44 protein-coding genes and 1 tRNA gene are annotated in these 43,825 nt (G+C 45.8%); 18 read left to right on the top strand and 27 right to left on the bottom strand.

The genetic code is table 11. The annotated features are described in order from the left end of the window. Window positions 1-690: 690 nt before the first annotated feature. Window positions 691-1,383, top strand: coding sequence for a hypothetical protein (locus QUB20_RS16825; RefSeq protein ID WP_333291502.1), 693 nt, complete (start codon window positions 691-693; stop codon window positions 1,381-1,383). A 308-nt stretch (window positions 1,384-1,691) separates the two neighbouring features. Here QUB20_RS16825 and QUB20_RS16820 read toward each other — a convergent pair whose 3' ends face one another. The 10 genes from QUB20_RS16820 to QUB20_RS16775 form a co-directional block, all read right to left on the bottom strand. After that, the gene (locus QUB20_RS16820) at window positions 1,692-2,453 is read right to left on the bottom strand and encodes a nucleotidyltransferase domain-containing protein (RefSeq protein ID WP_333247586.1); all 762 of its coding nucleotides are present in this window, start codon (window positions 2,451-2,453) and stop codon (window positions 1,692-1,694) included. A gap of 119 nt (window positions 2,454-2,572) precedes the next feature. Then, window positions 2,573-3,514 carry a DNA polymerase beta superfamily protein gene (locus tag QUB20_RS16815; RefSeq protein WP_333247583.1) on the bottom strand — a complete coding sequence of 314 codons (942 nt, stop codon included), beginning with the start codon at window positions 3,512-3,514 and terminating at the stop codon, window positions 2,573-2,575. Window positions 3,515-3,664: 150 nt separating this feature from the next. Next, the gene (locus QUB20_RS16810; RefSeq protein WP_333247581.1) at window positions 3,665-4,069 is read right to left on the bottom strand and encodes a putative toxin-antitoxin system toxin component, PIN family; all 405 of its coding nucleotides are present in this window, start codon (window positions 4,067-4,069) and stop codon (window positions 3,665-3,667) included. Next, complete coding sequence (locus QUB20_RS16805; RefSeq protein WP_333238569.1) at window positions 4,066-4,431, bottom strand: hypothetical protein; 366 nt, start codon at window positions 4,429-4,431, stop codon at window positions 4,066-4,068. The genes QUB20_RS16810 and QUB20_RS16805 overlap by 4 nt, the downstream gene beginning before the upstream one ends. Before the next feature lie 190 nt (window positions 4,432-4,621). Next, window positions 4,622-4,693, bottom strand: a tRNA-Val gene (locus QUB20_RS16800). A gap of 125 nt (window positions 4,694-4,818) precedes the next feature. Further along, window positions 4,819-5,031: a DUF2839 domain-containing protein gene (locus QUB20_RS16795; RefSeq protein ID WP_333247579.1), complete on the bottom strand. Its 213-nt coding sequence runs from the start codon at window positions 5,029-5,031 to the stop codon at window positions 4,819-4,821. Between the two features lie 65 nt (window positions 5,032-5,096). After that, entirely contained in the window at window positions 5,097-6,605 is a 1,509-nt protein-coding gene (locus tag QUB20_RS16790) for a helicase C-terminal domain-containing protein (protein ID WP_333247577.1), read from the bottom strand. 22 nt (window positions 6,606-6,627) lie between these two features. Continuing rightward, the gene (locus QUB20_RS16785) at window positions 6,628-8,157 is read right to left on the bottom strand and encodes a pentapeptide repeat-containing protein (RefSeq protein WP_333247575.1); all 1,530 of its coding nucleotides are present in this window, start codon (window positions 8,155-8,157) and stop codon (window positions 6,628-6,630) included. 80 nt (window positions 8,158-8,237) lie between these two features. After that, on the bottom strand, window positions 8,238-9,800 hold the full coding sequence (locus QUB20_RS16780) for a pentapeptide repeat-containing protein (protein ID WP_333055792.1): 1,563 nt from the start codon (window positions 9,798-9,800) through the stop codon (window positions 8,238-8,240). A 96-nt stretch (window positions 9,801-9,896) separates the two neighbouring features. After that, on the bottom strand, window positions 9,897-11,459 hold the full coding sequence (locus tag QUB20_RS16775; protein ID WP_333055793.1) for a pentapeptide repeat-containing protein: 1,563 nt from the start codon (window positions 11,457-11,459) through the stop codon (window positions 9,897-9,899). Window positions 11,460-11,497: 38 nt separating this feature from the next. Here QUB20_RS16775 and QUB20_RS16770 point away from each other — a divergent pair, with 38 nt between their 5' ends. The 3 genes from QUB20_RS16770 (at window position 11,498) to ccmS (ending at window position 14,942) form a co-directional block, all read left to right on the top strand. Further along, window positions 11,498-12,337 (top strand): prephenate/arogenate dehydrogenase, encoded by an 840-nt coding sequence (locus QUB20_RS16770; protein ID WP_333247573.1) that lies wholly within the window; start codon window positions 11,498-11,500, stop codon window positions 12,335-12,337. A gap of 207 nt (window positions 12,338-12,544) precedes the next feature. After that, window positions 12,545-14,341, top strand: coding sequence for an ABC transporter ATP-binding protein (locus QUB20_RS16765; protein ID WP_333247571.1), 1,797 nt, complete (start codon window positions 12,545-12,547; stop codon window positions 14,339-14,341). Window positions 14,342-14,510: 169 nt separating this feature from the next. Next, window positions 14,511-14,942 (top strand): beta-carboxysome assembly chaperone CcmS, encoded by a 432-nt coding sequence (gene ccmS, locus QUB20_RS16760; protein WP_333055796.1) that lies wholly within the window; start codon window positions 14,511-14,513, stop codon window positions 14,940-14,942. A gap of 306 nt (window positions 14,943-15,248) precedes the next feature. On the opposite strand, the gene QUB20_RS16755 is transcribed toward ccmS, so the two are convergent. From QUB20_RS16755 to QUB20_RS16745, 3 genes are all read right to left on the bottom strand, one after another. Beyond that, window positions 15,249-16,184, bottom strand: coding sequence for a fused MFS/spermidine synthase (locus QUB20_RS16755; RefSeq protein WP_333291500.1), 936 nt, complete (start codon window positions 16,182-16,184; stop codon window positions 15,249-15,251). Between the two features lie 419 nt (window positions 16,185-16,603). After that, window positions 16,604-17,206, bottom strand: a complete 603-nt coding sequence (locus tag QUB20_RS16750; protein WP_333247567.1) for an adenylate/guanylate cyclase domain-containing protein — start codon at window positions 17,204-17,206, stop codon at window positions 16,604-16,606. Window positions 17,207-17,212: 6 nt separating this feature from the next. Next, complete coding sequence (locus QUB20_RS16745; RefSeq protein ID WP_333247565.1) at window positions 17,213-17,944, bottom strand: response regulator; 732 nt, start codon at window positions 17,942-17,944, stop codon at window positions 17,213-17,215. 325 nt (window positions 17,945-18,269) lie between these two features. Here QUB20_RS16745 and QUB20_RS16740 point away from each other — a divergent pair, with 325 nt between their 5' ends. Continuing rightward, window positions 18,270-18,635, top strand: coding sequence for a hypothetical protein (locus QUB20_RS16740; protein ID WP_333238592.1), 366 nt, complete (start codon window positions 18,270-18,272; stop codon window positions 18,633-18,635). Here the strand turns inward: QUB20_RS16740 and QUB20_RS16735 are convergent. Beyond that, window positions 18,624-19,289 (bottom strand): iron ABC transporter permease, encoded by a 666-nt coding sequence (locus QUB20_RS16735; protein WP_333247562.1) that lies wholly within the window; start codon window positions 19,287-19,289, stop codon window positions 18,624-18,626. The genes QUB20_RS16740 and QUB20_RS16735 overlap by 12 nt on opposite strands. Before the next feature lie 485 nt (window positions 19,290-19,774). Between QUB20_RS16735 and QUB20_RS16730 the strand changes: the two genes are divergently transcribed. From QUB20_RS16730 to QUB20_RS16715, 4 genes are all read left to right on the top strand, one after another. Next, window positions 19,775-20,803 carry a GTP-binding protein gene (locus QUB20_RS16730; RefSeq protein WP_333238596.1) on the top strand — a complete coding sequence of 343 codons (1,029 nt, stop codon included), beginning with the start codon at window positions 19,775-19,777 and terminating at the stop codon, window positions 20,801-20,803. A gap of 155 nt (window positions 20,804-20,958) precedes the next feature. Further along, window positions 20,959-21,405, top strand: coding sequence for a SufE family protein (locus tag QUB20_RS16725; RefSeq protein ID WP_172189131.1), 447 nt, complete (start codon window positions 20,959-20,961; stop codon window positions 21,403-21,405). 14 nt (window positions 21,406-21,419) lie between these two features. After that, window positions 21,420-22,325 (top strand): alpha/beta hydrolase, encoded by a 906-nt coding sequence (locus QUB20_RS16720; RefSeq protein WP_333247560.1) that lies wholly within the window; start codon window positions 21,420-21,422, stop codon window positions 22,323-22,325. Between the two features lie 53 nt (window positions 22,326-22,378). Continuing rightward, window positions 22,379-23,335: a DUF6282 family protein gene (locus QUB20_RS16715; RefSeq protein ID WP_333247557.1), complete on the top strand. Its 957-nt coding sequence runs from the start codon at window positions 22,379-22,381 to the stop codon at window positions 23,333-23,335. Between the two features lie 54 nt (window positions 23,336-23,389). Here QUB20_RS16715 and QUB20_RS16710 read toward each other — a convergent pair whose 3' ends face one another. From QUB20_RS16710 to QUB20_RS16695, 4 genes are all read right to left on the bottom strand, one after another. Continuing rightward, on the bottom strand, window positions 23,390-24,328 hold the full coding sequence (locus QUB20_RS16710; RefSeq protein ID WP_333247555.1) for a hypothetical protein: 939 nt from the start codon (window positions 24,326-24,328) through the stop codon (window positions 23,390-23,392). Between the two features lie 186 nt (window positions 24,329-24,514). Continuing rightward, the gene (locus QUB20_RS16705) at window positions 24,515-25,690 is read right to left on the bottom strand and encodes an ATP-grasp domain-containing protein (RefSeq protein ID WP_333247553.1); all 1,176 of its coding nucleotides are present in this window, start codon (window positions 25,688-25,690) and stop codon (window positions 24,515-24,517) included. A gap of 22 nt (window positions 25,691-25,712) precedes the next feature. Next, the gene (locus tag QUB20_RS16700) at window positions 25,713-26,774 is read right to left on the bottom strand and encodes a DMT family transporter (RefSeq protein ID WP_333247551.1); all 1,062 of its coding nucleotides are present in this window, start codon (window positions 26,772-26,774) and stop codon (window positions 25,713-25,715) included. Window positions 26,775-26,916: 142 nt separating this feature from the next. Beyond that, complete coding sequence (locus tag QUB20_RS16695) at window positions 26,917-27,417, bottom strand: thioesterase family protein (RefSeq protein WP_333247549.1); 501 nt, start codon at window positions 27,415-27,417, stop codon at window positions 26,917-26,919. A 144-nt stretch (window positions 27,418-27,561) separates the two neighbouring features. On the opposite strand from QUB20_RS16695, the gene QUB20_RS16690 reads away from it, so the two are divergent. Beyond that, the gene (locus QUB20_RS16690) at window positions 27,562-28,413 is read left to right on the top strand and encodes a universal stress protein (RefSeq protein ID WP_333238609.1); all 852 of its coding nucleotides are present in this window, start codon (window positions 27,562-27,564) and stop codon (window positions 28,411-28,413) included. A 260-nt stretch (window positions 28,414-28,673) separates the two neighbouring features. Here QUB20_RS16690 and psbM read toward each other — a convergent pair whose 3' ends face one another. The 7 genes from psbM to QUB20_RS16655 form a co-directional block, all read right to left on the bottom strand. After that, on the bottom strand, window positions 28,674-28,787 hold the full coding sequence (gene psbM / locus QUB20_RS16685; protein WP_015177760.1) for a photosystem II reaction center protein PsbM: 114 nt from the start codon (window positions 28,785-28,787) through the stop codon (window positions 28,674-28,676). Between the two features lie 281 nt (window positions 28,788-29,068). Then, entirely contained in the window at window positions 29,069-29,365 is a 297-nt protein-coding gene (locus tag QUB20_RS16680) for a 2Fe-2S iron-sulfur cluster-binding protein (protein ID WP_333055813.1), read from the bottom strand. 119 nt (window positions 29,366-29,484) lie between these two features. Next, entirely contained in the window at window positions 29,485-31,329 is a 1,845-nt protein-coding gene (locus QUB20_RS16675) for a TolC family protein (RefSeq protein WP_333247546.1), read from the bottom strand. Window positions 31,330-31,470: 141 nt separating this feature from the next. After that, window positions 31,471-32,856: a TIGR03279 family radical SAM protein gene (locus QUB20_RS16670; protein ID WP_333247544.1), complete on the bottom strand. Its 1,386-nt coding sequence runs from the start codon at window positions 32,854-32,856 to the stop codon at window positions 31,471-31,473. 158 nt (window positions 32,857-33,014) lie between these two features. Further along, window positions 33,015-33,347 (bottom strand): hypothetical protein, encoded by a 333-nt coding sequence (locus tag QUB20_RS16665; RefSeq protein WP_333247542.1) that lies wholly within the window; start codon window positions 33,345-33,347, stop codon window positions 33,015-33,017. Window positions 33,348-33,576: 229 nt separating this feature from the next. Then, the gene (locus QUB20_RS16660; RefSeq protein WP_333247540.1) at window positions 33,577-33,726 is read right to left on the bottom strand and encodes a hypothetical protein; all 150 of its coding nucleotides are present in this window, start codon (window positions 33,724-33,726) and stop codon (window positions 33,577-33,579) included. A 185-nt stretch (window positions 33,727-33,911) separates the two neighbouring features. Next, a complete protein-coding gene (locus QUB20_RS16655) occupies window positions 33,912-34,814 on the bottom strand; it encodes an undecaprenyl-diphosphate phosphatase (protein WP_333247539.1) in 903 nt (300 codons plus the stop codon). A 322-nt stretch (window positions 34,815-35,136) separates the two neighbouring features. Between QUB20_RS16655 and QUB20_RS16650 the strand changes: the two genes are divergently transcribed. Both QUB20_RS16650 and QUB20_RS16645 read left to right on the top strand, forming a co-directional pair. Further along, on the top strand, window positions 35,137-35,748 hold the full coding sequence (locus QUB20_RS16650) for a thylakoid membrane photosystem I accumulation factor (protein WP_333247538.1): 612 nt from the start codon (window positions 35,137-35,139) through the stop codon (window positions 35,746-35,748). Window positions 35,749-36,280: 532 nt separating this feature from the next. Continuing rightward, window positions 36,281-37,342, top strand: coding sequence for a mannose-1-phosphate guanylyltransferase (locus QUB20_RS16645; RefSeq protein ID WP_333247535.1), 1,062 nt, complete (start codon window positions 36,281-36,283; stop codon window positions 37,340-37,342). A 114-nt stretch (window positions 37,343-37,456) separates the two neighbouring features. Here QUB20_RS16645 and QUB20_RS16640 read toward each other — a convergent pair whose 3' ends face one another. After that, entirely contained in the window at window positions 37,457-38,041 is a 585-nt protein-coding gene (locus QUB20_RS16640) for a Uma2 family endonuclease (RefSeq protein ID WP_333247533.1), read from the bottom strand. A gap of 297 nt (window positions 38,042-38,338) precedes the next feature. On the opposite strand from QUB20_RS16640, the gene QUB20_RS16635 reads away from it, so the two are divergent. The 6 genes from QUB20_RS16635 to QUB20_RS16610 all read left to right on the top strand — a co-directional run bounded on the left by QUB20_RS16635 (window position 38,339) and on the right by QUB20_RS16610 (window position 43,473). After that, complete coding sequence (locus QUB20_RS16635) at window positions 38,339-39,991, top strand: AarF/ABC1/UbiB kinase family protein (protein ID WP_333247590.1); 1,653 nt, start codon at window positions 38,339-38,341, stop codon at window positions 39,989-39,991. Window positions 39,992-40,287: 296 nt separating this feature from the next. Beyond that, entirely contained in the window at window positions 40,288-40,494 is a 207-nt protein-coding gene (locus QUB20_RS16630) for a hypothetical protein (protein WP_242717741.1), read from the top strand. 233 nt (window positions 40,495-40,727) lie between these two features. Beyond that, window positions 40,728-41,672, top strand: coding sequence for a UV DNA damage repair endonuclease UvsE (gene uvsE / locus QUB20_RS16625; protein ID WP_333247530.1), 945 nt, complete (start codon window positions 40,728-40,730; stop codon window positions 41,670-41,672). An 86-nt stretch (window positions 41,673-41,758) separates the two neighbouring features. Further along, window positions 41,759-42,091: a hypothetical protein gene (locus tag QUB20_RS16620; protein WP_333291498.1), complete on the top strand. Its 333-nt coding sequence runs from the start codon at window positions 41,759-41,761 to the stop codon at window positions 42,089-42,091. A 173-nt stretch (window positions 42,092-42,264) separates the two neighbouring features. Then, the gene (locus QUB20_RS16615) at window positions 42,265-42,936 is read left to right on the top strand and encodes an SOS response-associated peptidase (protein ID WP_333251046.1); all 672 of its coding nucleotides are present in this window, start codon (window positions 42,265-42,267) and stop codon (window positions 42,934-42,936) included. A gap of 150 nt (window positions 42,937-43,086) precedes the next feature. Next, the gene (locus QUB20_RS16610) at window positions 43,087-43,473 is read left to right on the top strand and encodes a VOC family protein (protein WP_333055830.1); all 387 of its coding nucleotides are present in this window, start codon (window positions 43,087-43,089) and stop codon (window positions 43,471-43,473) included. A gap of 21 nt (window positions 43,474-43,494) precedes the next feature. On the opposite strand, the gene QUB20_RS16605 is transcribed toward QUB20_RS16610, so the two are convergent. Continuing rightward, window positions 43,495-43,825 (bottom strand): RNA-guided endonuclease TnpB family protein (locus QUB20_RS16605; protein ID WP_333291496.1); only part of this gene is annotated, 331 nt, incomplete at its 5' end.

The following is a 43,825-nucleotide window of genomic DNA, read 5'->3' as shown; positions in this document are numbered from 1 at the left end:
GCCCGTCCTTTTTGGACGGGCGGGACGCCCATCCCACTTTCAAGAGTGGAAGTTATTTAATTCTCATTCCTAAGTAAAGCAGCGAAAACTTCGGAAATCAGCAATTGACTCAAAGCTAATGGACTTTGACAAGGAGATATTTTGATCTCGCTGGGGGAGTCTAGGTTAACAAATGGCGGCGAATCACTCGATCGCGATCGACCTCTTATTTCATCTCATAGTTGTCACTCTCGATTGAGATGCGGTCGCCTTTGATTACAGAAATCCTCGGTACTGAGGGATCTCGGCTTCCTGAAGCCGAGTTTTTTTGGCAGATATAGATCGAATTTAGATATCGACTCAACCGTAGTAAGGATTTCAGCTTCATTTTGGGTTATCTCTAATTTAAATCTCAGGAAACAAAAAGGTTTTTATATAGCCACAAGAAAATTAAGGGCGATCGAGGTCTGCTAAATTTCTTAATCTTAAGATAATTTTACGGTTACAAAAAAAGACCCTTCACGACTAGGAGTCTTCTCTGTCTTTGGGTAGACCGAATTTTTTTTTTCGTTTGATAAGATTCCCTTAAACAAAGCTTAAGAGAACGGTTAAGAAAACATGAAATTCCAAATTCCTCTAACTCCAGGATCTGTAACCCAGTTGCTGCTTCGAGTGGTCGCCTGTCTAGTTGTACTATCTTTCTTAAGTCAGATGACTATGTACTTCTTGCCGGATTACCCGTCTAGAGACTTCTTAGCAAATGGATTCAACGTTGATTACGAGGGGAACATTCCAACCTTCTACTCATTTTTGACATTGCTGTTTAGTTCTCTCTTGCTGGGTTCGATCGCCTATGCGAAAAATTTGGATAGCGATCGCTATAAGAATCACTGGAAAATTTTATCCTTCATATTTCTATTTTTATCTTTAGACGAAATTGGTCAATTGCACGAAAAGCTGGTTTACCCGATGCGAAACCTGCTAAATGCCACAGGATTTCTTTACTTTACTTGGATTGTGCCGATCGGTTTTCTAGTAGCGATATTTCTTTTTTCCTACAGTAAGTTCGTGTTGCACCTTCCTGTTTCAATGAGAAAATTGTTTGTTGCAGCAGCCGCTATTTATATTGGAGGAGCCATCGGAGTGGAAATGCTAGCGGGATACATAGTTTATACAGCGGGACCGGGGGATATATCCTACGTGATAGCAACGACGATTGAAGAGTCATTAGAAATGGTAGCAATCGTTATATTTATCCACGCCTTGATTTCATATATCAAGACATATGTAGGCGGCGTAAGTTGGAATTTTTACATACCAGGAAAAAACTCACCAGTTACCGACCCTCAAAATACCGACATACCTGCCCTTAACGCAACAGCCAACACAAATCTATTAAGGTGAATCACTTAAAACCGGGTTTAATGGACACGAAAATACTGCATTATGGCCTTTGATATCATTTCCGGTAACATTCATACATGATGTTGACTGTTGACTGTTGACGCCGTGAACAATGAACAGTTAACGCCGTGAACAGTGAACTCGAATGTACTATTCCGATGCTAACGGATTTGATATGAGCAGGATGAAAAACCCGGTTTCTTTGGTACTGATGTGTACTGGACTGGAGGTTCTGTGCTCTTCGGCGCACAAAACGACTAATATATAGGGTGCTTGCTACACTAAAGACTAATTAAACGTGGAACAGCTTAGTTCACAGATGACATCCTCACCTTTACCAAAAAATCGTTAAGAGCAACCTTTGCATTAGGATTTGACGGCAAATGACTTGTAAAACTTGCATCTTCTAATATATTAATTAGCCGATCGCGCTCTTGCTGATAAAATTCTATATCTGTATCTTCCAGCACAGATTTTTCCTCCCCAGCCAGCTTGCGTTCAATCAAATCAGGAATATACGATAACTGGAAGTTCTCGTTAAGTTTCACCAAATTCGCCTCAACTTCCCCCGTTTGCATCAAGTGAATCCCCGCCAGCAACACCCGGTAAACGTACAGCAGCGGCTTAACCCGACGCGGGCGTTCTTTTTCAAACAATTTCCATTGAGTTTTAGCAAAACCGAGATAGTGGTGGCTGTGGTGCTTGGTAATGCAGCCAGAGGCGAGATCCTTTAATTCCTCATGTTCCTTTGTAGTGTAAACTATGAGCGGCGAATACAGTTGTTCTAGCACGTAGCCGTTGCGCTTCAACAGCAACTCAAAAAATTTCTTGATGTCGTGAGTTACTAAATCGAGTTGCATTCCCTCCCGAACTTCAGAAACTTCGATTGTTTCTTGTCCAGAAATCAGTCCAATTACTTTCGGTAGCGGCAAAATGTGTACTCCCCGCAAATCAAAGTCAGAATCTGCGGAAGGAAAGCCGTATAAGTGCGAACCGCTGACAGTCGCAAACAGCAGCGGGTAAGGTTGAACGGAGATAATTGAGGCGAGATTAGAGATGTATTCTGTCATTTTTTCAACATTTTATCAATGCTAATTTCAATTCCGGTTAAACAATCGCAAATACCTCTAGGGGCGGGTTTTACCAACCATATATGTCTCAAATTAACGATCTCGTAAACCCGCCCCTTTTAGCCGATCGCACCTCTACGAGATTTAATCAAAAACAGGTTCGCTTTCTCGTAATTAGGACGTTCCGGTAAGGAAGTTGCAGCAAAAGCGCGATCGAACTCACCGTGCAAGCTCAACCGCCAGCGATTCACCTCATCCCAGGATACTTCTTGGTTGCGGATAGATAAAAGTTGCGATCGATAATCCTGCACGCGAACGGGTACAAACCCCTCCTTGAGCACCGTAATTCCTGACAGCAACAAGCGAATTAAGTGCATCGCGTGCTTCCAACGAATTTCCCCGGTATTGCGGAGGTCTTGCTCCATTTTTTTAAATTGAGACAAAACGTAGCTATTGTAAGTTTGATAAACCAATTGAGAAAGAAAGATTTCCCTAATTTCCAGCAATTCTTGTGCTACAGGAGAAACAGTTTCTACTAAAGGCGTGTACAAACATTCTAGCACATTTGGATTAGCTTTGAGTGCCAAAACTAGAAACTTTTGCAGTTCCCAATAGCATTCCTGATTTTCCTTGTTTTCCAATTGTTCTGGGATGCCGTAAAGCGACCAATGAAGTATTGCCGGCGGCAGGTAAATCCCGCGTCTGTCTGTATCGGATTGCTCGTTATCAAGACCGTAAGCTCTCGAACCAACAATGCAGCGGTAAATTACAGAATCATAGAGGTTGTATTCTGCAAGAAAATCTCCTCCTGACTGCAATCCTTCGCTCTGAAACTGCTTGCGGATACTGAGTTCGTGCCGCCGCAGACTAACTTCTGTTCCGTCTGGGAGTTTGACTAAATATGCGTGGGAATTGTCCGTAGGCGATTGAACGATGACACCTACTAATCCCGGTTTCCAAGATTGGTTGCTGGCGGGGTTTTTGACCTCTATTTTGGTGACAATTTGGGTTCCTGCGGGTAGGATTAAGTTGAAATTTTGAGGAAGATTGGCATTTGCCATGAGGAAACCTCCTGCGGGGCACGAGCTACAATGTTAGTGTAGCATATGTGTAGTATAGAAGGGTAGTTTTGGGCGATTCCCTACCCTTCGGGAACGCTTCGCGAACGGGATAGCTTCGCTTAACGGGGATTTGGTCTTCTTGAACACAGCCTAATTCACGATCGATTCTGCAAAAAGAGAAACAGAAATAATTAACGTATTCTCTAAACTCTGAACTTCAGTAAAATCGCGATCGCCTGTAATTAAAAAATCAGCATTAGCAGAGAGTGCACAAGCAATAAACTTAGCATCTTTTTGATCTCTAGGGAAATCAATTTCTATAGATACATCAATGATTTTGGTTGAGGATTGAATCAAATTCAACCATCTTTGTTTCTGAACATCTGTTAATTTTAGTTTTCGTCTGCTTAATACCTCCTGATACTCTGCTAAAATTTCTTCTGAAACTACCCATTCATAATCAGGTTGATTGATAACCCAGCTAATAACAGAAGCTGGTTTTCTTCCAGCGATCGCCGCAGATACTAAAATATTAGTATCTATAACAACTCTCATTCTCCACTCCGATAAGCTGCAATTTCTTCGGCAATTTCTTCATCAGTTAAAGGACGATCGGCGTGTAAAGCCTGGGTTTCTTCACATAAGTTGTTAAAATCTTCAGCTAAAGCTTGTCTGTACGGATCGGGCTGATAACTCTTCTTAAGTTCCCGGCTCATTTTAATTTTTTCTGCGAGTAACTCTTGTGCAGGTTTTCCTGAAAGAATCGTTACTACTTGCCGAGGTAGATTAAGATGCTGTTTTTCTGACAAAGCTTTTAAAGCATCAGTAATTACCTGATCGGGGGTTGTATATTTCCCTGTCTCTAACTGTTGTTGCAGTAACTTTTCTTGTTCTGAGTTCAGAATTATTTGGATCATAAAGTTACCTCTCTAAATAATCTCCAGCCGTTTGATATCTGTAGGGCTCAAGCATTTGGGCGACAATTTATGTTGAAAACCTGTAATTTTATCCCCAAATGCTTCACCCTCCAACCTTGATTGCGCGATCGCACTCCGACAGGATATTTTATTTTTTGGAGATTTCTAATGAGTCCCCATCAATTTTGAATGGGCAATACTGGATTTGAACCAGTGACCCCTTCCGTGTGAAGGAAGTGCGCTACCACTGTGCTAATTGCCCGCAGATAATTACCATACCATACCAAGTCCAAATTCGCAACTAAATTTTTCCTAAAAAATCAGCCGCTGGTTTCCGAGTTAAACTCGACACAATGCCAAGAATACAGGCATTTGTCGAGTCTGGCATCAGTCAACCTGCCACCAACCCGCCGACGGGCCGACAAACCGCACTACAATCCACCAAACAACCAAAAGACTAATCCCCATCCAGCTTCCGCGACTTGTCCACTTCACAAAATCTTCGCTTTGGGTTTTCGTGATTGGCAGCCAGGGAAGGATGCGCTCTTCTTTACCGTATTCGTCGCCGATCGACTCTTTGCGACGCTTAGCTTCACCCATAATCTTTGTCTACTAAATTAGATTTCAACTGGATACCTAACCAAATTATACGCCAACAGGTCATCTCAAGCCTGCGTCAGCCAAGTCGTATCCAAATAATCAATCCTCGCAAAAGGACTCAAAGCCGCTAAAACCTGCTTTCCGTAACTGCGGTGAATTACCCTGCTGTCGAAAATCGCCACCACCCCTTGACGTTCTCGCACCGGCGCGATCGCCCGCTGCAACTCATTCAGCGCCGCCGGCAGCAAATACAACCTAAACCAATCCCTCCGCTGCTCCTTATAATAAGCCACACGCGCCGTCACCAAAGGATTTTCCAAAGAAGGTAGCGGCAAAGTTGCCATCGCCAGCAAGTGAGGCGCCCTAAATTCCCCCTGATGTTCCCGCCAAAACTCCCACCCCGTCACCAAAATCGCATTCTCCCCCACATCAGTCTTTTCTACCTGCACCCGAGAACCGAACTCAGAAGCCAAAATCGCCGCCAGCCTCGCCTTCAGCGGTACATCACCCACAATCAACACAGTTAAACCCGCCACCGACGCGCTCATCAACAGCAAAGTCCGAATTTCTTCAATTAAAACACCCTGAAATTCCGGCGTATTTGGCAGTGGCAGCCAGTTGGGAATGTACAGTTGAATTAATTCGCTTTGTCGATCGGGCGAAAACTTAACGCTCGTCAATTCTGGCAGTCCCAGCATTTGCCGGAAGATCGGAGCCTTCGGTTCTACATCCACCGCCCCCCCAATCAACACCACAGGCTGACAATCCCAAATTTTGCTCAAAACCTCAGCCACCTGAACCGGCGCGCAGAACAGAGAAAATGACCCAGCCTCCCGATTAATTTCCGCCCACCGCAGTGTTCCGTTTGTTTCCCACCGCTGCCAAAAATTGCTCCAAGCAGCCGGAATCAGCGAATTCGGCTCGATTTTTTCAAACAGCCCCTGCAAAATATTTTGCTCTGCGGTTTCCAGCAAATAGCATTCCTCTGGTTTCGCCGGATGCTGAAAGAAAGCCCGCGTTAGCAGTACCCGCCCTTGGAGGATTGCATCGGCTTCCAAAGGCAGAGATTGCATTAAATCATTCCAGTCAGCAGGTTGCAAACACGCCGTCAATTGCTGGCGCGTCCAAACTTCCAAGTCATCCACACCGTCGATAATTGTCGGAATATTGTTGTGAAGTGGCGAATTCGCCGCCAAGCGAGCCGCCAGCCAAGACTGCGGATCTGCTAGCATCAATCCTTGTCCAGTGGCATTATCGGAATAAGTGTCGATCGGCCCCTCTGTTTGCAGCCACTCTTGCAAACGTGGAATTTCCACTGCTCTCAAATGCTCGATCACCCGTGTAGGCGCGACTAATATCACAGGCTCTGGCCACATCAAAATCGGCATCAAATAACTGACTCGATACCGCTGTCGGTAAGCTCCAGCGGGAAGCCCTGTTTGGATCAGAGCGCTGCGCCCCAAGCGCAAAGCCCGCGCCACGAGCCGCGCCATCGTTAAATGGTGGGGCCAGTGTGGCTCGGAGTTCGATCGCAGGAAGCGGAGTAGCGAATTGTGGACTTCTACCTCAATCAATCGATTGTACTGTTAACATTCCTCACTCAACATAATCAAAACTGGCCAGAAAATCAACTACTTTTTGACCGAGAGGCAAACAGAATTTACTCTCCTGATGAGTTGCACCTCCCTTCCCAAAATTCCCGTGAGAATTCACCATCAAACTCTCCTGTCCCGAACTAATTAAAATAGTTTGGGTAGGTGACTCAAAAAACTTTGTTGGCTGACTCACCTGTGATATATTAGAGACCAAATTCATCAACTCATTTAATTTATTTGTAGCTGTACTCAATGCTTTACGCAACTGCAATATTCGTTTTTCATCCAAATTTTGAATTTCGATATTTTTGCCGATAACCATAATATTTTTCTGAGTTTGTAGAGCATCCTTAAAAGGAAGAATCGCTAAAAAAGCTGCTGGCAATAAATGCTCATCGCTCTCAAATCTAAAAGTTAGAGTTGTGCGACGGTAGCCGACTTCAATATTAGGAGGAAAATTCATGGCCCGGTAATGCCTAGCTATTTCGCTGTAAGCTGTTGCTAAAGTGCTGTTTGCGGAGTAGTCTAAAAGTGCGTCAACCACAATTTGCACTAACCCAGGTGTGTGATTTAAAAATTTTATCGATTCTGACGGCGAATTAAATTGTTGAATCTGAGTGCGATCGCCCGCAGGGCTGAGGTCAACCCACTTGCAAGTAATATCATCTGCGATGATGCCAAACCGGGGAACCAAATACAGTTTTGCTCCTGTTAAAGTTGCTCCCCTCAAATCAGCGCCTACCCAATCTGCCTTAATCAAATTTGTTTCTGTCAAATCAGCGTGAACGAAACTAGCACTTGCTAAATTAGTATTTCTTAAATCTGCTCCGTTAAGGTTAGCTCCGCTTAATTTAGCAAAGCTCAGATCGGCGCCGTTGAGGTTTGCTCCCGCCAAATCAGCCCATTTGAGGTTAGCTCCGCTCAAATTGGCACTGCTGAGATTCACCTGTTGCAAAGAAGCTTGTCTCATATCAGCATTGATCAAATTGACGCCGCTAAGTTCTGCTTTCGTCAAATCTGCGCCGTGTAAGTTAGCTTCTTGAAAGTTAGCTGAAGCAGCCGAAGCACCTGTGAGATTTGCACCGGAAAGATTAGCACCGCACAGGTTAGCTTCCGTCAGTTTTACCTCTCTTAAATCTGCTTCAGTCAGGTTTGCACCGCTGAAGTTAGTTTTGCTGAGTTCGCAGCGGACTAATTCGCTTCTAATCAGGGATGCTCGGATTAATTGAGCTGCACTTAAATCGGCTCTGACTAAGTTTGCTACGTTGAGAGTCGCCCCGTTTAAGATTGCCCGCGACAGGTTGGTACTGCTGAGTCTAGCCACATTCAGGTTAGCTTCGCTCAAGTTAGCGTCGCTCAAATTAGCGCCGCTGAGGTTGGTGACAAATAAGCTAGCCCGCCTTAAAATTGATTGGCTGAGGTTGATGCGGCTGAGATTAGCTTCATTCAGGTTGATTCCTGTGAAATCTCTGTCACCTTCTGTGTATCTCTTGACGATTGCAAATCGTTTGAGCAGTTCTTCAGCTTCCATTTTGTTTACCTGAATGAAATGGCAATAGGCTAACTTTTTTATGGCATAAATAGAAATAATATCAAATTCATTTATAGTATTTACTCACCGAGCTGATAAAAGCTTTTGACAAACTCAATGACCGTATTTAGCGGCGGGGTGGTAAATCTTTGGGCTTTAATTGCAGGACTGATAGAGGTTTTGTTGACTCCAGGCAAATTGGTCAAGTTTCTGCCAAAATCTGGGTGATAGTGAATCATCAAACTTTCGGCGCTGGAGTTAGCCAGTACAGTTTGAGTAGGCGATTGGAAAAAACTTGACATCGGTTCGCGATCGAGGCGAATCGGCTGAATTTTCATTTCCCCTATTTTTCTCATTGTTTGGGTCAGGGCAACGTTTAATTGCACTACCATATTTGAGACTCTGACACCCAAGTTATTACCACTTTGGGGTTGAATCATCTTGATCAGAGTCATCAAATTTTTCTGAGTAAATGCTGCATCACTAAAGGGAGTAATCGCCACGAAAGCTGTGGGAAATAGTTGCTCGTCCTGTTCTATTCTAAATGATATGATTGTGCGTCGAGAATTAACTTCGATACTGGGAGGATGGTTCAAAGCAGGGTATTGACGGGCAATTTGGCGGTAGGTAGCTGCAAGGACAAAGTTAGCATCCGGGTCGAGGGGTCGATCGACAATAATTTGAACTGTCGGCGGTGTAGCATTGAAAAACCTTTGAGATTCTTCTGGGGTAAAGCGCTGAATGTGGCTGCGATCGCCGTTAGGACTGAGGTCAACCCAATCGCAGGTAATGTCATCTGCTTTCACATCAAACCTCGACACCGCGTAAATTTTTGCCCCCGTCAGGGCCGCCCCCGTCAAATCAGCGCCTACCCAATCAGCGTGAATCAAATTCGCTTGAGTCAAATCCGCGTGTACCAGAGTAGCGTTCAAGAGATTGACATTGCTCAAATTTGCCCCGTACAAGTTGGCCCCGCTCAATCTCGCTTCATCGAGGTCAGCGCCGGTCAGGTTCGCCCCGCTGAGGTCAGCCCACCGGAGATTAGCGCCTCGCAAGTCAGCGCCGCTGAGGTTGGCCTGAGAAAGATTAGCTTGTCTGAGTTCGGCATTGCAGAGGTTGACTCCTCGCAAGTCGGCCCTGCTGAGGTCGGCTCTGTGCAAGTTGGCCCGTTCCAAGTTTGCCGCTGTTAGGGAAGCGCCTCTAAGGTGAGCCCCGCTGAGGTCGGCTTGCTCTAGATTGGCTTCTCTGAGGGTTGCTTCTCTCAAATCTGCTTCGCTGAGATTTGCACCGGTCAAGTTGGCACTACTGAGGTTTGCTCGAATCAGTTCGGATCTGATCAGTGTAGCTTCGACGAGTTGGGCTTCGCTGAGGTCGGCTCTAATCAAGTTAGCTACGTTGAGGATAGCACCGCTGAGGTTGGCTTTGTGCAGATTGGCACCGCTGAGTCTGGCAACATTGAGTTTGGCTTTTCTCATGTTGGCGTTTGACAAATTGGTGCCACTCATGTTGGTGAGGCTTAAGATTGCCTCACTGAAATTAGCCCCGCTGAGATCGATCCTGCTGAGATTTGCCTCGCAAAGGAGGATGGCAGTAAAGTCTCTTTCTCCTGCTGCATATTTTGTGATGAGTTCTTCGGCATCCATGCTTTTGAATTTCCCTGATGTGTTAGCTAGAACAAAGCTTTGTTGTGCCAACCTTTAAACTAGAATAAGCATTTTCTGTAACTTGATGCAATATGCTTAAACATCTATATTGTGGAAGCCTTTTATAAAATCCAAAATGCTACTGATATTAGTTTGAGCCAATTTTGCGATCTCGGCTAACTTGCCAGAGGTTGAGTTACTTGGGTCGTATTTTTTAATCAGGCGCTTGCCGAAGGCTGGGTGGTGATATACGCTGAGTCTTTGGTCGCGGGAATTAATTAAGATCATTTGTGTGGGAATTTGAAAGAAATTGATGCTTTCGCCGATTTTTGGAAAAGAACTGGAAATTTTGATTTGGTCTACTTTGCTGATAGCTTGGTTGAGAGCTTTGCTACATAACTGAACGTGTTTAGATTCTTTGACGTTAAGTTTGCCTGCATCGTGGGATTGAATCATTTTCATCAAAGCTATTAGGTTTTTTTGAGTTATGGCAGCGTCGTTAAAAGGAATGATGGCAACGTAAGCGGTGGCAAATAATTTATCGTCGCTGTCCATTTTAAAGGCGAGTACGGTGCGTCTGGAGCTGACTTCGATCGTGGGAGGCTGACTTAAACTCGGGTATTGTTGGGCAATTTGGTAATAAGTTGCAGCTAGTGCAAAATGAGCGCCTTGGTCTAAGGGCGAGTCAATTACAATCCGAACTGTGGGCAAGGTTTCGTGAAAAAATTCGTGGGTTCCTCCTGAGTTCAACCAGTAAATTTGGCTGTGGTCGCCGTTGGGGCTCAGATCGACCCACTTGCAGGTCATGCCTTCGGTTTTGATGCCCAGTCGCGAAACTGCGTGGAGTTTGGCTCCGGTTAAGGTGGCTCCGGTTAAGTCGGCTCCAATCCAGTCGGCGCGGATCAGATAGGCATTTGTCAGGTCGGCGTGAACTAAGCTGGCATTGAGCAAGTTGGCGTGGCAGAGGTCGGCTCGGCTGAGGTCGGCACCGCTCAATTTTGCTTCGCTGAGGTCGGCCCAGCGGAGATTGCAACCGCTGAGGATTGCCCAGCGCAAATTGACGCCGCTGAGGTCGGCGCCGCTGAGTACGGCTTGAGTTAGGTTGGCTTGTCTCAGTTCTGTGCCTCGCAAGTCGGCGCCGCTGAGGTCGGCTCGGCTGAGGTCGGCTCCTTGCAGGTTGGCTTGTTCGAGGTTGGCTTCTGTCAAGCACGCGCCGCTGAGGTGAGCGCCTCGAAGGTTGGCTTGAGCGAGGTTGGCTCCTCGAAGGGTGGCTTCGGTGAGGGTGGCGCCGCTGAGGTTTGCGCCGCTGAGGTTTGCGCCGCTGAGTTCGGCTCGAATGAGCTCGGCTCTGATCAGTTTCGCTCCTATGAGTATGGCTTTTTTGAGGTCAACTCGCACTAGGTAAGCGACGTTGAGGTCGGCGTCGGTGAGGTCGGCGCCGCCTAGATGGGCGCCGCTGAGTCTGGCGATGTTGAGTTTGGCACCTGTGAGGTTGGTTTTGCTGAGGTTGGCTCCGCTCAGGTTTGCTACACTCAGATTCGCACCCTTGAGGTTGGCTCCGCTCAAGTTGACGCCGCTGAGGTTGGCCTCAGTCAGGTTGATTCCGGCAAAGTTTCTTTCTCCGGCGGCATATTTCTTCAGGAGTTCCTCGACTGTCATGGGGGCGGCACCGTATCAAATATCCCCATTTTATTGCTATGAATATCGGTATTGTCGGACTGGGTTTAATTGGTGGCTCGATCGGGCTGGATTTGCGATCGCGCGGGTTTAATGTTTTGGGGGTTTCGAGTCGGCAGCAGACTTGCGATCGGGCGCAAGCTCGCGGTGTTGTCAATGAAGCCAGCATAAACCTGTCTCTGATGGCAGCAGCCGATGTGGTTTTTATTTGCACGCCACTGGGGTCGATCGAGCCGATCGTCCGAGAGTTGGTGCCCTATCTTTCCCCTGATACCATTGTAACCGATGTCGGTTCCGTAAAAACACCCATAGTGCAGGCTGTGTCTTCTCTGTGGCCGAATTTTGTAGGGGGACACCCGATGGCGGGGACTGCTGAAAGCGGAATCGAGGCTGCGGTACCTGATTTGTTTGTGGGCCGGCCTTATGTGGTGACGCCGACTGCCCAAACGCCGGCGTTTGCTGTGGATAAGGTTGAGGAAATTGCCCGGTTGCTGGGTGCTAAAGTTTACCGATGTGAACCGGAAGAGCACGATCGAGCTGTGGCTTGGATTTCTCATTTGCCGCTCATGGCGAGCGCGACGCTGGTTGCTGCGTGCGATCGAGAGGGCGATCAGGATATTGTTAATTTAGCCCAACATTTGGCGAGTTCGGGTTTTCGGGATACGAGCCGGGTGGGGGGTGGCAATCCCGAACTGGGAGTGATGGTGGCAAAGTACAATCGAGAGGAATTATTGCGATCGCTCTCTATTTACCGCGACACTCTCGACGAGTTTATCAGCGATATCGCAGCCGAAAATTGGCAAAGTCTCGAACACAAGTTGAAGCTGACTCAACAAGCGAGACAGAATTACAACTTGTGATCCAAAATTTACCAGCCAATTCAACCAGTAATTCACGTTCAGATTGAGGCGCAAATAGTTGGTGTAGTCGCTAAAATGAAGCGAGTGTTAACGTTTAAAGCCTAGGAACCGGGCTTTTGAGAATTAACAATTAAACAAAGGTAAGGTGCGCGCCGATCACCCTACTAATTTCTAATTCTCGGCCCAATTTCGGATGCCCCATGCCCTATGAATGATTCTCAAGCATCACCAAATCCATCAAAACCTGTCCATCCCCTCAAGCGGCTGCTGAAGTACGGGCGCCGCTACCGCCTGAAAGCTTGGCTGGCAAGTATCTGTTCGCTGCTGAATAAATTCTTTGATTTAGCGCCGCCAGCATTAATCGGTATTGCCGTTGATGTGGTGGTGAAACAGCAAGATTCTATCCTCGCTCAATGGGGCATAAAAGATGTTTTTTGGCAACTGGCAATTATCACTGTTTTGAGCGCGATTGTTTGGACGTTGGAATCTGTTTTTGAATATGCCTATGATTATTTGTGGCGCAATTTGGCTCAGGATATTGAACACGATTTGCGTCTGGAAGCTTACAGTCATTTGCAGGAATTAGAATTAGCTTATTTTGAAGAACGCAGCACGGGCGGTTTGATTTCTATTCTTAACGATGATATCAATCAACTCGAACGTTTTTTGGACGACGGCGCTAATGAGGTGATTCAGGTAATTACAACGGTTGTTGTGATTGGGGCGGCTTTTTTTGCGGCCTCTCCTCTTGTTGCTGGGCTGTCAATGCTGCCGATACCTTTTATTATTTGGGGTTCGATCGCCTTTCAAAATCGCCTTGCTCCTTTCTATGCTGATGTGCGGGAAAAGGTGAGTTTTCTGAACGGGCAACTGTCGAATAATTTGATGGGAATTACTACTATTAAAAGTTTTACTTCCGAAGATTATGAAATTCAGCGCATAGAAACACAAAGCCAAGCTTACCGCCAAAGCAACCGACGGGCGATCGTACTTTCGGCAGCTTTTATTCCGCTGATTCGGGTTGTGATTTTCTTGGGGTTTATTGCAACACTATTTTTGGGCGGTTTGGAGGTGGTGGCGGGCAGATTGTCTGTGGGAACTTACAGCGTTTTGGTATTTTTGACCCAGCGGTTGTTGTGGCCGCTGACTCGCCTGGGAGATACTCTGGATCAATACCAGCGCGCCATGGCTTCGACTAATCGGGTGATGAATTTGTTGGATACTCCGATCGCAATTCGCACGGGTGATATTCGGCGGCCGGTTAGTTCGATTAAGGGTGAATTGGAATTTAAAAATGTTACGTTTTCTTATAATCAAAGAAAACCAATTTTGCAGTATTTTTCTTTGAATCTGCCGGCGGGAAAAACTACTGCGATTGTTGGGGCGACAGGTTCCGGTAAAAGTACGCTAGTGAAACTAATATTGAGGCTGTACGAGGTACAGCATGGCAATATTTATCTCGACGGTATAGAATTAAATAACCTGAATTTAAAAGATTTGCGGAGAGCGATCGGATTGGTGAGTCAAGATGTGTTTTTGTTTCACGGTACGGTGGCAGAAAATATTGCTTACGGCAGTTTTGAGGCAAGCAATCGAGAGATAGTAAATGCTGCGAAAATTGCTGAAGCGCACGAGTTTATCGCGCAATTGCCGGACGGTTACAACACTATTGTAGGGGAACGCGGTCAAAAATTGTCGGGGGGTCAGCGGCAGCGAATTGCAATTGCGAGGGCTGTTTTGAAGAATCCGCCGATTTTGATTCTTGACGAAGCTACTTCAGCGGTGGATAACGAGACTGAGGCGGCAATTCAGCGATCGCTCGAACGAATTACCAAGAATCGCACTACAATTGCGATCGCCCACCGTCTTTCTACTGTCCGCAATGCCGATTGCATTTGTGTCATGGAAGAGGGGCTGGTGGTAGAATCGGGGCAGCACGAACAACTGATCGAACAGGACGGAATTTATGCGGCGCTCTGGCGCGTGCAATCTGGTATAAGATAGAAACGCAGCGGTTTTGGGTAATTGGGAATTGCTAATTTGTAATTGGGGATGGGCTTTTGGGCATGGGTAACTAATGACAACAGTCAACAGCCAACTGCCAACCGCCAACTGCCAACTGCTAACTGACAACTGACTGCAAAATATTAGTTTCTACAAGCAAGAAGAGAAAATGTTTCTATTTGATAGCCCTGAGTCCAAACCCAACGAAAATAGCTGGAGTCGAAAATTAGATAAATTTGTGAAAGCTAATCAAAATGAATTGGCTGCTTTGGCTTGGGGGCTATTTCTGGAAAGGGGAGAGGAAAGCGAGGAGATTTTGGCAATTGATATTGCAGAAACTGCGCGTTTTGTGTATTGTAAGAAAGAGGCGGTTGAAGAGTTGAACCGTCAAGTTAAAAGTCATATTCAGGAAGTTGTAGGTGTGTTAAACGCTCACAAACCTGAGAAGGAAGTGGCGATTTTGGCGATCGGGGAAGGTCAAATTAAGTTGATTCTTTTTGAACCTAAGCCTGAACCTCCTGTTTGTTTTGAGGAAGCCGCAACAGATGTTGATACATTGTTGGCTAAGCTGGAACAGCAGATGGTTGAATGTATGAAATAGCAGTTATATCAAATCCGGTGGCATCGGAATTGATATTACCTACAGTCAGGAGACGACGCTGTGCGGTTTCCCGAAAATAAATCGGGCGATGGTTATATCTCTTATCGAGGAAGATTGATTATGTTGGCGTAGGGAAACGGCAATGTTGTGTCGTCAGTTGCCCTATTGTCGATGGTTATATTCGATCGCACTCTGAGGGCAATTTTATCCCATAGTCTCTTTCAATCCCTGGGTGCTCTCAACTTCCTATTAGCAACAGGCAAGATGCCTGTTCCACAAAGAGTAAACCCGGACTTATTATAGATATCAGAATAACCAGCAATCAAAATAACCAGCGGGCGGCGAATCGTCATGCAAAATTTGAGATCGATATAAATTAGGTACAGATTCCGCCAATTCTGTACCTAATTTTACTTCCCGCGCTCTTTCTGTTAATGGAAATGAAAATTGATAGCCATCTTGCAAATATTTTGCCCTAGCAACAATCTCATTCTTCTCTAAAATAGCGCTGTTGCTACCAATCAAAACAGTGTTAATGTCCTTCCACGGACACACGCACACCTGGGAAAATACGCTTTGAAAAGTCTTGATTTTTTCCGCATAAAACTGATCTCTTTGCAGCATATTTGCTACCACAACTCCCTCGCTTGACAAGTGTTTTTCGCAGATTTGATAAAATTCTTTGGTGGATAGGCGATGCGGAAAGTAGCCGTTGCCAAAAGCTACGTCGATCATGATGATATCGTATTGAGTATCGGATTTTTGCTGCTCTAAATACTCTCTGCCGTCTTGAATTGTCACACTCAGCCGATCGTCCAATTTTACCCCAAAACACTTTGTAGCTGCTTCGATCGCGATCGGGTCTACATCCGCACATTCTATAACAGTGTCGGGCAAATAGTGGTGCAAAACTAAGGGAATTCTGCCGCCGCCAAAACCAGCAATGTAGATTCTTTGAGGTTGGCTTTGCCACACTAAACCCAACATCATCGCCTGAGTATATTCAGACACTAGATGTAAAGGATGGTTGAAATCGAAAACAGATTGCAGTAAATCTGTTTGCCGATTTACTTTTTCTACTAAAGATAGCTTAATGTGCGATCGATCTTTTGTGACTGCAACATAGTGAACTCCCGAATCTTGGCAAAAAATGATTCCATCCGGCTGTTGTTGCAGCCAAGTAAGCCGCTGCTGAATGGCGGCTAAATTCATAGGTTGCCAATTTTGGGGGCGATCCATCATCTGATTTTAAATTTTATTAGGACTAAGGTAAGCTTGTCAAAATTAGTAAGGTACGTCAATCGATTTTAGATTTTAGATTTTAGATTTTAGATTGAAGCATTGGTCCCACGAATAAATTCGGGGGCTCCTTTATCGGATACAGGTTTTTTATTTCTGGACGGATGAATCCGGGGGGTTGTATCCTGGATGCTTTCGGTCAGTTCAAAACTCTCAATTATCACTTGATAACGCAAGTCTGACGCACCCTACAAGTCTTACAGCACATTCCACGTTTATGAATTACAGCCGCTTCTTGCTATCTCCCTACTTCATAAACCTGGAATACGCTGTATTTTTTAATTTCGCGCAGGCGGACGAAACTTGGTGTAGACGCGATTTAAATCGCCGAGTCTTCCAAGATATAACAATAGAAATTAAGTTTATTCAAGCCGCTTGTACGCCACCAATTCCAAACCTGAAATCGAAAGTTCCATTTTTTCCCAATCTTGCTTGTCACCTTCCAACTTTTCAAAGGCTGCTGAGGTAAGCAAAATCTCTCCGCGTTCCGCCAAATCCTCTCCCAGCTTGGATGCCAGATTAAATTCCGATCCGTACATATCCTCTCCTTCCAGCATCAAAACATCCCCACAGCCAATACCAATGCAGAGGTAAATGTCCATCTCCGGCGGCAGTGTGGTGTTGACAGCCGCCGTTTGTTTCAAAGAGTCGATCGCAGCTTCCACCGCTGATTTGACATCGGAAAAAACTGCAAAAATATTGTCTGCTTCCTCCTTAACTACAGTGCCACCGTATTCGGAAATTATCGGTTTGACAATTCCGTGCATCCGGTGAATCATTGCCAAAAAATGAATGATTCCGTAGCGGACTGTCGTGCGCGAAAATCCCGACATATCCATTACTAAAATTGCGTAATTTTTGCGGAAAGTTGAATTTATTTTTTCATCAATTTCCGCCATTCTTTCGGGATGTTCGTTTCTTTCTTGCAGCAGCTTTTCTAAGTTAGCGCGGTTATTTGTTTTCATCTTTGTTTAATTAAATTCCCAATCGCGACACACTTCTTGAGGGCGGCCAGCAGGATGCACTGCACAAGTGATGCCATCCTTACCGTAATAATAATCGCAGACTTTGCAAGGTTTAGTTTGCTCTAATTTTTTCATCAAAGTTGCCCGGATTGTCTGGACTCGGTTGCGATACTTGTTTGCATTCGAGTGACTCGGTTCAATTGCCAAAGCTTGCTCGAAAGCTGCTAAGCTGGAATCGTACAATTTAATAATTTGGGAACTGTATTTTGTCCAAGCATCGGCATGGCTTTGATAGAGTTCGATTGTACTTAAGTTTAAAATTCCGTATTCTGTCCAAGCGTCGGCTGAAGCTCGATCGAACTTAATATTGGCATTTAGCAAAACTTTTTTGATCGTTGCCAAAAGTTCCCTCGGCTGCCAAGGTTTGCTAACATAAGCCTCGGCGCGATCGCCCTGGAACCTCGCAAATAAAGCTAACTGCTGTCCCTTGCCTGTTAAAAATACCACCGGTATGTTCCGAGTTTCGGGATTAGCTTTAATTAAACGACAAACCCCGTAGCCGTCCAGACGGGGCATTATGACATCTAATAATACTAAATCGGGGCAATTTTTCTCGATTTTATCCAGCGCTTCCACACCGTCAGATGCCTGAATTACATTCAATCCGCTGCATCTCAACTGATGTGAAATGCACTCCCGTTGGCTGCGGGAATCTTCCACCACTAAAACTGTACTCATCACTCCCCACCTGGTTTTTGAGGTAAACTTGTTCGCTGCTTCGAGTAACCCTTGCTGAAATCAGTTTACCCACATTGGAAGAGTTTTTTATCACTGGCTAGCTAAATTTACTGAAATTGCAACAAATCTTAAACTGGGGAGCCAAGGTGATACTTATCAGAAAATGCTGGTTGCTAATACCCGGACAATTGTTGAAGGTTTAAACGGTAAATATTCGGCTTTTAAGCCTTAATAACGGCAAATCGTACTGATGTCTGACGAAAACCTTGTTGAATTGCAACAGATAATCGGCTATTGTATACATTAAAGTTCTTAAAGACGACAAATGAATCGATTGCTCCTCACTTTATTGGTAAGTCCGACGCTGTTTGGATCTGTGATGTCTTTGAGCGCGATCGCCAATCCCGCTCTAATTGGCGAAATACCAGCCCAATCGGCTGATTCGCCTCAATGCGTGCGATCGCCCCACACTCAGCGCCTGAGTTGCGTGCGGCTTTCTGGCAAGTCTGCTGCTGCTAATTCTAAAGTAAGAATCAGTTGGCAGCGCCCGGGTGAAGAACGGGTGGCGATGCTGGATTTTTCGGAAGCAGAAAGCGATGAGGCGGTGGCGCTGTTTGGCTGCGACTGTCAGATGTGTATCAACTCGCTGCGACAGTTGCGCGGTTTGCCACCTCTGGATCTAGCTTCTTGATGGCGATCCGACAGCATTGGGAGTCAGGCTCAAAAACCAGGTTTCCGATCGCTGCGGGCTTTGGAATGCCTTTAGCTTTCTCACTTTTAGAGAAACCAAAGCCAGCAAATTTATCGATCGCCCCAAAAAACATCCTAACAGCAAAGCAGCCAAAATATAAGGTGCAGCAACCTGCAAATCCGACCAACCGCGACCGTTCAAACTACCGATTAACCAATTCAAAGCAGCTTGCAAGCGGCTGTCTTCAGCTAACAGCAACAGTGTAGTTTGTATTGCCCCAAAAAGAGAACTCACAGCCACACCAGCTAAAACCAAACGTTCCACAGAAATTCCCGTTTTAGTTTTTCCTAAAAAGTATACCAGCATCGAAGTTAAAATAGCACCTATCCAAGCCGCCAAAGGCACCCAACTTTGAAATATTCCCAAAGTCAGCATGGTAATCGCAACCAACCCTGCACCCGCCGAAATTCCTAATACAAAAGGATCTGCTAAACCGTTGCGGAGTAACCCTTGCAGCAAAGCCCCCGACATTCCTAAAGCCGCACCAACCGTCAGCGCTGCCGCAACTCTGGGCAAACGCAATTCCCATAAAATAGTTTGATTGACAGCATCGCCTTGGTGCAGAAATGCTTGCCACAATTGATCGGCACTCATGGGTACCGCACCAAAAGAAAGCGAAAGGGCGAGGGTTAATAGCAAACCCAATCCTAAGAATACAACTGCCTAAAAACTCGATATTTTAGCCAGATTTTTTTCACAATATATTATACCGCTTTGCTTTTAGATAAATAACATTTTTACATAGTTATTTCTGCGCGATCGCCCAAACTCCTAAGAAACAATCCGGCTAGTTACTAAATACCATCTATTCTCCTGTTTGTGGATAGATCGCGCTCGTTAACTACAGTAACCTCTTCCGATTAACGCTCGATCGGAGATATTGCACCGATCTGTAATTGTAGAGCTTGCGCGCCAACCGCATTTTCACGTATAATGAGAATGATTATCAAATAAAATGCGCGCGATCGGCTCGATCGCCCGTATCTTAGCAGAGGCGATCGCACCGGGCTGTCAGCGATGAGGTGCGATCGGCTTTGCAAATTAACAGCAAGGTCTCTACAATTAACCAACGAATAACAATGACTAATCTCACCGTACAAACCCCAGATTTAATTGCCGATCTTCCCAAAAGAGGGATGCCAGTAACTATAATTACCGGATTTCTCGGCAGTGGAAAAACCACTTTGCTCAATCAAATACTCAAAAATCGCCAAGACTTAAAAGTTGCGGTTTTAGTTAACGAATTTGGCGATATAAACATCGATTCGCAGCTTCTACTTTCTACAGACGATGACATGGTAGAACTTAGCAACGGTTGCATATGTTGCACTATTAACGAAGGCTTAGTCGATGCAGTTTACCGAGTTTTAGAAAGAGAAGAACGCATCGACTGCATGGTGATTGAAACCACCGGAGTGGCCGACCCGCTGCCGATTATCCTGACATTTGTCGGCACCGAATTGCGGGATTTAACTAATCTAGATTCTGTACTTACCGTAGTCGATAGCGAAACCTTCACTCCCGATCATTTTGACAGCGAAGCAGCTTTTAAACAAGTGGCATTTGCAGATATTGTGCTGCTAAACAAAACCGATCTCGCTCCTCCAGAAAAAGTAGAAGAGTTAGAATCTTACATTCGCACAGTTAAGGAAGGAGCGAGAATTTTACACTCTCGATATGGTGAAGTTCCTCTACCCTTAATTTTGGGTGTGGGTTTAACGCAAGCAGATATTTTCAACAGTCTTGAAATTGAGGAAAAACACGAACACCATCACGAACACCATCACGAACACCACCATCACGGACATCAATCTCATCACTTAGATAACGACGGATTTATTTCACTATCATTTGAGAGCGATCGACCTTTTGATGTCCGCAAATTTCAAGAATTTCTCACGGAAAAAATGCCCTTCGATGTATTTCGGGCAAAAGGAATTCTCTGGTTTAACGACAGTCCGATGAGACACATATTTCAACTCAGCGGCCCCAGATACGAACTAGATGCTTCGGAATGGTTTACCGCACCTAAGAATCAACTCGTAGTCATCGGCCGCAACTTAGATATCGCTCAAATTCGAGAACACCTGAACAGTTGTTTAGTTTAAGATCGTGTCTTAAAAACCCATGAGGACACGGCATTGCCGTGTCCCTACTATCTCATGCGTAAGTCCTAATCTCAAATCTAAAATCTCAAATCGATCGCCCTTCCTGCTACAATCGAAGGTATAATATTAACGAAGTAAACCGCTACGAGTGAATCATGTCTGCAAACACCGCGCTACCTGCTGCTTTAGCTAAAATCGTTCAGCGCTTTCAGCGACATTCCGATCCGAAACAACGCTACGAACAACTGCTGTGGTATGCCAAGCGACTCCCAGCATTTCCCGAAAGCGATAAACTGCCGGAAAACAAAGTTTCTGGCTGCGTGTCGCAAGTTTATATTACCGCAAATTTGGCAGACGGAAAAGTTCTGTATCAAGGCGATTCAGACGCTCAGTTAGTCAAAGGATTAGTTGGCTTGCTGGTGGAAGGTTTGAGCGGATTAACGCCTGCTGAAATTGTCACCATTACCCCAGATTTTATTCAAGACACGGGATTGAATGTGAGTCTGACACCTTCCCGCGCTAACGGATTTTACAACATTTTTCAAATGATGAAAAATAAGGCACTTGCTTGTGAATTAAGCAAGCAAGCCGAAGCAAATTAAAAGAATAAACAGCCATGACTCAAACTACAAATTTAACAAAATCAAATTCTGGCCAGTATTCCGCCGCAGTTCAAGAATATCTGTGGAATTGGAAAGAAACCCAAATCAAAGTTATTTACGAAACCAGAGGGCAGGGAAATCCTGTATTGTTGCTGCCGGCATTCAGTACGGTTTCGACGCGAGAAGAAATGCGTCCTTTAGCAGAATTGTTAGCTTCTAACTTTCAAGTTATGAGTTTAGATTGGCCGGGCTTTGGCGAATCCGATCGCCCGCGAACCGACTATCAACCGCAATTATATCATCAATTTCTCAAGGATTTTGTTGAGTCAATTTTTAATAGTCCTGTGGCTGTAGTTGCGGCAGGTCACGCTGCGGGTTATGTGATGCAATTAGCGCAATCACAGCCCAATGTTTGGTCAAAGATTGTCTTAGCAGCGCCGACTTGGCGCGGGCCTTTGCCGACGATGAGCAAACAGCAAAGCGGCTGGCACGGAATGGTGAGAGAATTAGTACGATCGCCCTTACTGGGACAATTCCTATACAAACTCAACACTGCGCCGTCTTTCCTCAGTTTCATGTACCGCCGCCACGTCTACGCCGATGCAGCTAAAGTCACGCCAGATTTCATCCAAAGCAAATGGCAAGTGACGCAAAAACCAGGTGCTCGATACGGTTCCGCTGCCTTTGTGACTGGTGGTTTAGATACGGCAAAAGTGCGATCGGAATTTACAGATAAATTTCAACAATTAGCAGTGCCGGTGATGGTTGTAATTGCTGAAAATGCGCCGCCAAAATCAAAGGCTGAAATGGAAGCATTAACGGAATTACCGGGTGTTGAATCGCGAGTTATTCCCGGTTCTTTGGGTATGCACGAAGAGAATGCTGAAGCTTTGGCAAATGTGGTTAAATCTTTTATTTGAGAGGATTAAGAGGGGATGAACCGCAGAGGGCGCAGAGAACGCAGAGGGGAGGAATGCAAGCTGTTTTTTTAACGTTTGTTTGGATTTTTTGCTATTGGTTTTGTCTGCCAGTTTATGCTGTCGCAGATCCGCCGATAATCAATTTGCCCAAGAGTACGATCGAAAGTGCGATCGACTTTCACATTCATTCTTCTCCTGATGTGATTCCCCGCAGGTTGGATGATTTTGAAGTAGCGAAATTAGCTGCTAGGGCGAAGATGAAAGCTGTGGTATTGAAAAATCATTATGCCAGCACAGCAGCGCGGGCAGTTTTGGTTAATAAAATAGTACCAGAAATCGAAGTTTTCGGAGGAGTTGTTCTCAATCATTCGGTAGGCGGCATTAATCCCGACGCTGTTGACGCAATGCACCGCATCGGTGGCAAATACGGTAAAGTAGTGTGGCTGCCAACGGTTGATGCTGAGCATCACTTGCAGGTTTTTCACAAGCCGGGAATGGGGATTAAAGTTGCGGAAAATGGCAAGGTTTTACCGGAAACAGCAGCGGTGTTGAAGATTGTAGCTAAAGAGAATTTGGTATTGGAAACTGGTCATATTTCCTCAGAAGAAGTGATGGCAGTTGTAGCTGAAGCCAACCTGCTCAATATTAAAAACATCCTGATTACCCACGCAATGGCGGATGTACCCGGTTTATCCCTAAAAAATCTGCAAACAGCCGCCGCAGCCGGAGCTTTCTTAGAACTCGCATTTGTGAACGATTTGATGGGAGAAAATGCCGCTGATGAGGGTCACAAAAACTGGCATCAAGTTTCTATTAGTAAAATGGCAGCAGCGATTAAACTAATCGGAGCCGAGCATTTTGTTATGAGTACAGATTTGGGAAGAAAACCCGATCCTTTACCTGCTGAAGGCTACAAGTTATTTGTGGAAAAATTGATTGCTGAAGGCATTTCTCAGCCTGAAATTAATTTAATGATGAAGGAAAACCCCGCTCGATTGTTAGGAATTTAGGAGTAAATATGATGTCCGATTGCTGAGGGCTTCTGTCCTATCTTTGATTTCTAGTCAAGTAGCATCTACTTCAGGTTCTGGAGATTCTGGCTCGCCCGCTGGGGAGTTGGTTTGCAATTCTGATAGCTGCGAATTTAGCTGCAAACGTTCTTGATAGACGGTTTCTAAATGATTTTCTAATGCCCCTACTTGAGATTGCAGTTGATTTTGAGCCTGATTAGCTGTAGCGATTTGACTTTGAAATTCCGAGAGTTGAGAGTAAAGATACGATCGCTCTCTGTTAGCTGTCTCTAACTGGGATTGCAGTTGCGATCGCTCTGCTTCGACTAATTGCAGTTGATCTTGCAAACCAGATAGTTGAGACTGAAGTTGCTCGCGCTCTTGAATCGAGCGATCGAACTTAATTTGAGTTTCCGACAACTGGTACTGTACCTGCAATCTGCTTTGACTAGCCGTTTCCAACTGACTCTCAAATTCCGACAGCAGAGCATGAAATTGAGAACGTTCTGCATCAACCGCCTCTAACTCTGCTTGCATTTCCAGCAATTGAGCGTTAAGTTGCGATCGCTCCTGATCCGCAACTTCTAACTGCTCTTGAAGTTCTGCCACTTCTGCTAACTGGGACTCAGCTTGTTGAGCATTTTCTAGCTGAAACTGCAAATCAGCAATCAGAGTATCAATTTGCGATCGATCCTGGGCAATTCCTGCCAAAAATTCTTCCATTTCTGACACTTGATTTTTTAACACTTCTTGCTCGCGAGTCACAGTTTCCAACCGACTTTGTAACTGAGACAATTCAGAATTTAGCTGATTTTCATTCTGCACCTTTTGCCGCAATTCCGAAGTTCGGGCATCCAACTGAGCAGCCAAATTCGATATCGCCTCCTGCGAACCCTGCATCCGTACCAAATTGCGTGAATTTCGCTTATTCAAAACTAGCCAGCAGACTGATGCCCCGCCTCCAAATCCTATGAATAAAAGTAATGCTTCCATTTGTGGTATCTAACTGATATAAATTGAGGGATTTTGATTATGACCAAAAAAGGGACATCCACAAATCGCGATCTTACTCAAAGCTATCACAACTTGCCAGCCTGTGTTGACTTTGCTCAACAATTTATATTTCTTTACAAATCCCTTTTGTTTACAGGTAAGGTGCAGCCCACCCTGCAAGTCCGATTAATGCAGCAAATCCACAATATGAGGAATAATTTCGATATGCTGAGTCAACAAATAATCCAACCTATCCGCCAATAAACTAAAAATTAAATCGTTATAACTCATCCCGTATTCCGCCAAACCTAAAGCTACCAAACTCGTCACATTTTCCCCTGGATGTTTCAGATCCGGTTTGGGATTTGCTTCCAAAACATAAAGCGTTCCATCAGCATCACTGCGGACATCAATCCGCACCAAACTGTTCAAACTAAACTCCCAATAAATTTTTCGAGCTAACTCAATTAACTCTTGTTTGAGTTCAGGTTCCTCACCGCCCATCAACCGTCCTCGATCTGCCGTAATCGCTTTTTTGTCCATAGAAGTAAAGATAAGTTCGTCAGGCTCCAGCACGCGCTCTATCGTGGAAAAAGCAAAAGGTTTTGTATTTTTAGAAAAACCGCTTTTAGCATATTTTACATAGCCACAAACTGCTACACAAAATTCTCGTCCAGGCAAATACTTTTCAATTAAAGCAGTATTGTGAGTAGCTCGGTGAACTTCCGAAACTGCCTCAGACAAACCCTCTATTTTGTCTACAAAATGAACGTGCAGCGAAGCGCGACCGGATACTGGTTTAACAACAAACGGCCCTTGATAGTCACCAAAAGCAATGGCAAAACGCTGATGCAAATTAGGCTGCAAAATCCCTTGAGAAGGATGCCACGTCATAAAAGGAGCGGTTTTAATTCCGACTGATTGCAGTTCCCGTTTAAAAGCGTGTTTGTTATCTAAAGTTGAACTATTTAAAGGATTGTGACCGACATAAGGCATTCCCAACATTTCCAACAATGCGGGAGTGTGACAAACAGGATTGTAGCCCTGGACTCCGCCAGTATTCAGCCACACTAAATGAATATTTTTTTGTTTGAGTTGTTCCGGCAGATTCATGTCATCAGGCATGACAAAGACTTGCTGAAAGCCAATTTCTGCTAAGGCTTTAGCAATCTCGCGGGCGACGATTTCGTAACTCTTCCAAGCGCGGGGATTGTGAGTTTTGTAAATCACTGATCCGGGGCGATCGCAGTCGCCGCCGAACACCACCGCAATCCGCAATTTAGCAAACAGCACCTCCAAATATTGAGGCAGCAAACTAAAGTCATAATGCCAGCGATTCATGCCAATTGATGTTGCAACCATTTAAGTTTATTTCCTGTGTGTTTTATTTTTTATCTGCCGAACTGCTAGATTTTGCCAAATATATTCCCGCCAAAACTACGGAGAAAGCAAACCAATTAAACAAGCTCAAACTTTCCGCAAACAGCACCCCGGCAATAATCGCAGTAATCACGGGTTCTAGCAGCAGGAAAAGAGCGACAAATCCCGACGACAAACGACCGAGACTGTGGATGAGCAGTCCCTGGCCGAAAGCTTGACAAATCACCGCCAAACCAATTACAGCCAGCCATCCCTGCCAAGAATAAGGGAAAACTCGATCGCCCGCCAGCAGAACCAGTGGCAAAACCAAGATACTACCAATAAAACAGCGCCACATCAATATAGTTGTCGCCGGAAACTTCGTTCGCAAATGTTCTGAAAGTAGCAGATTTCCTGCATAAAACATCGCCGATAAAAGAGCAGCAATGTCGCCGACTAGATTGTCTCCCGCCGTTTGCAAATCGTCCATTCCGATCGCAATTGCGCCAGAAAAAGCCACCGCCAGTCCCACCAAAAACCTGTTATCAAAGCGCCGCCCTAACAGCAGCCATCCCCCCAAAGTAGTAAATAAAGGAGTTAAGTTTCGCAGTACAGTAGAATTAGCGACATTAGTCTGAGTCAGTGACCAGGCCCAGAAACCCAAAGAAGCAGAAGAAACCACGCCTACGGCTGTTAACAACATCACATCCAGCAGAGTGTAGCTCGATCGCCCTTCAACTTGGGCCCCAGATATTCGGCGGCGCGCAGCATCCGCACCATTCCACAGTCCAAATACTACAGTTGCTATCCACAAACGGTTAAAAACAGTAGCATTCGGGCTGATTTCCCGTTCGCTCAACCTAATAAAAATCGCCGCCAGCGACACCGCTAGCAGCGCCGCAGACAGCGAAACGATCGCCCAAATTTTGCCTTGACTGTCAGCTAATTCACCGTTTTTTAAACTGTCTGGCTTTCCCGAAACTAGAGTTTTGTCTTCAGTTGTTAAGGCAGAGTTTAACTCGGTTTTTTCCAAAATATTGCGCTGAAGTTCAATATTTGGTTCTGGCAATTCCAGTTTTTTTGACATTATTAAAAGTTCCAATGAAGGCAGAAGGCAGTTGTGTAGGGTGCGTGACCAAAGAAAATTTTGGCGACGAATAAAGTGACTCAAAAGTCACGCACTCTACTTACTAGGGCTGCACCAACTATTTTTTATAGTTAACAGCAGCTTAGGTTGAAGGTTTAACAGAAAGCCTTGTCAAAGCCTCCTTTAGCGCCGGCGGCAATTGCCGGATAATCTTGTTCTTGTCGCGATCGACACCCACCAAAGTTACCTGTGCTGTCACATATAACTCCTGAGTCTCAGCCGATCGAATTTGGTAATCCCAAAGCAGTCGCACACCCTCGCTAGCAGCCATCCGCGTTCTGACTGCCACAGATTGACCCATTTGTACAGCCCGGTGGTAGCGCAGCGAAAGTTCCACCACAGGCAATTCCAAACCCTGCGCCACCCAGTCTGCATACTCGATGCCAAGAGAGCGCAAACTTTCCACCCTAGCTTCCTCCATCCAAGCCAGATAAGTCCCATGCCACACCACACCGCTGTAGTCAGTATGGTGAGGGTACACTCGCACCAAATATTCAAACCAGCCCTCAGAGTCCATCCCGCGCCGGTTTTGAATAGCACCAGCCGGTGCGAGTTCTGGTTGAGTTCGATCGTTCTCTAACACTTTACAAATCGTTCCAAAACGCTACATTTCTACAAATCATAAGACAAACTTCAGGCTTATGCTTGACAGTAAGCAACTAGAGTACCAACGCCCTAGTTTAACGTCGCACAAGAAAACTCAACTGTTTTTACCGCCAAAAAAACCATGATAGAAAAAATTTTAGTAGCCGTCGCCGGTCGCGGCTTGTGCGAAGAGATGTTTAATATGTTGATGGACATCCCTTCCTTGCAACAAACCTCTGTCACCGTCTTGCACGTCGTGCCGCCCCAAGTAACCTCCGATGGCATGGCCGAGAAACTGGAAGAAGGAGGAAAGATTTTAGCACAAGCAGTCCAGTCTTTGAAAATAGATCCCAGCAAAGTCAACCCCAGGCTCAAACAGGGAGACCCGAAAACCACAGTTTGCCAAGTCGCAGAAGAAGAACAATCCGACTTAGTAATTATGGGTTCCCGCGGACTCGGACGGCTGCAATCGATTTTGGAAAACTCAGTCAGCCAGTACGTTTTCCAGCTAACATCCAGACCGATGTTGTTAGTAAAAGACGACATCTACGTCAAAAAAATTAAGCGCGTCATGGTGGCGGTAGACAAATCAGAAGCTGCCAAACAGTCATTAGAGCTGGCGCTATCTTTGGTCAAAGAAGTCAGTGGCGGAGAGATAATTTTAGTACACGTCACCAAAGATTTGACGGGAAAATCCAGCACAGATTTAACAACAAGTGCTGAAAAAGACGCTGTATTGGCCCCAGCAGTAGCACTAACCAAACAAATGGGAGTTAGCTACCGCTGCGTGAGTGCTACAGGCAAGCCAGGGGAAGAAATTTGTCGGATTGCAGACGAAATGAATGCCGACTTGTTGGTAATCGGTTCCCCGGATCGGCGACCCAGCGTTGCCAAAAACTTTGTGGATATCGATCGACTCCTAGGAAATTCGCTATCAGACTACGTGCGAGTTTATGCCAACTGTCCCGTCTTGCTAGCCCGCACAGTCGGCTAGAATCTCATCGTTAACACTTAGGATCGCGAATTAAATAATTTACACTCTTGAAAGTGCGGAGTAGGGGTTGGGCTTATAGCCCGCCCTTTCTGGACGGGCGGGACGCCCATCTCACAAAAACCATCACGCATTGTAAGTTATTTAATTCTCATTCCTTAGCAGCTAACACTCAACAGTTAATAAAAAAAGCGCCTCAGCAAAAAGCTGTTGGCGCTTTTTTTTTGCAAGCAGCTTGCGCCTGACAGAAATAACAGCAGTTGCTAATCTTTTCTACCTTGACGGCTAGCTGTTTGAATGTACAGAATGATTAGAAAAACACTGGGAACCAATACAAACAGAATGGTTGCCACAAACCCTAAATCGTTAACTTCCATGAAGACGCTCGCCTCTATCGGAAAATAGAAAAACACACACAACTAGGATATCACTCAAAGGCAAAAGGCAAACTCGAAGACAGAAGAAGAGCTGACGGACAAGCGTCGAAACCCGCTTTCTGCCTGGATGCCTCCCTACCCAATCTCTTATTTGTCCTAGAAACCAAGTTTCTTTTCCTAGGCGAGCAAAAGGCGTGATTATACAGTGAAATAGGAAAAAAAACACAATTTTTGCATTCTGCATTTTTCTTTCTGTTAATCAACCTTCTGCCTTCTGAGAGTCACGGTTTAGTCTTGACGCTCACCGGGCCATTGACCATAGCTTGACAAGCCAACCGATAGTTTTCGGGCTTTTTCTTGAGCTTGCGGTTCTCAAAGTCAGTGCGGGGCGACAGATTTTCACTGCCCTCGACAATTTCCACAATGCAGGTGCCGCATTGACCGTAGCCCCCGCAATTCATCATCTTTCCCGAAAATGTGTACAAATCGATGCGGTTTTCTAGAGCTTTGAGCCTCAAATTGGCTCCGTCTGCTGCGATGACTTCCTGATTTTCCTTCACAAACTTGATATTGGCCATTGCCGATTCCTTAACGCAGTTGACATGGAACTCTATTACAAAATATTAACTAATGTGTCGGACGTTTAATACCCCGATGTCTAATTGTTCTGGTAATTAAAGCTCGCCCCAACTCAATCTCAAGGAGCATCCGAGAGGTTATTCGTCGGAAGATTGCTCACAGCCCGCTGGAGAGACGAAAGCCCCAGGTTGTAGGTGACAATTGCCGACAATCGGTTTCTCTCAGCCCTAGTCAAATCAGTTTCCGCCTGAATCACATCCGTCTGAGTACCTACACCAGCTTGAAACCGCAGTCTCGCCAGACGCAGAGCTTCCCTTGACTGCAAAACCCCCGCCTCAGAAGTTTCGATATTCTCAAAACTCGACTCTAAGCCAAAATAAGCTTGTTCTACTTCCCGGCGCACCTGATTGCGGAGTTGGTCAAATCGACTTTCGGCGATCGCAATATCAGCATCCCGCTGTTTCACCCTCGCGTTCGCCGCGCCCCCATCGAAGATACTCCAAGTCAGATTCGCCCGGATCGAATAACCATCGGCCCAGCCGCGAGAAGTATACGGATCGGGGTTATCAGGGTCTAGTCCCAGCACGTTGTAACCACCCCCAACACTCAGTTGAGGCAAACGCCCCGCCTGAATCGATCGCCTCTGCTGCTTGCTGATATCCCTCTGCACCAACTGCTGTTCCAACTCGGGGCGATTCCTAAAAGCCTGCACGATACTCTCTTCCAAAGACAGCCTCCAAGAGCCCGCTTGCTCTACCGGATCAGCCGCTGTCAAGTTCGCCGACTGGCTGACATTCAAAATCTCAGCCAGACGCCGCTGGGCAACTCGCTGATCGCGACGGGCAACTGACAGTTGTTGCACTTCGTTAGCCAAATTTGCCTGAGCCTGCAACACAGCAAACCGGGTTCCCACCCCTGCCCGTTCCAGGGCTTCGGCATCCCGCAAACTTTGCTGGGCATTTCTCACCGAAGCTTGGCGGATGGCAACTTGTCCGTCCGCGTTTTGCAAGGTGTAGTAAGCCTCAGCAGTGTCGAAGCGGAGTTCCTCGGCTTGGCGTTCCACATCCAATTCCCGAAGGCGCAACTGTTCCTCGGCCGCGCGGATGTTAGCCCGCCGTCTTCCGAACAAATCGATGTCATAGCTCAACTGCAAAGTGCTGTTGAGACTGTTGCTGCCGAAATTTGTGCCGGCTTGCTCGGCGGGTTGCCCGGTTCGGTTAGCCAGAGCGTTGAGGCGGCGTTGCCCAGCCCGGATTCCGAGTTCTCCGCCGGCAGTCACAGAGCGGCTGGCGTCCATTTGAAAATTCAGGTCTGGATAAAGAGCAGCTTGCTGTTCGCGCAAAGCTGCTCTGCTTTGTTCCACTTGCTGTCCGGCGATTTGCAAAACTTGGCTGTTGCGGCGCGCGAGGTCGATCGCCTGCTGCAAGGTAATTGACTCAGTTTGCTCGATCCTGACATCCTCCGGGTTTGTCGGAAACTGCAGGGGATTCGGGTTGGGTTCCAGGGAAGCCGGAGGCTTGGTGTCTAAAATACCCCTCGGAGGGACAGGGGGGAAACTTTCGTTCGGAGTGCCCCGGAGGATGGGTACCGGGGAACTGGGCACAGGAACATTGTTGGGAGGGTTCGGGGAAGGCTGCTGAGTCTGTGTCGGTTCCAAGCCTCTAAGAGGCGTTGCACCGGCCTGAGACAGAGTTGATGGGGAAGCCGGAGCAGCCTGTTGAGGCTTTGATGCTTGCTCGGTTCCAGTTGGGGGATTAAGGGCGATCGACTGTTCGGCCTGTGACGCTGATTCTGCCGCTGTGTTCGAGGTCGATCGAACCTTCTGCCCTAATTCGAGCTGATTGAAGCGGGCCAAACTGTCCTGAGATTGAGTCGGAGACTGTGCTGAAGCACTCTGTGGGGCGTTGCCCAAAGTAATTGCAGCGCCCACTCCGACTACGATGATTTGACGAAAAACACGCATAATTTTTTAATTACTCTGCAATCCTAGAGACAATTTTAGAGCAAGATTGAGGTCTCAAATTTCTAGTCTGTAGCCTGAACTCGACGGTTGCAAGTCACAATTACCCTACTCATCTTAACTTTTGAATGTTCGATTCAAAATTTAGAATTTAACTTCAGCATTTGCCAGACCGATCGCCGTCGAGATTAGTTCCTCTACTCCGCTCACCGGCAAAATCCGGGTTTTTAGCGAGCTGGCGAGCTGTTCGAGGGTCATGTCGTCGAGAAAACGCGGTTCCCCCTGTTTTAGCATCACCGACGGCAGCAGAATGCCATCTCCCAAGTCTCGCCCCTGCAAAGCTTCCAGCAAATCTTGCCCGGTGAGCAAACCCGTGACAGTGATAGTTTGTCCCCAGTAGTTGCTGCACAGTGCGGCCATGTTGACGGACAAGCCGGGAATTTGGTTTAGTTGTTGTACGATCGGCTCAAAAGCTTTTTCGACAGCATTCCCCACCACCCAAACTAACTTGCGCGCAGGCTCGACTGGCATCGGTTGCAGCTTTTCAAAAGCCGTTTCAAACTGCTGGATAAACTGGCGAATCGAACCCACACCATTACCAATTTGCGGATAATCTTCGTAATCAGCAGCCGACGGCAAATCTAAACCAGCGATTAAAAACCACTCGTCAGCCAGCCAAATACAGCGCGATTTTGCATTCTGCTTTTTCGCTTTTCCGCCGCCTTTTCCTGTACTCAAAAGCCCTTGAATTTTCTGCACTTGCTCGATTACTTCTCGCGCTTTTTGGGCAGTTACTGCGATTAGTTCATCTTCGGCTGGGCGAAAGCGAGTTAAACCCACCGGCACTACAGCCACCGATGCTACAGCGGGAATACTTCCAGTATGAAACTTTGCCAAATCTAACAAAGTGCGTTCTAAATGTTCGCCATCATTAATACCGGGACAAACAACTACTTGAGCGTGAATTTGCAAGCGGCGTTCTTGAAACCATTTGATTTGTTCTAAAATCTTCCCAGCCCGGAGATTTTTTAACAGCCTAATTCGCACTTCTGGTTCCGTAGCGTGTACCGAAACATAGAGAGGAGAAAGCCGCATTTGTTCGATTCTGTCCCACTCTTTTTCAGTCAGATTTGTGAGAGTGAGATAGCTACCATACAGAAAGCTGAGGCGGTAGTCATCATCTTTGAGATACAAAGTTTCCCGCTTTCCCGGTGGTTGTTGGTCAATAAAGCAAAAAGGACAGCGATTGTTGCACTGAATTAGTCCGTCAAAAAGAGCAGTTTCAAATTCCACTCCCAAGTCTTCGTCATACTCTTTTTCTATTTCTAATTTGTGAGTTTTGCCTTTAGTGTCTAATACTTCTAATTCGAGAAATTCATCCGCGCACAGGAATTGATAGTCAATCAAGTCGCGGGGTTTTTGACCGTTGACGGCGACGATTGAGTCTCCGGGTTCAAATCCCATTTCGGCGCAGATGCTGTCGGGGATAACTTTGGTGATTAGGGCGGGCCGGATTGATAAGTCGCTCATGGTTATTAGTTATTAGTTATTAGTTATTAGTTAGCGGAGAATGTTTACAGTTTAACTTGTCTAGGCTGACAGAAGCGATCGGGCGATCGCTTCTGCCAGTCTAGGCGGGTGAATTGTCTTTAACAGAATTGACTTGTCGGGTTGCTAAATATACAGCATTATATTTTTTCCATAAACAGTTCTGCAATCCGCACCTCAAAAGTTATTCCGGGTAGCTGAGGCTGCCATCCAAGTTGCACAGCTTGCCGTATCCATTGTGTTGCATCACAGGGTGTTACTGGTTTCACTTCGTTAGTACGCCAACATTGAGGATGAGGTCGATCGGTGATGATAACTAACACCGAACCCCGTTTTTGGGCGTGTTCGACACCAACATGAATATTTCCGCCAGCGTAGCATGATTGCGTATAAGTAGCTTGTCTTCGGATTAGCCAGATGAAAGTTTCCCCATCAACAATTATTTTTCTGGCTCCTTTTTTCGGTATTGACATAGTTTGCTAAGGTCGATCGCCTTTAGAATCAGAATAAGTTCTGGGTTGTGAATTTAGCTTGGCTGTGAGAGGATGTATCAAAAATATGTATTTATGAAACTCAAAATTTTGACGGGGTTCCTGACAGGCTTAGTTGTTTCTGCCAGCACAACAGCGCTCTTTTGTCAACCCAGCCTTGCGGCAAATAATCCCTTTTTTTGCGAGACTATTCCATATATTAGCACTGGGATTATGAACGGAGAACCTGTTTTAAATCTGATACTATTGTTCCCACAATTCCGGGAGAGATAAAGAAGGACATCGCTACACCAATGCTAGCACCATGAACCAGCATAATTAGCGTTAATTGTTCATTTTGGCGCTCGCTATCTTCAGGCATTCTATATCCTTCACGGCGACGCTCACTTTGAGTTAAAAGCTAACAGCTTGTCAGCTATTAATAAGCTTTTTATGAACGGGCAAGATGCCCGTCCCACAAGAAAATTTACTCTTTGTGGAACAGGCATCTTGCCTGTTCTTGTTTTGTGGAACAGGCATCTTGCCTGTCCTTGTAATTATAACAACCTACGCATTTTTCACTGCCCCACCTGCGATCGCCGTTAAAATGGCCACGCCAAAAGCTAGCCGATACAACACAAATATCCACGTCTTTTGAGTTTGCAGGAACTTCATTAGCCACGCGATCGACAAATAAGAAAACACAAATGATGAAATCGTTCCCACTATCAAAGCTGCAACTCCCGCATCGCTGATTCCTTGTCCCAAATCACCCCTTAATTCCACTAATCCAGCCAGAGTAATTGCCGGAATTCCCAATAAAAAAGAAAACCGCGCGGCGGCGGGTCTTTCCAATCCCATGAACAATCCTGCTGTTAGAGTGGAACCCGATCGCGAACACCCCGGAATCAAGGCGATTGCTTGAGCTAATCCCATCAAAATACCGTCTAAGACAGTTAACTTTTCATAAGTGCGATTGCGCTTGCCAATTTTTTCTGCTATTGCTAACAGTAGCGACATGACGATCGAAGCAATGGCGATACTGGCCAAACTTCTAAGTGGCGAGTTGTCAAAATCTGGAACCAATGCCTTGATTAGCAGCCCAAAAAAGACTATAGGTATTGTTCCCAAAACCAGTGCTACCGCCATTTGAAACTCATGGGATTTGTAGTTGCGCTGCACCAGGGCTTCGAATGCACCAACAGCTATATTTGTCAAGTCTTTCCAGAAATACCAAAGCACTGCAACAATGCTGCCCAACTGAATAACAGCAGTATAAGCCACTCCGGGATCGCCCCATCCCAGGGCGATCGGCACTACCTTCAAATGAGCGCTGCTGCTGATAGGCAAAAACTCTGTTAATCCTTGTACAATTCCTAAAACAAGGGCCTGCGCCAGATTGATTTGAGCCGGCCCGGAAACATCAGCAGCCGGCGTTTGGGCGACGAGTGCATCAAGCAAAGCTATCATTAGTTGTAAATTCCCAGTTTTCAGTTTCTAGTTATCACTTGGATTTAACATCTTGCATTATTTTCAGAAGCTACAAGCCCATGCCACCACAAATAAATTTTATTGTGGCGCGGACACTTCCAGCCCGCCCCTAAAAAGCCGATCGCAAATAGTGATCTTGGGCCTGTAGAATCGCCTTGTCGATCGCCACTATCAGCAATTTACGATCGTCGAGCCGAAACTACTTTAACCTACTCAACAACATTTGCCTACATTTTGCTGATAAACTTAGGAAAGTTTTTGCATCTGATTTCGGTTTCCTTACAGCAACTGCCCACAACCTATGATATTTCCTGAGAAAAAAAAATCACTTGTTACTGCTGCTTCTGGCATCCGCTGGCTGAGGCGAATCTTGTCAGCCAGTCTTGTAACAGTGGCGATCGCACTTAGCTTCATACTGCTAAGTGGCACGGCCCCAGCCTTGGCAACTCTTACGGACGATCGCTTTGACGGTACAATCTTTGCCCTCTACGCCGGCAACGGTTCCCTAGTTCCTCCTAAAGTCAAGATCACAGATTCTTTCAAACGCAATAAACCCGTATTGTTAGTGTTTTACACTGACGACAGCAGCGACTCCAAGCAATACGCGATCGTCGTCTCTCAACTCCAGGAATTTTACGGTCGCGAAGCCGATTTTATGCCCATAACAGTTGACTCTTTGCCTCCACAACCGTCACCCGAAATCACCGAACCAAGCCATTATTACGAAGGTTTCGTACCTCAAACAGTCATCCTAGACCAATCGGGAAAAGTAGTTTTTAATGAGAAAGGACAAATACCATTTGAACAGGTAGATGATGCTTTTCGGAAAGTATTTGACTTGCTGCCCAGAGAAAAATCAATCCCTCTCAAACGCCGTGTCGTAAACGAACTCAATATCGAATTGTCGAAGTAATAGGTAATAGGTAATGGCTAATTGCTAGTCGCTATAGCAATTTTCAATGATTCCTTAACCAGAGTTTTTCTGTCTTATATTGAATAAGGTACGCTGTGGCGCACCTTACATTGCTCGTGATACTAATTGGATTGAAAAAGTGACAGGCAGAAGATAGAAGGTAGAAGTGAACAAACCTGACGGTCAACTGAGTACAGTTAGACCGCAGGCTTCTTTTTCCTTTTTTTCAAAGGCTTTTTATAGTGAGGTAGTTCCACCCCCACTTGCTAATATAGTATCAGAGTATTTCCAGATCCTCAAGGGGTATAAAAGAATAATTGTCGCTTTGGGTACCTACACCCGACGCTTCTTTCCATCCCAAGGAGTAATTTATTCGGGGTACGGGGCGCAGCGCTCTGATTAATCCCCTCTAAATATACCGAGGGACTTCCCGGCTGGTAGTTAAAAATTAAGCTAGGGGTAAGGACACGGCATTGCCGTGTCCCTACCGGTATCAAGGCAAAATAGATGTGAACAGTTTAAACTTTAAACAATGAGTAGAACCTTAATTCCTGTGATTCTGGCCGGCGGTAAAGGCGAACGTTTCTGGCCACTAAGTCGCAAGCAGCGGCCCAAGCAGTTTTTGAGTCTCGACGGTAGCGGCAAGAGTTTGCTGCAGGCTACTGCGGAAAGACTTTTGGAATTAGGTAACGGTTGGGACGATTTGTGGGTGGTAACGTCGGAAATGTTGGCGGAGGGGGTTCGCGAACAGTTGCCGCTGTTACCGCCGGAGAATTTGCTGGCGGAACCAGAGGGCCGAGATACTGCGCCGGCTGTGGCCTGGACTGCTATAGAAACTGCGAAGCGTTACGGTGAGGATGCGGTTGTTGGTTTTTTCCCGGCGGATCACTGGATTGGGGAACCACAGGAGTTTATCAAGACTTTGGAGGCGGCGGCCGAGTTGGCGAAAAATCAGGATGCGATCGCCACTTTGGGAGTAAAACCGAGTTATGCTTCGACTGGTTACGGCTACATCGAACAAGGCGAGGAAATTGGCAGTTTTGGGGGTTTTCCGGCCTATCGGGTGGCGAGGTTTACGGAAAAGCCCGATCGCACAACTGCGGAAGAATTTGTAGCCAGCGGCAAGTTTAGTTGGAACGGCGGAATTTTTGTCTTTCGAGTCGGAACAGTCTTGACAGAATTGCGAAATCATGTACCGGAAATGATGGCAGCTTTGGAAGCAAAAGGCGCGCAGGCGTACTCGGAATTACCCAAAATAAGCATCGATTACGCGCTGATGGAGAAGACGCAAAAAGCCTGTGTTCTGCCCGTAGGCTTTAGCTGGGACGATTTGGGAGATTGGAATGCGATCGGTCGTTTGCTGCAAGGAGACAAACCGAATGTGGAGTTAGCAAAACACGTCGGAATTGATACGAAGGGTGGCATTTTTTATGCAGCCGATGAGAATGAGGTGATTGTCACCATTGGTCTAGAAGATGTGGTAGTTGTCAGAGATGGCAATGTGACTTTGATTGTGAAAAAGGACAGGACGCAGGAGATTAAACAGGTAATTAAAGTGTTGGGAGAAGATGAGAAATTGAAAGATTTGCTGTGAAGGTGAGATGAGGCCGCACGACACGGATTCTGATGGCGGATACACCAACTATTCATCACTGTTGATCCAGGCATTCCTTTTTGAATCTGTGTTGTGCCTTACTCTTTACTTTATTTACATAATTTCTTCTAAATTCAACACAAAACCAGGCAGTACATCTTCCCCTGATAGAGTCGCAGGATTTTCGATAATTTCAACATCTTGACCGGGGCGATAAATTTCTACCCGCCGATTTTGCCTGTCAATTAACCACCCCAATCTAGCACCGTTATCTATATACTCTTGCATTTTCTCTTGAAGTTTTTTCAAGGAATCAGTCCGAGAACGCAACTCAACAACAAAATCGGGACACACAGGAGCAAAACTGTCTTTTTGTTCGGGTGTTAAAGCATCCCAGCGTTCTTTTTTGACCCAAGAGGCATCAGGAGAGCGATCGGCACCATTGGGGAGTGTAAAGCCTCCCGAAGAGTCGAAGGCAACTCCTAGATTATTTTGCCGGCTCCAGGCTTGAAGTTGATACGATAGATCCATATTGCGCTTGCTAGTTTCACTGCCTGTCGGTGGCATAATAATTAATTCCCCTGATGCTGTACGTTCAAACTGATAATCGCGGTTGTGCTGACAAAGCTGAAAAAATTGCTCGTCACTTAAGTTGATGGATAATTCGATCGAATTGGTAGGAAATTGGATGGCAATCATGTCTCTTATACGGTATTAAACACATTGAGAATCGGGTTTGTAATAACTTACTCATTTAATTATCGGACACATCTTTTCAAGTCAATAAATTTAATTATAAAAATATCATGTCTGCTTTAACTGTATATTACTATGAGGAGCAATGCCACGGTCAAAGACCGATCGCCCCCACCTCCGAAAGCTGTCACGCCCCATTGCCACCACCCCCAAGTTATTCCCCAAGACACTGGTCAGCTTGGTCAACAGCGCTATCCTAGTAGTTATATAGCCCTTAAACCCGATCGACCCGGAGGCCCCTTGTTTAGCCTAGTTCAAAACACTTCTCGCAAAGGAGAAATTCTAGAGGTCGTCTTCCGCAACGGTTGGGACTACATGAAAAGCCTCCTAACCGGCCGCAAAACCGACGCACCCAGTCTCCCAACTCCAGCAGTTCTCCGCAATATCCTCGTCGAATTAGGCCCAGTATTTGTCAAATTGGGACAATTGCTGAGCACCCGTCCCGACCTTTTACCGGCCAGCTACATCGAAACCCTCTCCACGCTACAAGCGGAAGTGCCCCCTGTACCGTGGTCGCAAGTAGAAGCAATCGTCCGCCAGGAACTCACACAATCTCTCGAAAATACCTTCGCTAAATTTAACACTCAAGCCGTCGCCGCAGGTTCGATCGCCCAAACCCACAAAGCTACTTTAAAAGACGGCCGCGAAGTCGCCCTCAAAGTTCAGCGCCCCGGTATTGATATTGTCATCGAACAAGACATCGCCGTGCTCCGAGGTTTGGCAGAACTTGTCATGCTCACAGACTTCGGTCAACAATACGATATTGTCGCCTTAGCAGAAGAATTTGCGATCGCCCTGCGTGCAGAACTAGACTTCATTCAAGAAGCCAGCTACACAGACGAACTGCGCCGCAATTTATCTAAAAGTAAATGGTTTGACCCCACACAAGTTGTCCTACCAGAAATTAACTGGGAGTTGACTACAAAAAAACTCTTAGTAATGGAGTGGCTGAACGGAGTCCCAATTTTGTTAGGCGACTTGCAAGGAATTCGCCACAAAGGAGATATAAATGCCGAACGCGAAGAAATTACAACGCTGCTTTGCCGCGTTTTCTTCCAGCAGTTATATATCGACGGATTCTTTCACGCCGACCCGCATCCCGGCAATTTATTTTATCTCAAAGATGGCCGGATAGCTTTGCTGGACTGCGGCATGGTCGGCAGATTAGACCCGCGAACTCAGCAGAATTTGACAGAAATGTTGCTGGCAATTGTCGATTTAGACGCTCAGCGCTGCGCTCAATTAACTTTAGAAATGGCCGAATTTGCTCAGCCGACAAGTTTAGTTAATCTAGAGAACGATTTAGCTCGAATGCTCCGCAAGTATTACAATGTCAGCTTGTCGCAAATGAACTTGTCGGAAATCTTTTATGAGGTGCTGGAAATCACCCGCAAAAATAAAATTCGACTGCCCAGCAATCTCGGTTTGTATGCAAAAACTCTAGCTAATTTGGAGGGACTGGCGCGCTCTTTTAATCCCCGATTTAATATTGTAGAGCAGGTCAAACCGCTGATGACCGATATGTTTCGGCGTCAGTTATTAGGAGATGATCCGATCCAAGCTCTGCTGAGAACTGCCCTGGATCTCAAAAGCTTATCTTTGCAATCTCCGCGACAGGTGGAAGTCCTTTTAGACCGAGTTACTTCGGAAACTTTGAAGTGGAACTTGACCCTAAAAGAACTCGATCCGCTACGCCGCACTCTGGGGGATTCTGCGAACCGACTTTCTTTTAGTATTGTCGTGGGTTCGCTGATTGTAGGGGCGGCAATTATTTCTTCTAACGCACAAACTCCTCAGCTATCTTTTCTGAGCACTGGTTTGTTTGGGGCCGCGAGTTTTTTGGGTTTTTGGTTGATTATTAGCATTATGCGATCCGGGCGTTTGCGGGGATAATTGTCAAGAAGAAATGGGGAAAATCATGAGATATATAGCCTTTCTCAATTTTCGTGAGGTACGCGAGCGACAAATTCCAAATCCGATCGCCATTCGCAGAGAGATATAGAAATTTTCTGGGTTAATCTGTGTTTATCTGCCTTAATCTGCGGTTTTCCTATCTACCGCACTGTTGCCAAGAAAGGCTATAGCATCCTCAACTATTAAGCAACATCTCTGACTTAAGATAGGCGATCGCCCGCAGCAGCTAAGTCTAAGCTAGAAATTGTTCCATAAACCTAATTGAGGAAAAACAGATGAGCAGCGGTCACGCCAGCCATAAAGGCTCTTCCACAAAACCCAATACCAACACTAACGGTCAAATTACATCCCCTGCGGACCAACCCGCTGATCCGCTAAATCAAGAAACATCCGGTTATCCGTTCCATAATGAAGCAATGGAAAATCCTGTTGCCACCGCGCGGCCCGACGAAGAGGCTGAGTCTGGCGAAACACAGCAATAGTTATATCGATTAAATTGGCATCGATATGCTATCTGCGACGCGGTTGATTAGAGGTTTGATAAAAATTAGGTTTGTACTAATTACATCTTGCACTTCCAGAGTCCGCCAGCGATTTCAATCTCTGCCGGACTCTTTAGGCAGGTTCAGTAGTACCTAAAAACTTCAAGACTAAAAACTCAAGTCCTTACCAAAAACCTCTTTTACATAAAATTAAAGTTAGGAATTATGGCTAAATGAGCGGGATTAACCAAGTATTGGAACAGGAAAAATTGCCGGAATTGGGGCTAGTTTGCATTACAACATCCGATGCAGTTCGCTTTCGCACTGTCACGCGCAAACGACTGTTACAGCTTTCGGAAACTGAACAAGAAACTGTATTGCGCGAGCTTTATGCAGACAACTTAAAACGACTTGACAAAGCGATCGACTTCTGTTCAGCTAATCAGATTAAGCTCTACCGGATGACTTCTGCACTGTTCCCTTTTGCAGATACAGATTTGGGGGAAGCAGTGCTACACTCCATGACTGAGGAATTGCGGAATACGGGCGATCGCGCAATTTCCCTCAACATCCGTTTGGTACTCCACCCCGATCAATTTGTCGTCCTCAGTTCCGACAAGCCTGATGTCGTTGCAAATAGCATTAAAATTCTCGCGACTCATGCTTTAATTTTAGATATGTTGGGACAGCCCCGATCGCCCCTGGCACTGATGAACATTCACGGCGGCAAGAGCGATCGTACTTCGCAGCTCAAATCAGTCATCCGCGACTTGCCAGAATCCATTCGATCGCGCTTAACCTTTGAAAATGACGAATACGCTTACAGTTCCTCGGAAATTTTAGAAGTTTGTCTCGATACCGGCGTACCAATGGTTTTTGACGCCCACCACCACGTCATTCACGAACATTTAGAAACTTACGACGATCCCAGCGTTGCCGAAATGCTCGCAGCAGCCCGCACAAGTTGGTCTGTTCCTGAATGGCAATTAGTGCACATATCGAATGGAAAAGAGTTTTTTGCCGATCCGCGCCACAGCGATTTAATTACAGAAATGCCTAATTGCTATTATCAGGCTCCTTGGATTGAAGTAGAAGCTAAATTCAAAGAATTAGCTATTGAAAAGTTGCGCGCCGAATGGTTGTCTGCGAATGTTCCACAATTTAGCAATGTCTCGTAGGGTGGGTTTTACCAACAATAATTCCCTAAAACCAATCATCGCGCAAATTCACCCCCACTTAACGGTAAATCGCAAGAACAGGCAAGATGCCTGTTCCACAAAGAATGAATTTTATTGTGGGGTGTCTCGCCCGCCCAAGAACAGGCAAGATGCCTGTTCCACAAAGAATGAATTTTATTGTGGGGTGTCTCGCCCGCCCAAGAACAGGCAAGATGCCTGTTCCACAAAGAATGAATTTTATTGTGGGGTGTCCCGCAAGAACAGGCAAGATGCCTGTTCCACAAAGAATGAATTTTATTGTGGGGTGTCCCGCAAGAACAGGCAAGATGCCTGTTCCACAAAGAATGAATTTTATTGTGGGGTGTCCCGCCCGGTTTAGTCCGACAATCATACAGGGGTTTTTAACCCCTGTCTCATAGCTACAGTCCTCTAAAATAGGACTAAAATAGATAGATATTGAGATCATATTTCCAGTCGGTTTTAACCGACTTTAGCTTTGAGGCAGGGGTATAAACCCCTGCCGGACTGCCGGATTACCCGACTGTCGAACTGCCGGAATCGGTAAAAACCGCGTTAATACAACTATAAAATTATGTGCGGAAGATTCACTTTAACTACTTCAGGTCAAATCATAGCCGAATTCTTCAAACTGTCGGGAGTTCCCGACATCAAACCGCGATACAATATCGCCCCAACTCAATCAGTTGCCACAGTAACAGTTGAACCAGAAAAAATGCAGCGAGAGTTCCAATTTATGCGCTGGGGTCTGATTCCAAGTTGGGCAAAAGACATCAAAATAGGCAGCAAGATGATAAATGCGCGAGCGGAAACTGTAGCCGAAAAACCAGCTTTTCGCAGCGCCATCAAGCACAGGCGATGTTTGATAGTCGCTGACGGTTTCTACGAATGGCAGCAGCAGGGAAAGAACAAACAGCCTTACTATTTTCAAAAGGCAGACGGCGAACCTTTTGCTTTTGCCGGTTTGTGGGAAAATTGGGAATCTCCTGAAACAGAAAACATTGTATCTTGCACTATAATTACTACCGCTGCTAACGAAACAGTGCAGCCGCTGCACGATCGAATGCCCGTGATTCTCCCCGACAGCGATTGGGAACAGTGGCTAGATCCTGCTGTTAAAAATGCTCAGGAAGTTTTGCCCTTGTTAAAGCCCTATGCTTCCGAAGCGATGAAAGCAAAGGCCGTAAGTGCGATCGTCAACAGTCCAAGTAGAGACAGTCCCGAATGTATTAGCGATCGGCAATAAATCATTGCAGCCGACAAAACCGAGATAGTTTGAGTTATGATGTAAAATGATGTTTGAGTTGTAGCTTGGGTTTTCTAAAGATCAGTTTAACTCAGTTGTTATTTGCTCAAACATTTTTTAAATCTTAACATCAGTTAGAAGACAAAAAATATGATCGGATATGTTACACTCGGTACCAACGATATTGAAACGGCAGCCAAGTTTTATGATGCTTTGCTGGCTGAAATTGGCGCTCGACGATTCATGGAATTCGACGGATTTATCGCATGGAGCGTTTCTCCAGAGGAACCAGCACTTGCTATTATAAAACCCTATGATGGTAACACAGCAACTGTTGGCAATGGAGTCATGATAGCTCTTCAGGTTGACAGTCCAGAAAAAGTTAACTTAGTTTATAACAAAGCGATCGAACTTGGGGCTAAGGATGAAGGGCCAGCAGGACCAAGAGGCGCGTTACCGGGGTTTTATGCGGGATATTTTCGCGATCTTGATGGGAATAAGCTGAACGTGTTTTGTTTGACATCCACCCCGCCGTAGAACGGCGAGGATTCCCAAACCTCACGATTTAGGTTTCTGCTTCTGTCCCTTACGGGGTTTCGCACCTGCCTTAACAGATTTACTCTGTTCGGGTCTTACAGTCGCTCCACAGACTGCCACGGCAAGCCCTGCCGCCAAAATATTCTTTGCCGCGTTGATGTCTCGGTCATGGTGTGTCCCGCAATTAGGACAATCCCATTCCCGGATATTCAACGGCATCTTGTCAACGATGTGTCCGCAATTGCCACACCGTTTTGAACTCGGAAACCATCGGTCAATCTTAATTAAAGTACGACCGTACCACTTACACTTGTATTCAAGTTGCCTGACCAATTCGCCCCAACTTGCATCA

It is taken from the genome of Microcoleus sp. B4-C2, from assembly GCF_036705265.1.
In the GTDB taxonomy this organism is placed as follows: domain Bacteria; phylum Cyanobacteriota; class Cyanobacteriia; order Cyanobacteriales; family Microcoleaceae; genus Microcoleus.
Note: the sequence above shows the minus strand (reverse complement) of the source record. Positions and strands in the feature narration are given on the sequence as shown.

Bases quoted from the DNA above. Each gene is read 5' to 3' on its own strand.
- QUB20_RS16825 (WP_333291502.1), top strand. From the start codon at position 691: ATGACTATGTACTTCTTGCCGGATTACCCGTCTAGAGACTTCTTAGCA.
- QUB20_RS16820 (WP_333247586.1), bottom strand. From the start codon at position 2,453: ATGACAGAATACATCTCTAATCTCGCCTCAATTATCTCCGTTCAACCT.
- QUB20_RS16815 (WP_333247583.1), bottom strand. From the start codon at position 3,514: ATGGCAAATGCCAATCTTCCTCAAAATTTCAACTTAATCCTACCCGCA.
- QUB20_RS16810 (WP_333247581.1), bottom strand. From the start codon at position 4,069: ATGAGAGTTGTTATAGATACTAATATTTTAGTATCTGCGGCGATCGCT.
- QUB20_RS16805 (WP_333238569.1), bottom strand. From the start codon at position 4,431: ATGATCCAAATAATTCTGAACTCAGAACAAGAAAAGTTACTGCAACAA.
- QUB20_RS16795 (WP_333247579.1), bottom strand. From the start codon at position 5,031: ATGGGTGAAGCTAAGCGTCGCAAAGAGTCGATCGGCGACGAATACGGT.
- QUB20_RS16785 (WP_333247575.1), bottom strand. From the start codon at position 8,157: ATGGAAGCTGAAGAACTGCTCAAACGATTTGCAATCGTCAAGAGATAC.
- QUB20_RS16780 (WP_333055792.1), bottom strand. From the start codon at position 9,800: ATGGATGCCGAAGAACTCATCACAAAATATGCAGCAGGAGAAAGAGAC.
- QUB20_RS16775 (WP_333055793.1), bottom strand. From the start codon at position 11,459: ATGACAGTCGAGGAACTCCTGAAGAAATATGCCGCCGGAGAAAGAAAC.
- QUB20_RS16770 (WP_333247573.1), top strand. From the start codon at position 11,498: ATGAATATCGGTATTGTCGGACTGGGTTTAATTGGTGGCTCGATCGGG.
- QUB20_RS16765 (WP_333247571.1), top strand. From the start codon at position 12,545: ATGAATGATTCTCAAGCATCACCAAATCCATCAAAACCTGTCCATCCC.
- ccmS (WP_333055796.1), top strand. From the start codon at position 14,511: ATGTTTCTATTTGATAGCCCTGAGTCCAAACCCAACGAAAATAGCTGG.
- QUB20_RS16755 (WP_333291500.1), bottom strand. From the start codon at position 16,184: ATGATGGATCGCCCCCAAAATTGGCAACCTATGAATTTAGCCGCCATT.
- QUB20_RS16750 (WP_333247567.1), bottom strand. From the start codon at position 17,206: ATGAAAACAAATAACCGCGCTAACTTAGAAAAGCTGCTGCAAGAAAGA.
- QUB20_RS16745 (WP_333247565.1), bottom strand. From the start codon at position 17,944: ATGAGTACAGTTTTAGTGGTGGAAGATTCCCGCAGCCAACGGGAGTGC.
- QUB20_RS16740 (WP_333238592.1), top strand. From the start codon at position 18,270: ATGAATCGATTGCTCCTCACTTTATTGGTAAGTCCGACGCTGTTTGGA.
- QUB20_RS16735 (WP_333247562.1), bottom strand. From the start codon at position 19,289: ATGAGTGCCGATCAATTGTGGCAAGCATTTCTGCACCAAGGCGATGCT.
- QUB20_RS16730 (WP_333238596.1), top strand. From the start codon at position 19,775: ATGACTAATCTCACCGTACAAACCCCAGATTTAATTGCCGATCTTCCC.
- QUB20_RS16725 (WP_172189131.1), top strand. From the start codon at position 20,959: ATGTCTGCAAACACCGCGCTACCTGCTGCTTTAGCTAAAATCGTTCAG.
- QUB20_RS16720 (WP_333247560.1), top strand. From the start codon at position 21,420: ATGACTCAAACTACAAATTTAACAAAATCAAATTCTGGCCAGTATTCC.
- QUB20_RS16715 (WP_333247557.1), top strand. From the start codon at position 22,379: ATGCAAGCTGTTTTTTTAACGTTTGTTTGGATTTTTTGCTATTGGTTT.
- QUB20_RS16710 (WP_333247555.1), bottom strand. From the start codon at position 24,328: ATGGAAGCATTACTTTTATTCATAGGATTTGGAGGCGGGGCATCAGTC.
- QUB20_RS16705 (WP_333247553.1), bottom strand. From the start codon at position 25,690: ATGGTTGCAACATCAATTGGCATGAATCGCTGGCATTATGACTTTAGT.
- QUB20_RS16700 (WP_333247551.1), bottom strand. From the start codon at position 26,774: ATGTCAAAAAAACTGGAATTGCCAGAACCAAATATTGAACTTCAGCGC.
- QUB20_RS16690 (WP_333238609.1), top strand. From the start codon at position 27,562: ATGATAGAAAAAATTTTAGTAGCCGTCGCCGGTCGCGGCTTGTGCGAA.
- psbM (WP_015177760.1), bottom strand. From the start codon at position 28,787: ATGGAAGTTAACGATTTAGGGTTTGTGGCAACCATTCTGTTTGTATTG.
- QUB20_RS16680 (WP_333055813.1), bottom strand. From the start codon at position 29,365: ATGGCCAATATCAAGTTTGTGAAGGAAAATCAGGAAGTCATCGCAGCA.
- QUB20_RS16675 (WP_333247546.1), bottom strand. From the start codon at position 31,329: ATGCGTGTTTTTCGTCAAATCATCGTAGTCGGAGTGGGCGCTGCAATT.
- QUB20_RS16670 (WP_333247544.1), bottom strand. From the start codon at position 32,856: ATGAGCGACTTATCAATCCGGCCCGCCCTAATCACCAAAGTTATCCCC.
- QUB20_RS16665 (WP_333247542.1), bottom strand. From the start codon at position 33,347: ATGTCAATACCGAAAAAAGGAGCCAGAAAAATAATTGTTGATGGGGAA.
- QUB20_RS16660 (WP_333247540.1), bottom strand. From the start codon at position 33,726: ATGCCTGAAGATAGCGAGCGCCAAAATGAACAATTAACGCTAATTATG.
- QUB20_RS16655 (WP_333247539.1), bottom strand. From the start codon at position 34,814: ATGATAGCTTTGCTTGATGCACTCGTCGCCCAAACGCCGGCTGCTGAT.
- QUB20_RS16650 (WP_333247538.1), top strand. From the start codon at position 35,137: ATGATATTTCCTGAGAAAAAAAAATCACTTGTTACTGCTGCTTCTGGC.
- QUB20_RS16645 (WP_333247535.1), top strand. From the start codon at position 36,281: ATGAGTAGAACCTTAATTCCTGTGATTCTGGCCGGCGGTAAAGGCGAA.
- QUB20_RS16640 (WP_333247533.1), bottom strand. From the start codon at position 38,041: ATGATTGCCATCCAATTTCCTACCAATTCGATCGAATTATCCATCAAC.
- QUB20_RS16630 (WP_242717741.1), top strand. From the start codon at position 40,288: ATGAGCAGCGGTCACGCCAGCCATAAAGGCTCTTCCACAAAACCCAAT.
- uvsE (WP_333247530.1), top strand. From the start codon at position 40,728: ATGAGCGGGATTAACCAAGTATTGGAACAGGAAAAATTGCCGGAATTG.
- QUB20_RS16620 (WP_333291498.1), top strand. From the start codon at position 41,759: ATGCCTGTTCCACAAAGAATGAATTTTATTGTGGGGTGTCTCGCCCGC.
- QUB20_RS16615 (WP_333251046.1), top strand. From the start codon at position 42,265: ATGTGCGGAAGATTCACTTTAACTACTTCAGGTCAAATCATAGCCGAA.
- QUB20_RS16610 (WP_333055830.1), top strand. From the start codon at position 43,087: ATGATCGGATATGTTACACTCGGTACCAACGATATTGAAACGGCAGCC.